This is a genomic window from Ochrobactrum sp. SSR (assembly GCF_030067775.1).
Classification (GTDB): domain Bacteria; phylum Pseudomonadota; class Alphaproteobacteria; order Rhizobiales; family Rhizobiaceae; genus Brucella; species Brucella teleogrylli.
On record NZ_CP125969.1, the window covers coordinates 2100001 to 2157671 of the forward strand.

Genomic DNA, 57671 nt, shown 5'->3' on the forward strand with positions numbered 1-57671 from the left:
AATGGCGTAACGACTTCCCCGCTGTCTCCAACGCAGACTCAGTGAAATTGAATTCCCCGTGAAGATGCGGGGTTCCTGCGGTTAGACGGAAAGACCCCGTGCACCTTTACTATAGCTTTACACTGGCATTCGTGTCGGCATGTGTAGGATAGGTGGTAGACTTTGAAGCAGTGGCGCCAGCCATTGTGGAGTCATCCTTGAAATACCACCCTTGCCTATATGGATGTCTAACTGCGGCCCGTTATCCGGGTCCAGGACCGTGTATGGTGGGTAGTTTGACTGGGGCGGTCGCCTCCTAAAGAGTAACGGAGGCGCGCGATGGTAGGCTCAGAACGGTCGGAAATCGTTCGTCGAGTGCAATGGCATAAGCCTGCCTGACTGCAAGACTGACAAGTCGAGCAGAGACGAAAGTCGGTCATAGTGATCCGGTGGTCCCGCGTGGAAGGGCCATCGCTCAACGGATAAAAGGTACGCCGGGGATAACAGGCTGATGACCCCCAAGAGTCCATATCGACGGGGTTGTTTGGCACCTCGATGTCGACTCATCGCATCCTGGGGCTGGAGCAGGTCCCAAGGGTATGGCTGTTCGCCATTTAAAGCGGTACGTGAGTTGGGTTCAGAACGTCGTGAGACAGTTCGGTCCCTATCTGCCGTGGGTGTAGGAATATTGATAGGATCTGTCCCTAGTACGAGAGGACCGGGATGGACGTATCTCTGGTGGACCTGTTGTCGTGCCAACGGCATAGCAGGGTAGCTATATACGGACGGGATAACCGCTGAAGGCATCTAAGCGGGAAACCCACCTAAAAACGAGTATTCCCTATCAGAGCCGTGGAAGACCACCACGTTGATAGGCCGGGTGTGGAAGTGCGGCAACGCATGCAGCTTACCGGTACTAATAGCTCGATCGACTTGATCACTCCCATTATCTGTATCCATCAAGCTTCGCTTGACGAATACCAGCTTTAACTTCTGTCCTCACGCTGTCGCGGCTAAAGCCGCTTCGCTCCGGACAGGGCGCCGGAAAACCGGCGGCACGCAGTCGCGTGCTTATTGTTTATCAGTGCAGAAAGAAAATAAGAGCAGATGAAACAGTGAGCTAACATACTCCCTTACTGCCCTATTCCCCTACTCCCCTAATCCAGCTTCTCAATTTGTGTTCTTCGCCGACCTGGTGGTTATGGCGGAGCGGCTGCACCCGATCCCATTCCGAACTCGGCCGTGAAACGCTCCAGCGCCAATGGTACTTCATCTTAAGATGCGGGAGAGTAGGTCGCTGCCAGGTCTGCCAAGCACACAAATCAAAACATCTTCTCAAATCATACAAAACACTCCAAACATGCGATAATCGCCAAAAATACCGACTACAACAAATAAGTGAGACAGGCTCGGAGCAGCCCGTTCGGCCTAAAATCGATACTCAATCGATTTTTTAACGGCCTCACCTCATCAGGCTACGCCTGACTGCGCTCCCGGGCCATTGAGGTCTGCACTTAATAACGCGGGGTGGAGCAGCCCGGTAGCTCGTCAGGCTCATAACCTGAAGGCCGCAGGTTCAAATCCTGCCCCCGCAACCAAACTTCCTAAATCACTTCCAAAACCAGATCGCACCGGCGGAAAAACTGCCCCGTCCTGAACACACTGTCACGTCTCCACCCTTGCATCATAACCTGAAGGCTGAGGAGGACAAGGAATTAATCCAGCGAATCAATTCCACGACGAACGGCGCTAGCCTGACTCCGCAACCAAATCATCACACCAAAAGCCCCGCATAAACAATGCGGGGCTTTCCGCGTTCTAAGGGCGAGAAAAAGGCGGAGGGCTCTTTTGGTGTCAAAAAGACCAAAGCCTGAGCCCCACCATGGTACTCAAAAGCGCCGGAGAACGCAGTGCGTGGCGTTTTATTAAGTGCATCTAAAGAGTTTGATGCCGAGATAGCTATACGATAACAAGGTCAGTCGCTAACGAGATTTCAGATTGTGCAATGCCGGACGCGGTGAGTGCCTCGCAGAGCTCTATAAGGCGCTCGTACTGACCTGAATCAGTACCTATCAACGTACATCAATGACTTGTTGACGAACCATAGTGTAATGACCTTTTTGATTTTTACTTAATAGGGGGCGCGCTCGGATGCGCGCGGTGCAATGCGATCGTTTCAGGGGATGTGCGCCTCTCTACGCTACGGCATGATCAGGGCCGGACTTGACGTAGCTGCTGTCCCCTTTGTTCGCTCGATCTTCCCAAATGCCGCCGGACGTGGCGTGATTTTTACCTTGCATCATGTTCGCCCTGCGGTCGCTGAACCATTTTCCCCTAATGCACATCTGTCGGTCACACCGGAATTTCTGGAAGAAGCGATCAGCGCGGCAATCGGTGAAGGGCTAACACCCGTTCATTTGCATGACCTGCCCGCTTTGCTTGCTGATAAGGGCGACAGGCGCAAATTTGTGGCGTTCACCCTTGATGATGGCTATCGCAACAACGCCACGTTCGCGGCGCCGATATTCGCAAAATTTTCTGTCCCCTACACAATCTTCATCAATCCCGGGTTTGTGGAACGGCAGCGCAGCGCATGGTGGGAAACTGCCGAAGCATTGACGCGTAAGGCGTCGTGCTTCGCGTTCGATTTTGGCAGAGGGATGGTCAATGTTCGCTGCGAGACACTCAGTGCAAAGCTAGCAGCTTTTGATCGGTTCACAGACTTTGTTCAGGCTATCGATGAAGATGAAGCTGTGCGCCGGATCGATGCGGCAGCGCAGCTCCATGGCGTGGCACCAATGGCGATTGTCGAAAATCTGGTGATGGATGAAGGCGAGTTACGCTTACTGGCGAAAGACCCGTTGGTTCATTTTGGCGCGCATACGATCAACCACGTCAATCTGCGTCGTGTGAAGGATGATAGGCTGCATCAGGAGATAGAGCAGTCTGCTGCTGCTATAGAACGCTATGTCGGGCAGCGCCCGCGCTCTTTCTCTTATCCCTATGGCTGGCCGACTGCCGTTGGTGAACGAGAGACGTCCGCAGTTGCAGATGCAGGGTTTGCCGTTGGGGTGACCACCCAGCCGGGCGTGTTGAGCTGTGACCGCGTTCAATCCCTTATGAGACTGCCGCGTGTGTCGCTGAACGGCTATTATCAGAAGAAGCGCTATGTGAAGGCGCTCATCTCCGGCGTTCCGTTTAAATTCCTGAAAAACAACTGAGACAGTGGTTGCGGTTCGAGGCGGACTCAGACCGCTTATAAGCAAAAAATCCCGGACGAAGCCGGGATTTTGAAAGCTAGACTGATCAGAAAACTGGAGCGGGCGAAGGGATTCGAACCCTCGACCCCAACCTTGGCAAGGTTGTGCTCTACCCCTGAGCTACACCCGCTCGCGCCAGCCGATTCTATCAAGAACCGATTCTGTCAGGCCCGCGCTATATGAACCAAGCAAAGAGAGATTGCAACAGGTCGGCACTGCTAATTTTGCATTGTTTTCAACGCATCCGACTGATCATGCAGTTAACAGATTGCAGGCGAATTTACCGCACGCTGGATGCACTTCCCTCCATCACAGCCGGTGCATTGGGCGCCAGCACATTGCAGGACGGAGCTGCTTCAGCTGTCTGCGATGTCGAAGCGACAACGTTTTCCTGTTCATATTTGTCGACCTTCATCGACTTGTTTTCGCGCCAGTTGCCGCGAAGATAAAGAACGCCCGCCATCAGCATGGTGGATAGCATGGCGACCGGAAAACTGAGCCAAAGTGCATCGACACCGAGCCAATCGCGCAAGCCAACCGCAACGCCGAGCCGAACCGGATACATTGATACGAACAGAATGATAAGTGGCCAGATCACCTGTCCATTGGCGCGGACCGTTCCGAACAGGACCATGGAGACACCAAAGGCGATGAACCCCCAGGTCGCCATTTTGCCGATATGCTGGCCGATCGGGATCGCAGAACTGTCAGCGCCGAGAAATATCTCCATCGCCTGCCGGTCGGCCATGAGCAGGACAACCACGAGAACACCGGTCATCAGGATCGCATAGAGCACACCGGTGCGGGTGATGTTGCTGACACGGTCCCAGTTGCCGGCGCCGATATTCTGGGCGGCCATGGCGCTGACCGCCGCGCCAAGCGCCATGGCTGGCATCTGCACATAGGTCCATAGCTGCTGGGTTGCGCCGAAGGCAGCTGTCGTATCGACGCCTTCCTGATTGACCAGCCGCATCATAGTCAGCATAGCGCTCGAAACCACGATCATCTGGATTCCCATCGGCAGCCCCTTGCTGAAGATCAGTTTCAGCACTTTGAGGTCTGGTATGAGAAACCGCAGTTCCTCACCTTTCAAACGCAAGGGGAGATCCTTGCGATAGATGTAGAACAGCATGGCTGCGAGGCTGATGTAATTTGCAACCGCAGTGGCGAGCGCCGAGCCGGATATGCCCAAGGCCGGGATCGGACCGATCCCGAGGATGAGCAGGGGATTGAGGACGAGATCCAGGATGACCGCCAGGCCCATGAAGATCAAAGGCGTGATGGAGTCGCCGCTGCCGCGCAGGGCCATCATCAGGATTGTCTGCATAAGGATGGCAGGCATGGCCACGAAGGTGACTTGCAGGAAGGCGCGGGCCAGAGGCGCGATTATGTCCGGCGTACCCAACAGCGTCAGGACATGCGGCGCCAGAAACCAGCCAGCAATGGAAACGAGTATGCTGATCGGCACGAAAGCGCCAAGCGTGGTGCCCGTGATGGCGCGCGCGGTTTCGAGGTCGCGGCGCCCGAAAGACTGCCCGATCAGAATGGTCGAGGCCATGCCGAAACCGAAGACAAAGGCCGTGAGCAGAAACATGACGAGATTGCCGTTGGTCGTGGCCGCCAGCGCATCCGTTCCGAGCAAATGGCCGATCCAGATCGTATCGATGGAACCGTTTGCCGATTGCAGGATCGACGATCCAAGCGTCGGTAAGGCGAAGAGCAACAGGGCTTGATTGATCGGCGCTGTCGTCAGATCCATCTGTGTCTTCATACGCCCTCAATAATATTATGAATTACGTTTTACGAAATGCAGCGTTTCCAAATTAAACCGAATTATCAAAACTGCTACAGCTTTATTGTTCCGCATTGTCGGGGCCACAAATCTGGCGGCTTTACGGCAAGATTTTATGTAAGTTTAGCTTTGACGAATACATCGTAACGGGTGCTTTTGCCCAAGATTTGATGTGAGGGCTTGCGCAAGCCCGCCATCGGTTCGGCACGCAACGGCCACTTCAGCACCACCCGATTGACCGCTGCTTCGAGCGCCACCTGCATCAGCTTTTCCGCATCGGGATCAGTGCCAACGATCTCGCGGATCTGTCGCATTTCCTTTTTGACGAGCGCCGTGTTGCCGCGTGGCGGGTGCATCGGATCGACCATCACCACCTGTGGCCGCAACGCTGGCAACAGCTCGCAGGAATCGCCGTGCAGCAAGGTCATCCGCGCCACGGTTTCAGCATATTGGCCGCCTTCTGCCGCGGCGCGCGCTAGACCCTCCGCCAGCAATGCATGCATTTTTTCCGAGCGCTCGATCAAGGTGACGCGAGCGCCAAGCGAAGCGAGCAAAAATGCGTCGCGTCCTAGACCCGCCGTCGCATCGACAATCTCGGGTGTGACGCTGCCGGTAAAGCCAACGGCTTTGGCAAGCGCCTGTCCGCGTCCTTCACCGGAGCGAAACCGGTGACCGACAGCACCGCCGACGAAATCGACAACCAGCTCCGATGTATCTATTTTCTGCGACATCTATGATCTCGACACAGGATCAGAACGGGCAAGGCGCGGTGAATGTCACGTCGCGCCCGTCGGGATGGCGGAAGGCTAGCTGTTCCGCATGCAGAAGCAAGCGGTCGGCTGCTGCCAGTGCCGCGCCGTCCGCATAAAACTCGTCGCCCAGAATGACATGACCGATTGCCAGCATATGGACGCGTAATTGATGCGTGCGGCCAGTCAGAGGAAAGAGACGCAAGCGCGTGCTGTTTTCACCGCGGCTCAAGACCTGCCAGCGTGTCTGGGCCGGTTTGCCATGCTCGTGGTCGACCCGATGGCGCGGCTTGTTGTCGGGATCGATAGCCAGCGGCAGATCGATGAAACCTTCGTCGCTGTCCATATGTCCCCAGACTTCGGCAATATAGGATTTTTCGGTGGTCCGGGCCTCGAACTGCGCGGCCACATAAGCATGGGCTTTTTTGTTCAGCGACATCAGGACCAGACCGGACGTGTCCTTGTCCAGACGGTTGATCATCAGCGCGCGGGGAAACTGCTTTTGCACCCGCGTGGCAAGGCTGTCGGAGAGGGTGGGATGCCGACCGGGGACAGACAAAAGCCCGCTTGGCTTGTCCAGCACCAGAAGATCCGCATCGCGATGAACTATGGAGATATAAGGCTCCAGCGGCGGATTATAAATGGGGGCAACGGATGACAACACACTCATGCTGCCTTCTAGCATGGTTCATTGGGCACAGAGAAGTATTGCTGCGATGCTAGGTTATGGATTTCGATGAAGAAAATGGCGGAGAGGGTGGGATTCGAACCCACGGTGGAGTTACCCCCACGCCGCATTTCGAGTGCGGTACTTTCGACCACTCAGCCACCTCTCCGCATTGTGCAATCCGGTAAAGCGATCTATATAATCGCACCGTCAAACAGCATCAAAAGCGAATGCTAAGTGTGTAGCGGCTCAATAGCGGGCTGATTGCAATTAGACAAGACCTAATTTGCATTCTCTCGTGAAAATTCTTGACTTTTCCCACGTTCCGAACCTATAAGCACCAGACCTTAGGCGTGGGGCAATCCGCGCCTATTGTTTTGATTGATGATTTCCGGGTTTTCCGGGGCGGCAATCAAGGGGCGCAAGCCCTTCACTTAACCGACTGATAAAAAGACGGCCCATCACTTCGGCGCTAATGTCGTGGAAATGAGAGCCGGACCGAACAACCGAAAGGACAACAAATGTTCGCAGTCATCAAGACCGGTGGCAAGCAGTACCGCGTTGCCGCAAACGATCTGATCAAGGTCGAAAAAGTTGCTGGCGAAGCCGGTGACATCGTAGAATTCGCAGAAGTTCTGATGGTCGGCTCGACCATTGGCGCACCAGTCGTCGCAGGCGCTCTCGTGACCGCCGAAGTCGTCGAACAGGGCCGTGCCCGCAAGGTCATCGCGTTCAAGAAGCGTCGCCGTCAGAATTCGAAGCGCACCCGCGGTCATCGTCAGGAACTGACGACGATCCGTATCTCGGAGATCCTCACCGACGGCGCAAAGCCTTCCAAGAAGGCCGCTGAGAAGAAGGCTCCGAAGGCAGAAGCCGCTGAAGGCGAAGCCGCAAAGCCGAAGAAGGCAGCGCCTAAGAAGGCTGCAGCCAAGGCCGAAACGGCTGAGTAAGTAGAGAGATTAAAGGAGAACACCAATGGCACACAAAAAAAGCTGGCGGTTCCTCGCGTAACGGTCGCGATTCAGAATCCAAACGCCTTGGCGTGAAGAAGTTTGGCGGCGAAGCTGTGCTCGCTGGCAACATCATCGTGCGTCAACGCGGCACGAAGTGGCATCCGGGCGCCAATGTTGGCCTCGGCAAGGACCACACTATTTTTGCAACCACGAACGGTTCCGTATCTTTCCGTACGAAAGCCAACGGCCGCACGTACGTATCGGTAAACCCGATCGCGGAAGCAGCAGAGTAAGCCGGGCCTCTTAAAACCACCGGCGTCCCATCGGACCCGGTGTATATGGCAGCCTAGCCAAAAGATCGAAGGGAAGATGGGACCACCATCTTCCCTTTTTGCATCTGGAGGACAGAAAAATGGTTGTCGACGTTTTAGAAGAAGATTGTTACGCAGAAAGCTGTATGAGCCGGGATGAGGGTTTTGCCGATCTCTCCCCCGGTCTGGCGGCTGATCTGGAGCCTGAGTTGGCTCCCGTTTTAGATTGCCCCGTCTTGGTCACCGAAAGGCTGGTTCTGCGCCCGCCGCATGTCGAAGACGTAGATGCCATTTCCTATCTTGCCAACAATCTCCGTGTTTCGGGCATGCTCACTCGCATGCCGCATCCATATACGCGTGAGAATGCCGTCGATTTTGTTGATCGCGTGCGAAAAGGCGAGATGGGCAATTGCATCTACGCCATTACACAAGCTGAGACCGGCATCTTTATGGGTTGTTGCGGCATCCATGCGAATAAACATGGCGACGGGCTGGAGATCGGCTACTGGCTGGGCGAACCCTATTGGGGGCACGGCTTTGCAACTGAGGCCGCTCATTCGCTGATCGATCTGGTGTTCCGGGCAACGGCGGTCAACCGGCTGCATATTTCCTGCCGGGCGACCAACAACGGATCGCGCCGTGTGATTCACAAGTGCGGCTTCCAGTTCAGCAGCATGGGCATGTCGGATACGCTTGCCGCCGGAAACGTTCCGGTCGAACGCTATGTTCTCGACCGGCGCACCTGGATCGGCCTGAGAAGCTGGCAGTCATAAGATAATGAGGCCCTGCGGCCTTGTCCGCAGGGTCCGCAATTATCGGAGAGCGAAATGAATGATAAACATGGAAGCGCGCCAGAAAAGATCGTGCTGCGCGCCCTGGATAAGGGCGATCTGCATCGCTATCGCGCCATCAGACTGAGCGCACTGAGCCGCGCGCCACTGGCCTTTGGTTCGAGTTTTGAGGAAGAAAATGCCTATTCCGACAGCGTGTTTGCGCGCCGTCTGGAACAGGTGAATGGCAATATCATCTTCGGTGCTTTCGACGGTGAAAATCTGCTGGGAACGGCAGGCGTGTTTCGTCATGAACGCAAGTCCGAACGTCATCGCGGAACGCTCTGGGGCGTCTATGTGGCGCCGGAAGCGCGTGGACTGGAACTGGGCAAGGCTCTGGTTCAAAAAGTTATCGAACATGCTGCGGCGCATGTCATCGTTCTCGACGCCAAGGTGGTGGCGACGAACGAACCGGCAAAGCGGATTTATGAGGCGCTCGGCTTCAAGACCTATGGGACTGAGCCGAAGTCGCTTTTTGTGCAGGGGCAGTATCTGGATCAGGAACTGCTCTATATCGACTTCAGCGATGCGGTCTGGAAAGACAAAATCGGATGAAATCCGGCTACTGCAACTGTTTGCAGGAAACGGGTTTTGCTGTAATTGCAATTTGGCTCGCGCAATAGGTTGCGCGGGCCCGGGTTTAAGGCGTGAATGCGCCGCAAGAGGTAAGGTTCAATGAAATTTCTCGATCAGGCCAAGATCTATATCCGCTCCGGCGACGGCGGGGCAGGGGCCGTATCGTTTCGCCGCGAGAAATTTCTTGAATTCGGCGGTCCCGATGGCGGCGACGGCGGCCGGGGCGGTAATGTCTGGGTTGAAGGCGTGGATGGTCTCAACACGCTGATCGATTATCGCTATCAGCAGCATTTTCGGGCCAAGACCGGCATGCATGGCATGGGCCGCAACATGACCGGCGGCAAGGGTGACGATGTCGTTCTCAAAGTCCCGGTCGGAACGCAGGTTTTTGAAGAAGATGATGAAACGCTGATCTGCGATATCACCGAAGTCGGCCAGCGCTATCGTCTGGCCAAGGGCGGTAATGGCGGTTTCGGCAATCTGCATTTCACGACCTCGACCAATCGCGCGCCGCGCCGCGCCAATCCCGGACAGGAAGGCATCGAGCGCACCATCTGGCTGCGTCTGAAGCTGATCGCCGATGCCGGTCTGGTCGGTCTGCCCAATGCAGGCAAATCCACCTTCCTGGCCAGTGTGACAGCAGCCAAGCCGAAGATTGCGGACTATCCATTTACCACGCTTCACCCAAATCTTGGTGTTGCGCGCGTGGATGCACGTGAATTCGTGATCGCGGATATTCCGGGTCTGATCGAAGGCGCCAGCGAAGGCGTGGGCCTTGGCGACCGTTTCCTCGGCCATGTCGAGCGCACGCGGGTTCTGTTGCATCTGGTGTCGGCGCAGGAAGAAGACGTGGCGAAGGCCTATAAGGTCATTCGCGGCGAGCTTGAAGCCTATGAACATGGTCTCGCTGACAAGACGGAAATCGTCGCGCTGTCGCAGATCGATACGCTCGATTCCGATGCGCGCAAGGCCAAGGCCAAGGCGCTGAAGAAAGCCTGCGGGCGCGATCCGCTGCTGCTTTCCGCTGTCAGCCATGAAGGCATGAACGATGCGCTCCGCCAGCTTGGGGCTGTTATCGATGCAAGTCGCGCACAGGAAGCCGGAACGGCGCAAGTCGAAGAATAAGACTGAATGCGGCGAGAGGAATGAGAGCATGCTGAAGCAATTGAAAGACTATCGCCGCATTGTTGTAAAAATTGGTTCCGCCCTTCTGGTGGATCGCGCCAAGGGGCTGAAGCGCGACTGGCTGGAAAGCCTGGGACAGGACATTGCCGCCCTCCATCACGCAGGCGTCGAGGTGCTGGTGGTGTCGTCGGGCGCGATCGCGCTGGGGCGCACCGTGCTTGGTCTGCCGAAGAAAGCGCTGAAGCTTGAGGAAAGTCAGGCCGCAGCCGCTGCCGGTCAGATCGCGCTCGCCAAGGCCTATGCCGACGTGCTCGGCGGCCATGGCATCAAGTCGGGCCAGATTCTGGTGACGCTTTCCGATACTGAAGAGCGTCGCCGCTATCTCAATGCGCGCGCGACCATCGAGACGCTTTTGAAGCTGAAGGCCGTGCCGGTCATCAATGAGAACGACACGGTGGCGACGACAGAAATTCGCTATGGCGACAATGACCGTCTGGCCGCCCGCGTGGCGACCATGATGGGCGCTGATCTTCTGATCCTGCTTTCTGACATTGACGGGCTTTATACGGCGCCGCCGCACAAGAACCCGGATGCCGCGTTTTTGCCGCTGGTGGAAACCATCACGCCGCAGATCGAGGCGATGGCTGGTGCAGCTGCTTCCGAACTGTCGCGCGGCGGCATGAAGACCAAGCTTGACGCGGGCAAGATCGCCAATGCCGCTGGAACGGCGATGATCATCACCTCGGGTATCCGCATGGGGCCGCTTTCGGCGATTGATCGCGGTGAGCGTGCGACTTTGTTTGAAGCTGCCCGCGCGCCGGTCAACGCCTGGAAGACCTGGATTTCCGGCAATCTGGAACCGGCAGGCCGTCTGTCCGTGGATGCAGGTGCCGTGAAGGCGCTGAAATCGGGCAAGTCGCTTTTGCCAGCGGGTGTGAAGGAAGTGAGCGGCCAGTTCGAACGTGGTGACACGGTTGCCGTGCTAAACGAGGACGGTCGCGAGATTGCGCGTGGGCTGATTGCTTACGATGCCGATGATGCGCGCAAGATTGCCGGACATAAAAGCGATGAGATCAGCACCATTCTTGGCTATGATGCCCGGGCGGCTATGATCCATCGCAATGATCTCGTGGTGCGCGGCGCAGCCGTGGCTGCCGAGACCGAAAATGCCTGAACACTGAAAGGCGGGGAGAGGATGCTGAATAAAGTGGAAGCTGGAAGCGACATAGCCGCGATCATGGCCGAAGTGGGCCGCAAGGCGAAAGCCGCCGCAGCACCACTGGCGATTGCGGGTGCGGAACAGAAGAACAAGGCGCTTCTGGCCGCAGCCGACGCCATTCTCCAAAGCCGCGACGCCATTCTCGACGCCAACAAGCTTGATCTGGCCAATGCCGCCGAGAGTGGGATGGCCGCTTCCTTCGTGGATCGCCTGACGCTGGACGACAAGCGCATTGAGGCGATTGCAGAGGGCATCCGCGCCATTGCAGCATTGCCTGACCCGGTTGGCGCGGTTATCGCCGAATGGGATCGTCCCAACGGTCTGCATATCGAGCGCGTGCGCACACCGCTCGGCGTTATCGGCGTCATTTATGAAAGCCGCCCCAATGTGACGGCGGATGCGGGCGCGCTATGCCTCAAGGCTGGCAATGCGGTGATCCTGCGCGGTGGTTCGGATTCGGCCCATTCGTCAGCGGCTATTCACAAAGCCCTGGTGGCGGGACTTGAAGCGGGCGGCCTGCCTGCCGATGCCATCCAGATCGTGCCGGTGACGGATCGCGCGGCGGTCGGTGAAATGCTGAAGGGCCTCGACGGCGCTATCGATGTGATCGTCCCACGCGGCGGCAAAAGCCTCGTCGCGCGCGTTCAGTCGGAAGCGCGGGTGCCGGTTTTTGCGCATCTGGAAGGCATCTGCCATCTTTATGTCGACAAAACCGCCCAACTCGACATGGCGCGCAAGATCGCGGTCAATGCCAAGATGCGGCGCACGGGCATTTGTGGATCAGCGGAAACGTTGCTGGTGGATCGCGCCGTCGCTTCGACGCATCTGGTGCCGATCCTTGAGGATCTGGCCGCCAAGGGCTGCGAAATTCGTGGCAGCGAAGAGGTGAGGGCGCTCTATTCGGCAGCGATAGTGGCGACGGAGGAAGACTGGGCCACCGAATATCTGGACGCGATCATTTCCGTGGCGCTTGTGGATGGTGTCGATGGCGCAATCCGGCATATCAACCGGTATTCCTCGCATCACACCGAAGCCATCGTCGCCGAGGATGCGGAAGCCGTTGCGCGTTTCTTCAACGAAATAGACTCCGCCATTTTGCTGCACAATGCCTCGACGCAATTTGCGGATGGCGGTGAGTTCGGCATGGGTGCGGAAATCGGCATCGCCACGGGCAAGATGCATGCGCGTGGCCCGGTGGGTGTCGAGCAGCTCACCTCGTTCAAATATCGCGTTCGCGGCAACGGGCAGATTCGAAGCTGATGCGCTTTGGCTTCGGTCTTTCCGCATTGAAGGAACAATATCCCGATGTGGGTGCGCATTATCTGCGCATGCCGCATGCCGAAAAAGGCATGGCGGTCGGCCTGTTTGGCGGTTCGTTCAATCCCCCGCATGGGGGTCACGCGCTGGTCGCGGAGATCGCCATCCGGCGGCTGAAGCTCGACCAGCTCTGGTGGATGGTAACGCCCGGTAATCCGTTGAAAGACCGTCGCGAATTGGCGCCATTGGCGGAAAGGTTGCGGTGGAGCGAGGAAATCGCCAGCGATCCGCGCATCAAGGTGACGGCGCTCGAAGCTGCCTTCAACGTGCGCTATACCGCCGATACGCTGGCCCTGATCCGCGACGCCAACCCGGGTGTGCATTTCGTCTGGGTGATGGGCGCCGATAATCTGGCTTCCTTCCATCGCTGGCAGCGCTGGCGCGAGATCGCCAATAATTTCCCGATTGCGGTGATCGACCGTCCCGGCTCGACGCTGGCTTACCTGTCGTCGCGCATGGCGCAGACTTTTTCGCATAGCCGTCTGGACGAGCAATATGCGCCGACGCTGGCGCGCCGCACACCACCGGCCTGGACCTTCATCCATGGGCCGCGTTCTTCGCTTTCATCAAGCGCCATTCGCAAGTCGGGTACACGATCTTGATGGTTTCGTGGCTGTCTCAACAAGATATGCGCAAAAAAGAACAAAATATTGAAAAAGTGAACGGCCCTGTAAGGTCCTGACTCTTGAAACAAAACAGGGACTCTGCCTATCTTAGCTATGTACGGTGCTTTTAACTGCCGTAGCAGCTTGTTCTTGTTAGAAAGGCAATACACTGAGAACAGCACTTGAGAAGAAGGCTCACCACGCGCCTTCACCGGTCAGGATGAACGAGACAGATCTCGTGTCCCAGACCTTCGACGCGGCCTTGGCCAGTCTCGAAAACTCCAAGGCAGAATCCATCATCCCCATCGACATTCGCGGAAGATCAACGATCGGCGATTATATGATCGTCGCGTCGGGCCGTTCGCACCGTCATGTGACGGCTGTGGCCGACCATCTTTTGCAGGCGCTGCATCAAGCGGGCTGCAAGAACCTGCGGGTCGAAGGGCTAGAAAGTGGCGATTGGGTCCTGATCGACACGGGCGATATCATCGTGCACATCTTCCGACCGGAAGTCCGTGACTTCTACAATATCGAGAAGATATGGCTCGATGACGATTTCGACGACGAACGCGCGTTGGGAACCGTCCATTGACCTGTCGTCTGCTGCGACCCGGCAGGCTTTAACTCCTGCCATATTGAGGGCGCGATGCGTGTGAGTGTTTATGCCGTGGGCCGGATGAAAGCCGGCCCCGAACGGGAGTTGGTCGAGCGCTATTTCGACCGTTTTTCCAAAGCTGGCCCGCCTTTGGGGCTGGAATTCGCCGGTGTGAGCGAAATCCCGGAAAGTCGTGGCCAGACCGTTGATTTGCGCAAGGCCGAGGAAGCGCAACGCATCCATGAAGCGCTGGATAATGGCGCGGCTCTTATTCTTCTCGACGAACGCGGCAAGGCGCTGGGTTCCGAAGCCTTTGCCGAGCGCATCGGGCGCATGCGTGATGATGGCAAGCGGCAGCTGATCGTCGCCATCGGCGGTCCAGATGGGCACGACCCGGCATTACGGTCGCGCGCCGATCTGGTTCTGGCGCTGGGCGAATTGACCTGGCCGCACCAGATTGCCCGCATTCTGATTGCCGAACAGCTTTATCGCGCTGCAACCATTCTGGCTGGCCATCCTTATCATCGGTCGTGAAAATCTTTGTTTCTTTGCTAAAGCGTTTCTTCTTGGGATTGCACTCTGCAAACAGAAGCGTTTAATGGTCTTACTCTATTGTTTTTATTAGAATATTCTGAAATGCACGAGGAAATGAGTAAGCCTACCGTCATCACGCTCTCGACCATTCCGCCCCGGTTTCACCTTTTAAAGCCAACGCTGCTGTCGCTTCTGTCACAAAGGCTGAAGGCGGCTGAAGTTCGGCTTTATATACCGCACACATACAGGCGCTTTCCCGATTGGGATGGGCGGTTGCCGGAAGTGCCTGCGGGCATAACGATCGTCCGCTGTGACGAAGATTTCGGCCCTGCGACCAAGGTTTTACCGGCTGCCCGTGATCTCAAGGGGCGGGACGTGGATATTCTGTTCTGCGACGACGACAAGATTTACGATGCCGACTGGCACCGGCGCTTCAAGACGGAAGCTGAGCGCAAGCCGGGTCATTGCATTGTTGAAGTCGGTGAAACATTTCCCGATATTGCCGATGCAGGCAGGCCTGCCGACCGGCTTCCGCGCAGTCGCTGGAGGGTCAAGGACGGCAAATACAGAATGAAGCGCATTGCTTCGCTGTTTTTGCACAAGCCGGACCTGAGCACGCCGGGCTATGTCGATCAGATTTCCGGCTTCGCTGGCGTTCTCGTTCATCCCGATTGGTTCGATGAATTGTTCTACGATATTCCCGACATCATGTGGACCGTGGATGATCCCTGGATTTCCGGCCATCTGGAAAGACGCGGCATTCCCATCTGGATGATCGGTGAAAACAGCCGCCGCGCCGAGGGTAAGGGAAGCGGCGTGAGCGCGCTGCTGAACCATGTCGAAGACGGACAGGATCGCGTGGATGCGGACCTGCTGGTGATCGATTATTTCCGGCAGCAATACGGCATCTGGCAAAAAACCGAAATGGTTGACGAAAAGGCGAGCCATCGCACGGCTTCCATGCGCGAAATGATGCGGCGCAGAAAAGTCGAGCTGGGATTGATGGCTGCTTGATGTCGTTCTGGAAACGAACTCTTTTTTGGTAATCAGGGTTTGCGATCATCGGGCTTATGGTTGATGTTTCGTTAACGGTATCGGGATAGGTTGGTCCCGATACCGTTTTCGGCTCTGAATTTGGCCTTGTTTCGTCCCGATAGAACACGCATGAGTCCTGTACTTCTTCCCAGCAAGCTCCGGCTGCTCGCTCTAACGCGGGTGGGCTTGTTTACGACCTTCACTGTTATTGGCATGATTGGGTATCCTCTGTCCGGCATTGCGCAGGATGCCTTGCAGCAGCAGCGCGATCAGGCGGCAGGCGAATATGAGCAGCTGACCAGTGAACTGACTGTGACCGGAGACAAGCTCAAGCAGCTGGAAAGCGAGGTTGCGAGCCTCAAGAAGGATCAGGACACGATCACCGCCGCCCTGATCCAGTCGGCCAAGACCGACAAGAAATTACAGCAGGACATTGCCGATATTGCCGAAAAGCTGGTCTCCCTGCACGAGCAGGAGGCCGGTATTCGCACATCGTTGCGGGCGCGGCGCGGGGTGCTGGCCGAAGTGCTGGCAGCCTTGCAGCGTATGGGGCTCAATCCGCCGCCTGCCATTCTCGTCCGGCCCGACGATGCGCTTGCATCGGTGCGCAGCGCCGTGCTGCTTGGCGCGGTCGTGCCGGAAATGCGCGGGCAGGTGGAAGAGCTGACCGGCGATTTGAAGGATATGCAGACGGTCACCGCTTCCATCACGCAGGAGCGCGAAAAGCTGCAACAGACCCGCACCACGCAGGCCGAGGAGCAGAAGCGCCAGTCGCTTTTGCTTGAAGAAAAGAAAAAGCTGCAGGCGCAGTCGGAACAGGAAATGGAAGCGCAGCGCAAGCGCTCGGCAGAACTGGCGGCGAAGGCGGGCAGCCTCAAGGAACTGATCGATACGCTTGACAAGCAGATGGCGGGCGTGCGTGACGCCGCCGATGCGGCGCGCAAGGCGGAAGCCGAGCGTCTGGCGTCGGCGCGGGAGCGCGCAGGCGAGGCAACGCCCGATGACAATCATCTGCGTGCGCAGACGAATTTCGCTTCCCTACAGGGAAAACTGGTACTCCCGGCGGCGGGCAAAACTGCACGCCGCTTCGGCGACAAGGACGGTGCTGGCGGCGCGATGATGGGGCAGGTGCTGGAAACCTTGCCTTCTGCCACGATTACGTCACCTTCCGATGGCGTTGTACTTTATGCGGGACCGTTCAGATCTTACGGGCAACTCTTGATCCTCGATGCTGGCAATGGATATCATATCGTGATGGCAGGCATGGGGCGAATCGATGTGGCGCAAGGCCAGTTTGTACTGGCGGGCGAGCCGGTCGCGGCGATGGGCGATAAACTTCTCGCGAGTGTTGCGCCGATAGAGGTGGGCAATGGTGCGCCGTTGCTTTACATTGAGTTTCGAAAAGATGGAAAACCCGTCGATCCGGCCCCATGGTGGACCGAGCGGCTTTCTGGAAGGACGTAAAAATGATACGTAAACTGTCGCTGCTGTTCGCCGGAGCCCTGATGGGAGCTTCCGCCATGGTGATGGTGCAGGGCGCTCCAGCTTCGACGGCTTTCGCAGCCGCCAAGGATGCTGACGTCTACAAAGACCTGGCGCTCTTCGGCGATATTTTCGAACGTGTGCGCGCGCAATATGTGACGCCGCCAGATGACAAGAAGCTGACGGAAAGCGCCATCAACGGCATGCTGACCTCGCTCGATCCGCATTCGTCCTATCTCAATCCGGAAGCCGCGCAGGATATGCGCGTGCAGACCAAGGGTGAATTCGGCGGCCTCGGCATTGAAGTCACCATGGACAATGATCTGGTGAAGGTGATTGCGCCGATCGACGATACGCCCGCCTCGAAGGCCGGTGTTCTCGCGGGCGATCTCATCACCAAGATCGATGGTCAGGAAGTGCGGGGCCTCAGCCTCAGCGATGCGGTCGACAAGATGCGCGGTGAAATCGGGTCCTCGATTGAGCTGACGCTCATGCGTCAGGGCGTCGACAAGCCGATCACGCTCAAGATTGCGCGCGCCGTCATCAAGGTGAAGGCCGTTCGTTACCGTGTCGAAAACGATGTCGGTTATGTGCGCGTGATTTCGTTCACCGAACAGACCGCTGAAGATCTCGGCAAGGCGATCAAGGATATCCAGAGCAAGATCCCGGGCGACAAGCTGAAGGGCTTCGTGCTTGATCTGCGCCTCAATCCGGGTGGTCTGCTCGATCAGGCCGTGGCTGTTTCCGACGCTTTCCTCGACAAGGGCGAAGTGGTTTCGACTCGTGGCCGCGATCCGCAGGACGTGACGCGCTTTGACGCCCGCAAGGGTGATCTGACCGACGGCAAGCCAGTGATCGTGCTGATCAATGGCGGTTCGGCCAGCGCTTCGGAAATCGTTGCGGGCGCTCTTCAGGACCACCGCCGCGCGACGGTGCTTGGCACACAGTCCTTCGGCAAAGGCTCGGTGCAGACCATCATCCCGCTTGGCGAAAACGGATCGCTGCGTCTGACCACGGCGCTTTATTACACGCCATCGGGCAAGTCGATCCAGGGCAAGGGCATCACGCCGGACATCAAGGTGGAACAGCCATTGCCGCCGGAACTAAAGGGTGAGGACGTCGTTCGCGGCGAATCCGAACTCAAGGGCCACATCAAGGGTAATGCCGAAGATGACAATGGCTCCGGTTCGTCGGCCTATGTTCCTGCCGATCCGAAGGATGACATCCAGCTCAACGAAGCTCTGAAGCTTCTGCGTGGTGAAGTGGCGAATGCCGCATTCCCGCCGGATCCGAAGAAGGGCGTGCTGAACTGATCGTTCCATGCTGGATCTGAACAGCCCGCTCGGACTGGACAAGAAACCGCGAAAGCGCGGGGGCGAACGCTCCCGCGCTTTTCGTTGGTCTTTGCTTGGCTTGGGCGCGGCAGTCGTACTGGGTATCGCGGGCGGTATGATGTTCACCGTCTGGCAGACCAACCGCGATGCTTTTCGCAAACCTGAAAAGGCGGCAATTGCCGAGGCGCAAACGCCGCCCGACGCCGCGGTCAAAACTGGGCAGCAGGCATCGACTGCGACCGGTAACACACCCGCGCCGGGCACCGCGCTGCGCGGAACCGGGGGGCAGCAAACCGGCCCGGCAATCATCAAGGTCACGCCTGATATGCCCAATGTCACTGCCGGGACGGCAGATGGCAATGTCGTCGTTGTTCAGAACCAGCACAAGGCAGGGCAGGACCAGCGGGTCGCGCATCTGCCGGAAAAGGCGCTGGTCGAGAAAAGCCCGACCGGACCATTGCCGGTGCGCGGGGCAGATGGTTTGCGCCCGATGGATGCCTATGCGGTGGGCTGGTCGGGTGCGCGGGGCGCAAGGATTGCGCTGGTTATTGGCGGGCTTGGCCTGTCACAGACCGGTAGCATGGAAGCTGTAGACAAGCTGCCATCGGAAGTGACGCTGGCCTTTGCGCCGCAGGGCAACAGTCTGCAGCGGTGGATGCAGGCGGCGCGCCAGAACGGCCACGAGCTGTTGCTGCAATTGCCGATGGAGCCATTCGATTACCCGCGCATCAACCCGGGGCGCAATACGCTGACGGTGGATGACGGGGTCGCCAAAAACCAGACGTCGCTTTTGTGGGCCTTGTCGCGCATGACCAATTATGCCGGGGTGATGAACTATATGGGCGCGCGCTTTACCGGCGAGGCGGAAGCATTCGCGCCGGTGCTGGGCGAGATCGGCAGGCGCGGGCTTTATTATCTGGATGACGGCACGTCAGCGCGTAGTCAGGCCGACCGGATCGCACAAAAGGACGCCGTACCATTTGCTGCTGCCGATGTGCTGATCGACGCGTCACAGGACCGCTCGGCGGTGCTTGACCGTCTCGAAGAGCTGGAACGCATTGCACGCGCCAATGGCAGCGCGATTGGCACCGGCTCCGCTTTTGGCGTGACCGTCGATGCGGTGCGGGATTGGGCCAACGAGGTCAAGAAACGCGGCATCGAAATCGTTCCGGTTTCGGCGCTGGTCCGTGACCCGGAACGTCAGTAAAACTTACATATCACGGAGAATGTCATGTCGAAGCATAAAGGTCCGGTCGATCCTGAAAGCTTGCCATATCGCCCCTGTGTCGGGCTGATGGTGTTGAACAAGGCCGGTCTGGTCTGGGCAGGTCATCGCATCGTCATTCCGGGCGATGAGATGGATGGCGCGACGCAGCTCTGGCAGATGCCGCAGGGCGGGATCGACAAGGGCGAGGACCCGGTCGAAGCCGCATTGCGCGAGCTTTATGAAGAAACCGGCATGAAGTCGGTCTCGCTGCTTGCCGAAGCGCCGGACTGGATCAATTATGATCTGCCACGGCATCTGGTCGGTCAGGCGCTTAAGGGCAAATATCGCGGCCAGACGCAGAAATGGTTCGCCTATCGTTTCGAGGGTGACGAGAGCGAGATCGCCATCAACCCGCCGCCCGGCGGTCATACGGCTGAGTTCGACCGCTGGGACTGGAAGCCGATGCAGCAACTGCCGGAGCTGATCGTGCCGTTCAAGCGGAAGGTCTACGAGGAAGTTGTCGCCGCTTTCCGGCATCTGGCGCCGTGATTTTTGGGCGCATTCTGTCGTAATTTCAGAGTGTGCTCAAATTTGCGCACCCCTCTTGTGCGTTGGACCAACATATTGTCAACTCACTCCAGTTGCGCCGGGTGACGGCGCTCCAACTGATTGTTTTGACGCACATCTCGCCCGAAAACCGTTTCACACTTTTCGGGATGTGCTCTGGAGGGAGAAAAGCGCATGGATGTTGGAAGTCTAATCGTATTTCTTTTTGTCGGCCTCGTCGCGGGCTGGCTGGCCGGTAAGGTTGTGCAGGGCGGCGGTTTCGGCATGATCGGCAATATCATTGTCGGCGTGATTGGCGCGTTCTTCGCGGGCTGGCTTTTGCCGCGCCTCGGCTTTTCGGTCGGCGGCGGTATCATTGCCTCGATCATCAATGCATTCATCGGCGCGGCGATACTTCTGATCATTCTGCGCATCGTCAAACGCGTCTAGAGTGTCAGCATGTTCTGCAAGGCCCGGCTTGTTGAAGCCGGGTCGTTCCATTCCCGAAGTCACGTGACATGACACCGAATTCCAAACTGTCGCTCGGTCTGGTTCTCACCGCATCGGCTGGTTTCGTTGATGCAATAGCCTTCCTGCAACTGGGCGGGTTCTTCGCTTCCTTCATGAGCGGCAACACCACGCAGCTCGGTGTCGCGCTTGCCGGTCAACCCGGCGTGCAGGGGACGGTGTTGGTCTGGTTTCCCGCCGTGCTGATCGTCCTGTTCTTCAGCGGCGCGTTTCTGGGCACGCTTGCCGTGCGAGCCTATGGTCGCTGGGGCAGCCTTTATGTCATGGCAAGCGTGGTAGTGATGCTCGTGCTGGTCAGTATCCTGCGGCGCGATGGGGCCATGCTCGTCCAGCCGGTGCTGCTGCTTGCCGCCGCCATGGGCGCGCAGAATGCCGCCGTGCAGCCGATCGGCGCGGCGCGTCTTGGCGTTACTTATGTCACGGGAACGCTATTCAATGCTGCCGCAGACCTCGCCGGTGCATTTCGCGGCGAAGTGCCGAAATGGCGCTGGGCGCAGCACGCCGCCGTGTGGCTGGCGCTGATGCTGGGCGCGGTGGGAGGCGGGTTGGGCCATTACTATATCGGCCTCGACGCCTTGTTCGTGCCGGTCGTGATGATTGTCGGTGTGATGGTTGCTTATGTCAAACTCAAGTGAATAGCGATTTTTCGCTTTCGACCAGTTCCGAGATCAAGGCCGATACCGCCGTCACACGGCGCAGCGTTCGGGCGGATTCATGATAGGCCAGCCAATAGGCGCGGCGGATGACCCGGTCCGGCAGAACCGGCACCAGATCGGGATCGGCGCGCGCGATGAAGGCATGCAATATGCCGATGCCCGCACCTGCGCGCACCGCTTCCACCTGGCCCAGCGCGCTCGACACTTCAAAAGCCGGTTTCCAGTCGCGACTGATTTCCGGCGCATAGGCGAGCGACGGGTTGATGACCAGATCTTCCACATAGCTGATCATGCGATGGTGGCTAAGGTCCTCGGCAGTTTCCGGCGTGCCATTGGCTTCCAGATAGCTGCGATGGGCATAGAGGCCGAGCGTATAATCGACCAGCCTGCGCGCGATAAGCCGCCCCTGATCCGGGCGTTCTACGGTGATGGCGATATCGGCCTCGCGCCGGGACAGCGAGAAGGACCGCGGCACCGGCACCAGCTGGATGGTGAGGTCTGGATATTGCTGTGTCAGGCGGGCAAGGCGTGGCGCCAGAAAGGTCACGCCGAAACCATCCGGCGCGCCGATGCGCACCGTGCCCGAAACCGCGACATCGGCATTGCCGACCTGCGCGCGGGCGGAGAGCATTTCCGCTTCCATGCGCTCGGCGGCGAGCAAAAACTCCTCGCCTGCTTGTGTTAGCGTCGAGCCATTGGTGCGCCGCGTCAAAAGTGTGGTGGAGAGCGCGGTTTCGAGCGCCGTCAGCCGTCGCGCCACGGTGGTGTGGTTCAGACCAAGCCGCTTGGCTGCGCCCAAAATCTGGCCCGAACGCGCCACCGCGAGGAATATTCGAATGTCATCCCAGTTCATGATGTAGGAGTACTATAAAAAATGCACAACGGATACGCTTTTCAGCGTCTTGCAATCACGAATTTGCAGAGTCAGGATAGGGATAACGATGGGGACGATGCGAGTCCTCATAAACGGTAATCAGGGAGGTTTCTCGATGCGCAATATCGGACATTTTATCGGCGGCAAGCATGTTGCCGGTAATAGCGGTCGCACCGCCGACGTTTTCCAGCCGCTCGACGGCACGGTTCAGGCCAAGGTGGCGCTTGCGACCAAGGATGAAGTGCGCGCTGCCGTTGAAAACGCCAAGGCTGCCCAGCCTGCATGGGCCGCGACGAACCCGCAGCGCCGCGTCCGCATCCTGCGCAAGTTCCTCGAACTCGTCGAAGCTGAATATGACAGCCTGGCCGAACTTCTGGCGCGCGAGCATGGCAAGACGATTGCCGATGCCAAGGGCGACATTCAGCGCGGTCTTGAAGTTGTGGAAGTCTGCCTCGGCTCTGCGCATATGCTGAAGGGCGAGTTCACCGACAATGCCGGTACGGGCATCGACACCTATTCCATGCGTCAGCCGCTCGGCGTTGTTGCCGGTATCACCCCGTTCAACTTCCCGGCCATGATCCCGCTCTGGAAGGCTGGTCCAGCGATTGCCTGCGGCAATGCCTTTGTTCTGAAGCCATCCGAACGCGATCCGGGCGTCCCGATGCGTCTGGCTGAACTGTTCATGGAAGCGGGTCTGCCTGCCGGCATCTTTAACGTCGTCAATGGCGACAAGGATGCCGTCGATGCGCTGCTCGACGATCCGGATGTGCAGGCCATCGGCTTCGTCGGCTCCACGCCGATTGCCCAGTACATCTACGGTCGCGGCTGCTCGAACGGCAAGCGCGTTCAGTGCTTCGGCGGCGCCAAGAACCACATGCTCATCATGCCCGATGCCGATATGGACCAGACCGTCGATGCGCTTATCGGCGCTGGTTACGGCTCGGCAGGCGAACGCTGCATGGCAATTTCGGTTGCTGTGCCAGTCGGTGAAGATACCGCCAACCGCCTGATGGAAAAGCTCATCCCGCGGGTTGAATCGCTTAAGATCGGCCCGTCCACCGACAATTCTGCCGATTACGGCCCGGTCGTCACGCAGGCTGCCCTTGACCGCATTCGCGGCTATGTCGATCTCGGTGTCGAAGAAGGCGCGAAGCTGGTTGTCGATGGCCGTAACTTCAAGATGCAGGGCTATGAAAATGGCTTCTACATGGGCGGCTGCCTGTTCGACAATGTGACGCGCGACATGCGCATCTACAAGGAAGAGATTTTCGGCCCGGTTCTCTCCGTTGTCCGCGCCAAGAATTACGAGGAAGCGCTCGCATTGCCGAACGATCATGAATATGGCAACGGCGTCGCCATCTTCACCCGCGACGGCGATGCGGCCCGCGATTTCGCAAGCCGCGTGCAGGTCGGAATGGTCGGTATCAATGTGCCGATCCCGGTTCCGATCGCTTACTACACCTTTGGTGGCTGGAAGGCTTCCGGTTTCGGCGATCTCAACCAGCACGGTCCGGATGCATTCCGCTTCTACACCAAGACCAAGACCGTCACCTCGCGCTGGCCGTCTGGCGTGAAGGACGGGGCAGAATTCGTCATCCCGACGATGAAGTAATTAGGCGCTACTCCTGCCTCATCCTGAGCTTGTCGAAGGATTTGGCAGGTGGCTGTGGGCACCTTGTCCCCCGTAAAACCCCACCCAAGCGGTGGGGTTTTTGTTTTCCAGTGTTTTGCGGTAGGATTCCTCGTCCGACTGTGCTACGGCGACGCTGTCCCCTTTCCTGAATGCAAAACGCTTCAGCAACGAAGAGACCGTTTCCTATGGCTGTCAGCTCCAAGCATATTCCCGCTCCCGATCTTCATCGGGTGCGCCGCGCCCTCCTTTCCGTTTCCGACAAAACCGGCCTGATTGAATTCGCCAAGGCGCTCCATGCGCATGGCGTCGAAATCCTCTCGACCGGCGGCACTGCCAAGTCCATTGCGGCGGAAGGCATTCCGGTGCGCGACGTTTCCGAAATCACCGGCTTTCCTGAAATCATGGACGGGCGCGTGAAGACGCTGCATCCGGCAGTCCATGGCGGCCTGCTCGCCGTGCGCAACGACCCGGAACACGTTGCCGCAATGGAAGAGCACAAGATCGGTGGTATCGATCTTGCCGTGATCAATCTCTATCCGTTCGAGGAAGTGCGCTTCCAGGGCGGCGATTACGACACGACCGTCGAAAACATCGACATCGGCGGCCCGGCCATGATCCGCGCTTCGGCCAAGAACCACGCCTATGTCGCCACCGTTGTCGATCCGGCCGATTATGCCGAAGTGGTCACCGAGCTTGAAAAGCATGCCGGTTCGCTGCCGCTCGCTTTCCGCAAGAAGCTGGCCGCCAAGGCTTTCTCGCGCACCGCAGCTTATGACGCGGCGATTTCCAACTGGTTCGCCGAAGCCATCGAAGAAGAAACGCCAATCTGGCGCTCGGTTGCGGGCAAGCTGCATTCGGTCATGCGCTATGGTGAAAACCCGCACCAGACTGCAGGCTTCTATCTCTCCGGCGAAAAGCGCCCGGGCGTTGCGACCGCAACCCAGCTTCAGGGCAAGCAGCTTTCCTACAACAACATCAACGACACCGATGCGGCTTTCGAGCTCGTCGCCGAGTTCGATCCGGCGCGCACGGCTGCCGTCGCCATCATCAAGCACGCCAATCCGTGCGGTGTGGCGGAAGGCGCATCGATCAAGCAAGCCTATCTGAAGGCGCTGGCGTGCGATCCGGTTTCGGCGTTCGGCGGCATTGTTGCGCTCAACAAGACGCTGGATGAAGAAGCCGCCGAGGAAATCGTCAAGATTTTCACGGAAGTCATCATCGCTCCCGATGCAACGCCGGGCGCGCAGGCCATCGTCGCCGCCAAGAAGAACCTGCGTCTTCTGGTGACGGGCGGTCTTCCTGACCCGCGCGCCAAAGGTATCGCTGCGAAAACGGTTGCCGGTGGCTTGCTGGTTCAGTCGCGCGACAATGGCGTCGTCGATGATCTCGACCTCAAAGTCGTGACCAAGCGTAGCCCGAGCGAAGCCGAGCTGAACGATATGAAGTTCGCCTTCCGCATTGCCAAGCACGTCAAGTCGAACGCCATCGTCTATGTGAAGGACGGCGCAACGGTTGGTATCGGAGCTGGCCAGATGAGCCGCGTCGACTCGGCGCGTATCGCTGCCCGCAAGGCGGAAGATGCAGCCGAAGCCGCCGGTCTGGCAGAGCCGCTGACCAAGGGTTGCGTGGTTGCCTCTGACGCATTCTTCCCGTTTGCGGACGGCCTGCTTTCTGCCGTTCAGGCAGGCGCTACGGCGGTTATTCAGCCGGGCGGCTCCATGCGTGACGAAGAAGTGATCGCTGCTGCCGACGAGCATGGCATTGCCATGGTCATGACCGGAATGCGCCATTTCCGTCATTAATTCATCGACTTAGAAATCTGAAAACGAGCCCCGAAACGAAAATTTTCGGGGCTTTTTGTTTTCATTGAGTTTCGAATTATTTCGTTTTAAATTCGTTTATGAGCGCTCACGTAAATACGGGAGCTGCTTTGCATCAGGGGGAGGACGCGGAGGCATAGCAAGCTTTTTCATACCTGATGTAAACTAAAAGCATTTTACACAAACATATTCGAACGGGAGGATACTGTGAGTACCAAGCAATTTATCGGCTCCATCGATCAGGGAACCACCAGCACGCGCTGCATCATTTTCGATCAACTGGGCGATGTCATCGCGATGGATCAGCGCGAGCATGAGCAGATTTACCCCAAGGCCGGCTGGGTGGAGCATAGCCCGCTTGAAATCTGGCGCAACACGCAGCACGTCGTCGCGGAAGCGTTGAAGAAGGCCAAACTGACGGCAGCGGATATCGCCGCGATCGGCATTACCAACCAGCGCGAGACGACGCTGCTCTGGGACAAGGCGACCGGCCAGCCGCTTTATAATGCGCTTGTCTGGATGGATACGCGCACCGCCGATCTGGTGGCGCAATATACGAAGAATGGCGGTGCGGATCGTCTTCGCGCCCGGACGGGGCTGCCGATCACCACCTATTTCGCCGGACTGAAGCTGCGCTGGATTCTCGACAATGTTCCGGGCGCGCGCCAAAAGGCCGAAGCAGGTGAGGCGCTATTTGGCACCATCGATACATGGCTGGCCTGGAACCTTACCGGCGGACCGGATGGCGGCATTCACATTACCGATGTCACCAATGCCTCGCGCACGCAGTTGATGGATATTGCAAGCCTGCAATGGGATGCGGAAATTCTGGACCTCTTCCATATTCCGCGCGCTTGTCTGCCGGAAATCCGCTCATCGAGCGAGGTTTATGGCGAGATTTCGGTTCGGTCCCTGCGCGGCGTCCAGCTTGCGGGAATTCTGGGTGACCAGCAGGCAGCTTTGTTCGGTCAGGCCTGTCTTGAGCCGGGCGCGGCCAAGAACACTTATGGCACGGGCTGCTTCATGCTGATGAATACGGGTGACAAGCTCGTTTCGTCCGATTACGGCCTGCTGACCACCGTTGCCTATAAGATCGGCGATGCCCCGCCGTCTTATGCGCTGGAAGGCTCCATCGCCATTACCGGCGCGCTGGTGCAATGGCTGCGCGACAATCTCTGTATCATCCGCAACAGCAGCGATATCGAAACGCTCGCCCGTACTGTCGATGATAATGGCGATGTCTATTTCGTCCCGGCATTTTCCGGTCTTTATGCGCCGCATTGGGAATCGTCTGCGCGCGGCGTCATTGCCGGGCTGACGCGCTTTGCCAATAAGGGTCATATTGCCCGCGCTGCACTGGAGGCAAGCTGCTATCAGGTGCGCGAGGTGCTGGAAGCCATGGTAAAGGATTCCGGCGTGGAGATCGGTGAACTGCGCGCCGATGGCGGCATGACTGTCAACGAATTCGTCATGCAGTTTCAGGCCGACATTCTGGATGTCCCGGTGGTCCGCCCCAAGATCGTGGAAACCACGGCGCTGGGGGCGGCTTACTCGGCTGGGCTTGCCGTCGGCTACTGGAAATCCATGGAAGATGTTGTCGAAAACTGGCAGGTCGGCCATCGCTGGCACCCGAAGATGCCGAAGAAGGAGCGTGAACGCCTGTTCGCCTCATGGGAAAAGGCGGTTCAGCGCTCCCTGAACTGGGTGGATTAAGGCCAATTCGGCGCTCTATAAGGCCGCCTTGTCGGCAGGATAGGGCGTCGCTTTCGTCAGACAGAGACCAGCGGCGAAAAAGATCACCAGCACCGCCATTCCAATGGCTGCCGACCCGCTGATGGCGGTGACGGTGGCGACAAGAAATGGCGCGAGGAAACTGGTGGCGCGGCCCGCCAGCGCGTAGATGCCGAAATAGCGTCCCGACTCTTCCGGCTCGATGCTGCGGGCAAACCATGAGCGCGACGAGGCCTGCACAGGGCCGAAGGCCGCGCCGATCATCAGGCCATAGATGAGATAGGCATGTTCGGCAGGCGTCGAAAAAAGCCCCTGCGCGGTGCTTTCCGCAAAGGGTAGCAGCCCGAAGAACGTATAATCGCGCCCTGTCGATACAATGCCGAGCGTGGCGAGCAGCAACAGGATCAGCGATGCGATGACCACGGCTTTTGAGCCGAAACGTGAATCGACGCGGCTGGCGACAAGGCAGCTGAAGATCGCCATCACATTAAGGATCATGCCGAACAGGCCGATCTCGGTAATCGACCAGTGAAACATGGCGGCAGCATAGCCGCCGCCCAGCGCCAGCAAAGCGTTGACGCCGTCCTGATAGACCATGCGGGCAATGAGAAAGCGCAATATGCCGGAGCGCTGGCGCACCTCGCGCAGCGTGGCTTTCAGCTCAGAAAGGCCATGGCGTAGCGCCTTGCGCAGAGGTTCGCCGCGCGCCGAATCCGGGGTGAACAGGAACATCGGCAGCACAAAGATCAGATACCAGAGCGCTGCAAGCGGGCCGGTGATGCGGGCGTCTTCACCGGTGGTCGGATCAAGGCCAAAAAGAGGATCAACGCCGATGATCGTTTTGCCGGTTTGCGGTGACCCGGCCAGAAACAGCACCACGAAGACCAGCACGATCATGCCGCCTAGATAACCAAGCCCCCATGCGATATTGGAAATGCGTCCGATATCTGCACGTGGCACAAGACGCGGCATCATGGAATCATTGAAGACGATGGAAAATTCAGCTGCCACCGAGGCGATCGCAAAGGCCAGCAGCACCCAGAACAGGCTTGCTCCCGGCGCCGCGAACCAGAGGAGCGACAGGCTGACGATCTTCAGAACGGCGAAGAAGCCGATCCACGGTTTGCGCGCGCCGGTGCGGTCGGAAACAGCGCCGAGCACAGGCGACAGAATGGCGATGATAAAGCCCGCCGCCGCGATGCCATAGCCCCATGCAACTTGCCCGGCTTCCGGGCTTGCCGCCATGCGGGAGATAAAATAGGGGCCGAAAACAAAGGTCGTGACGACGGTAAAAAACGGTTGCGCCGCCCAGTCGAACAACATCCAGCCCCATATGCCGCGCCGTGACGCATAGCTGCGTTCGCTGACTGTCAGATCGCTCAAATGCCACTCCCTTGCGAATGTGGCCGGAGCTTATACGGCGAGCGACAACCTCACAAATGAAAAGGGCGGCCTTAAGCCGCCCTTTCATTTTTATTGCCGGGCGCGGATTACTGCGCCAGATCGGACATCAGGCCAGCGGCGACAGCCAGCCGCGAGACGGTGAGGTCGCCGCCTTCGGTGAGCGCGACCATGCGATTTCTGACCTGCTCGATCCGGACGCCGTCCGCATCGAGCCACGCCGCTGCCGGGTCTTTCTCCTTGGCGAAGCGCTTCAACGCCGCGATGGTGATCCCGCGTGCCGCCTGCGTGATGGTCTCGCTCGCACGCGACAGGGCCAGTCCGTCATAATAGTCGGTGACGGGGATGGACCGTGCCGCATCTTCGATGCGTCCGATGCGGAAGGCTTCCGACACGCCAAAATAGGCCTTGGCGGTTGCCACCAGATCGGCGTTCGCCAGATGCGCGATCAGCGCGATATCCGGCATGATGCCCGCAAGCTGGAGATTGGCGAGACGCTGGGCCAGCTTTTCCGGTGCGCCCTTTTCCACGAAGGCAGCCTTGTCGGCACGCACCGTGTTGCGCAGGAATTCAGGCATCAGGCCTTCGAAACGCGGTTCCAGTTCGGCACGCGCCTTGACGATGGTGCCGACCAGTTCGGTGAGGTTTGCGCGGGTCGTATCATTGCGCAGCACCCATGCCGTCGTCGCCTGCAACATTTCGCCGACGAGATGGTAGAACTGGTTCTGCACATCGCCCGGCACGCGATTGTCGAGCGCATCGATGGCGTCATAGACTGCGTCGATCTCGAAACCGTCACGCACCGCGATATAGGCGCGAACAATATCCGAAGGCGACTTGCCGGTCGTGTCGGCCAGACGGCTGATGAAGGTGATACCGCCGCGATTGATGACATCATTTGCCAGCAAGGTTGCAACGATTTCCCGCTTCAGGCGGTGGCCCGAGATTTCCTCTGCGTAAGTCTTGGCCATACGTTTCGGGAAATAGCCGAACAGCAGTGACTGGAAGTAAGGCTCGTCTGGAAGCGCACTTGCCACCAGATCGTCACTGAGCGACAGCTTGGCATAGGCCAGTAGGACCGCCAGTTCCGGGCGGGTCAGTGGATGGCCTGCCTTCTGGCGATCAGCCAGTACGGTGTCGGACGGCAGATACTCGACCTTGCGATCCAGCAGTTTGCGGTGTTCCAGTTCCGCCATGAAGCGGGCCTGGTAGGGGAGTTCGGCAAGTCCCTGACGTTCGCTCAGCGAAAGCGCCAGCGGCTGCAGATAGTTGTTGCGCAGCACGAGCTCCGAAACATCGTCGGTCATGCTGACCAGAAGCTTGTTGCGGGCAGGGCGCTTGAGCTTGCCCGAACGCATAGCAGCGGCCAATGCGATCTTGATATTGACCTCGACGTCCGAGCAGTTGACGCCAGCCGAATTGTCGATGGCGTCGGTGTTGCTGCGACCGCCTGCAAGCGCATATTCGATGCGCCCGCGCTGGGTCATGCCGAGATTGGCGCCTTCGCCGATCACACGGGCGCGAACATCCGAACCGGTGATGCGAATGGCGTCATTGGCGCGGTCGCCCACCTGCGCATCCGTTTCGCTGGACGCGCGGATATAGGTGCCGATGCCGCCGAACCATAAGAGATCAACCTGCGCTTTCAGGATGGTCGTCATGATTTCCTGCGGCGTCGCCGTGGTCTTGGCAAGGCCGATGGCAGCCGCTGCCTCGGCAGACAGGGTGATGGTCTTTTGGCTGCGGCTATAGACACCGCCGCCCGACGAAAGCTTCGAGCGATCATAGTCCTGCCAGCTTGAGCGCGGCAGTTCGAACAGGCGCTTGCGCTCGGCAAAGCCGTCCGCCGGAACCGGGTTCGGATCGATGAAGATATCGCGATGGTCGAAGGCGGCAATGAGCCTGATCTGCTCGGAAAGCAGCATGCCATTGCCGAACACATCGCCCGACATGTCGCCCACGCCGACAACCGTGAACGGCTCGGTCTGTATATCCATGTCGAATTCACGGAAATGCCGCTTCACGGCTTCCCAGCCGCCACGGGCGGTGATGCCCATGCCTTTGTGGTCGTAACCGGCAGAGCCGCCCGACGCGAAAGCATCGTCCAGCCAGAAATCATGCGCCTGACTGATGGCATTGGCCGTATCGGAGAAGGTGGCCGTGCCCTTGTCGGCGGCGACGACGAAATAAGGATCGTCATTGTCGTGGCGCACGACATTTTGCGGCGGCACCACAGCGCTGTCATGGATATTGTCGGTGACCGACAGAAGCGTCGAGATGAACACCTTATAGGCGTCGCGTCCCGCTTCGAAGACGGCATTGCGGTCGCCGCCCACCGGCAGGCGCTTCGGATAGAAGCCGCCCTTGGCGCCGACCGGCACGATCACCGCATTCTTGACCTGCTGCGCCTTGACGAGCCCCAGCACTTCGGTGCGGTAATCCTGCGCGCGGTCCGACCAGCGCAGACCGCCACGGGCGACCGCTCCGAAACGCAAATGCACGCCTTCGACTTCCGGGCCGTAGACGAAAATTTCGCGATACGGGCGCGGATCGGGCAGTCCATCGACCAGCCGCGGATTGAGCTTGAAGGCGAAGGTGACACGCGGCTTGCCTTCGGCATCCAGCGTATAGGCGTTGGTGCGCAGCGTCGCTTCGATCAGGTTGCGGAACCGGCGCAGGATCTGGTCGTCGTCGATGCTCGGCACACCGAGAAGGGCGGTTTCGATGGCGTCGATCAGCTTCTTTTCCGCTGCGTCACGGCGCTTGGCCGTTGGGTTGAAGCGCAAATCGAACAGCGAATAGAGATCGCTGGCGATTTCCGGATACCGGTTGAGGGCGGCGGCGATGAAGCCCTGCGAATAGGCGATACCCGCCTGCTGCAGATAACGGCCATAGGAGCGCAGAATCATGATCTGGCGTGCGGTGAGGCGGGCCGTCTGCACCAGCGCGTTATAGCCGTCATTATCGGCAAAGCCGTCCCAGACAGTGCGGAACACGTCTTCCAGCATTTCGCCGTCATCGGAAAGATCAACCGGTGCGCCATAGGCGTTCACAAGCTGCATGTCGTGCACATAGACCGGCGCACCATCTTGACCGGCATGGGGCAGATCAATGGTCTGTTCGCTGACGACGCGGAAGCCCATATTTTCCAGAAGCGGAACGCGCTGCGACAGCACCACCGGCGCGCCGTGATGATAAAGTTTTAGCGAAACCGCATCCGGTCCATCGGTGCGATAACGGTAGAAATCCACGAAAAGCGGTGCTTCCGGGCTGAGACCCGCAATGCGCTCCGCATCGACCAGCGCTTCCGGTGCGGTGAAGATTTCGCGATAGGATGGCGGGAAGCTCGCGGCCAGCGCCACGACACCAGCATCGGCGTTTTCCACGCTTTCACGCACCGCATCTTCCCAGGTGCGGACGATGGAACGCACTTCCGCCTCCAGCGCTTCGCGATCCACATGCGGCGTGGAGCGTTCGTGACGGCGAATGACGAACTGAACGCGCGTCAGGCCGTTTTGAAGGAAGACCGGATGGAATTCAAAGCTGTCGCCGCCATAGACGTCGACGAGATAGCGACCGATCTTTTCACGTACGACCGAGTCGTAACGGTCGCGCGGTATATAGACCAGCACGGTCGCGAAACGGCCAAAACGGTCGAGGCGCGGAATGGCGCGCACACGCGGACGCTCGCCCAGCGCGAGGATGAGTTCGGCATTGGCCGTCAGGCTTTCCGTGTCGATCTGGAAAAGCTCGTCGCGCGGATATTCTTCCAGCACGTTGATCAGCGCCTTGCCAGAATGGTCTTCCCGGTTGAAGCCCAGGTGCTTGATCACCGCATCGGCCTTCGAGCGAATGAACGGGATGCTGGACACCGAGCTTATATAGGCGACCGAGGTGAACAGGCCGACGAGGCGCAGTTCGCCAATGGCTTCGCCCTTCGGTCCGAAAATCTTCACGCCGATATAGTCGAGATAGGAGCGGCGATGCACCAGTGACAGCGTATTCGCTTTGGTGACGATCAGCGGCTCGTTGCTGTCGAGGAATTCGGTAACCTCGCGCGGCGTGACGGTATCGTCGTCATCCTTGCGCAGCACGCGCACTTCATTGTCGCCAAGGACGCCCAGCGGCTCCTTGACGGCGACGAGGCTGCGCTTCTTGCCCGAACCTTCAAAAGCAAGCTCACGCATGCCGAGGAAGATGAAATGATCGTCGCGCAGCCATTCGAGGAAGGCGATGGCTTCCGGCATGGCGGCATTGCCGTTCAGCTCGTAAGCGCGCTGGTAATCTGCGATGGCGTCATCGAGACGCTTCAGCATCGGCTTCCAGTCGCCGACGGCAAAACGCACCTGTCCGAGAACGCGCTTGAGCCCGTCCGTCAGGTCGGCCTTGGCCTGCTTGCCGAGCGCTGGCAGATGAATCTGTACAAGGCTGACGCGCTCAACGCCCTTGGCAGGTGCGAGCTGCGATGCTTCGCCGAGAATAACCAGCCCATCCTTTTCCCGGGTAACATCGAGAACCGGGTGCACGACCATGAAAATCTGGCCGACGTGATTGTTCAGCTCGCCCAGAATGGAATCGAGCAGGAACGGCATATTGTCGTTGACGATGGTGATTACGCTCACCGGGCGACCATGGCGTTCGATACCGTTATCGACGCTGATGATGCTTTTGCCCTTGCGGTAGGATTCAAGAGCCGCATAGCCATGACGGGCTGAACTGTCGAGCGCTTCGGCGTCGTAAGCTGCCAGATCTTCTGGCGGTGCCCACTCGAAGAGAAGCTGCGAGAAGGCTGCCAGCGCCTTGGGCTTCCCCCCTTTTTGTCCTCTTTGCTTGCCTTGGAATTCTTAACTTTGCTCGACCGATCCTGCTTTGCAGTCACGTCGGATACTCCTGTCATGATGGCAATGCGCGCCAAACTAGCAGATCAGACATTTCTTTCGATGACAAATTGCTGCGACTATCGAAAAAAATCCTGAAAAGTCAGAAAAATGGCATCTAATCCATTTAATTTGGAATAAAATATCGAAAACTTTGGGCGATTTTTCTAAAAATACCGGGGAAATTCCCGGCGCGCTAAAAAATTGGCGTCAGCCGACGGCGGAATTGCCACAATTCAGACCAAAGTCGTAGATGATTCTGAGATGCTGGCGCTGTCAGAGCTCGATCAGATGATCGTCCAATTCGTTCATATTATCGGCGCCTGCGGGGAAGTGCTTTTCCAGCAACGTGCCAGCCTGATCAATCGCCGTGACGAAGCCCTCCGCCATTTGTGACCGCGATGCGTGATGGATCAGCGTCGCGACAATGGCGTTCCATTCGTCTTGCTCAACACGGGCATGGATGCCTGCATCGGCAATCACTTCGGCATAATGCTCGGCCATGGAAACAAACAGCAGAATGCCGGTGCGGTTTTCGGTGATGTGGACATTGCGCGCCAGAAACTGTTGCAGCGCATTGAGATGGGCGCGCTTGTAGCGGATGCGGCGAGGCACCAGCAACATGCGGATCGATGGTAGCAGCCAGAGAACCAGCATGGCCGAAATGAAAGCGGCGAGAATGGACAGGCCGAACATCGGCAGGCTGATATCAAACCAATACCAATGGGCGAGGCAGGCTGCGATCACCGAAGCAAGCAGGATGCCGCAGGTTGCGACAAAGCCAGCTGCAAAGAAATAGTCGTCGCTGCTGCGCGCCAGCACCGCATAGATTTCGCCACTGGTGCCTGCTTCCGCGTCCCGGATGGCGTCAGCGATGCGAGCATGGTCTTCGGCGCCGATCAGCGTATGGTGCTTCATCGCTACCTCTCCCTACCAGCTTCCAGAGGCGCCGCCGCCCCCGATGAGCCGCCGCCCCCGCCAAAGCCGCCACCGCCGCCGCCGGATGACCAACCACCGCCACCACCCCAGCCGCCGCCGCGACCGCCGGAGCTGCCGCTTGAATTGGTGTTCAGCGTCATACCCAGCCATTCATAGCGTCCGGGGCCGAGCTTGCGTCCGAAGATCGGGGCAAGCACTGCGAAGCCGAACCCGCCGAAGAAAATCAGACACCAAAAGGTGATGAAGATGACCGCAACCCAGTCCACATCGTCACTACTGGTTTGCGCATTACGCTTGGCGCGCGCTTCCAGTTCGGCGGCGTCGCCGGAGAGAACGGAGAGAATGCCGTCCACGCCCTGCACGATGCCGCCACTATAGTCGCCGGTGCGGAAGGCTGGAATGATGGCGCCGTTGATGATGACGCTCGACAGCGCGTCGGTCATGGTGCCTTCAAGCCCGTAGCCGACCTCGATGCGGACTTTGCGGTCGTTCGGGGCGACAACGAGCAGTATGCCGTTATTTTCCTGCCTCTGGCCGAGAGCCCAGCTGCGGAAAAGGCGGTTTGAATAGGATTCGATGTCCTCGCCATTGAGGCTCGGCACCGTCACCACCACCACCTGATCGGAGGATTTAGCCTCGAAATCCGCCAGTTTCTGGGTCAGTTGCTGCCGTTCAGCCGGATCGATGATGCCTGCATTGTCCACCACACGGCCGGTCAGCGCCGGTGTGGCCTTCTGTGCCGTATCCTGCGCCCATGCAGCCGAGGTTGGTTGCAGGGTCAGGACAGCGGAAAACAGCAGAAGCAGGCATGCAAACAGGTATCGCGGCCAGTGAAGGCCGCGATGCCGATGCCGGAATGCTGCGCCCGTCGCCACGGAAGCGACCGTCAGTTAAACTTGACTTGCGGTGCTGCCTGGCTGCCGGCGTCGGCGCTGAAGGTCTGCATCGGTTGCGCGTCGCGATACCAGATCCACGTCCAGATCATGGTCGGCATGGTCCGCAGCGTGGTGTTGTAGACGCGAACCGCCTCTATATAGTCGCGGCGCGCCACGGCGATGCGGTTTTCCGTGCCTTCAAGCTGCGATTGCAGCGCAAGGAAATTCTGGTTGGCCTTGAGGTCCGGATAGCGCTCGACCACCACCATCAGGCGCGACAGGGCGCTGGTGAGGTTGGCCTGATTGTCCTGAAACTGCTTGAAAAGTTCAGGATTGTTGAGCGTTTCCGGCGTGATCTGCACCTGCGTCGCCTTGGCGCGCGCATCGATCACCGCTTGCAGCGTTTCCTTTTCGTGGGCGGCATAGCCCTTCACGGTCTCGACCAGATTGGGCACGAGATCGGCGCGGCGCTGGTACTGGTTCTGCACCTCGCTCCAGGCGGCCTTGGCCTTTTCCTCATTGGTCGGAATCGTGTTGAAACCGCATGCCGAAAGCAGCGGAACCAGAAGGGTGAGACCAAGGGCGATGAGAATACGGCGGAAAGAGAAAGAAGAGGCAACCGTCGCAGCCGACATGGGTTTCTCCTGAAAAAAGACGCTTTGCCAAGCGCCCGAGTACGGATGTCGTGGCCCGAATATTCGCATTCACGAAAATGCGAGCCGTCAAATCAACAAGATAGCGTAATTTTGCGCAGCGTCCAGCCCGTTTGCAACACTGTTCCACCCCTGTCCGGGCGCAGAGGGCGGGTGGGCCAGAACCGGCTTCGCGCTTGCAATGGCGCAATTCTATGTTGACTCTATCAACATCTTCAATATTGATAGAGTCAACATAGGGGAGGCGCCGAACCACGGCGTATGCAGCAATGACGGAACCGACCAATCAGGCTGACATCGGCGCATTGCGCGCCTTCAATCGAGCCTATACGCGTCGTCTCGGCCTGTTGAACGCGCATCTCGACAAAAGCCCGTTCACCCTGACCGAAGCGCGCATTCTCTACGAGATAGCAAACCGCACCGCGCCGACGGCGGCGGACATCATGCGGGCGCTGGGGCTTGATCGCGGCCAGCTCAGCAGAACATTGAAGCGCTTCACCGAGCGCGGACTGATCGAGACGGAACAGCACCCGGATGGCGGGCGCAGCCGCCCCATTCTGCTGACCGAAGCTGGCCGCAAGACGTTCAACGCTCTGGAACGCAATACCTGTGATACAGTGGGCGAACTTCTGGATGGCTTACAGCCCGACCGCCGCCGCGATCTGCTGACGGCTGCCGGGGCAATCATGCGCGTTTTCGACGAGGGGCAAAACGGGCAGGTGCAATTGCGTGATCTCAAAGCCGGTGATCTCGGCTGGATCATCCATCGTCAGGCCATCCTCTATACCGGCGAATATGGCTGGAACAATGAGTATGAGGCGCTTGTCGCCCGCATTCTTGCTGATTTCACGGAAAATTTCGACCCTGCCCACGATGCCGGCTGGGTGGCGGAAATCGACGGTCGCGTGGTCGGTTCAGTCTTTTTGGTCAAGGGCGGTCAGCCCGGACTTGGCAAGCTGCGCCTGCTCTATGTCGAGCCGGATGCGCGGGGCGCAGGTGTGGGGGCGAAACTCGTCAACGCCTGCATCGAGCGCGCGCGGGCTGTCGGTGATGAGCATCTCACGCTCTGGACGAACAGTGTGCTGACCGCCGCTCGGCGTCTTTACGAGCGCGCCGGATTTAAGCTTGTCGAAGAAGCGCCACACCATTCCTTCGGTGTCGATCTGATCGGTCAGATATGGGAACTGGACCTTACGGCAAGTCTTCAAGGACAAATGAAGGCCAGCGCATAAAAGAAAAGCGGCGGATTGCTCCGCCGCTTTCTCAAAATGCAAACTGCGCGAAAGATTATTCGCTTGCAGCAGCTTCTTCAGCCGGAGCGGCTGCGGCTTCAGCGGCAGCAGCAGCAGCTTCTGCAGCCTTCGCAGCAGCTTCTTCTTCAGCCTGCTTGGCCAGAGCGATACGCTCCTGAGCCTTCTTGCCCGGCTCACCCTTGGTCGGGTTGCTGCGGGCCGGACGCTTGGCAATGCCAGCCTGGTCGAGGAAGCGCAGAACGCGGTCGGTCGGCTGTGCGCCCTGGGCGATCCAATGCTGGATGCGGTCGGCGTCGAGCTTTACGCGTTCAGCGTCCTTGGCCAGCATCGGGTTCCATGCGCCAACGGTTTCGATGAAACGGCCGTCACGCGGGCTGCGGACGTCGGCAACAACGACGTGGTAGTAAGGACGCTTCTTGGAGCCAGCGCGGGCGAGACGAATCTTGAGGGACATTTTTTCTTTCCTTTAGACAAATTGTTCGGCCCTGACGGGCTATCGGTTGTTCTGCCCATCTGGGCAATGGATCGAGCCGTTATCGGCTATTTATTTTCCGCTGTGGTTGGCAGCGGCATGCTCATGATGCCGAATGACTTCCTTCACGATGAAGTTCAGGAATTTTTCGGCGAAATCGGGGTCGAGATGGGCATCGACAGCCAAAGCGCGAAGACGCTCGACCTGACGCTTTTCGCGAGCCGGGTCAGCCGGGGCGAGGCCCCGTTCGGCCTTCAGCACGCCCACTGCCTTTGTGCAGCGGAAGCGTTCAGCCAGCATATGGATCAGCGCCGCATCGATATTGTCGATGGAGGCGCGCAGTGACAGAAGTTCGGCGGGTGCAGTGTTCTGTTCGTCGCTCATAATGCTCACTTTTTCTTCGGCAGACCCGGAAGGCCGCCACCGAGACCCGGAAGCTTGGGTCCGCCCAAACCGGGAAGACCGCCGCCCGAAAGTCCAGGCAAACCGCCGCCTTTCGTCAGACCGGCTGCTTCCGCCTGCTTGGCAAGCGCCTCAAGCTGCTTCGGGTCCATCTTCGACAGATCCGGCATGCCGCCGAGGCCGCCCATGCCGCCACCCAGACCGCCAAGGCCCATCTTGCTGGCAAGACCGCCCATCATCTGCTTCATCATTCCGCCTTTGCCCTTGCCCATGACTTTCATCATGTCGGCCATCTGGCGGTGCATCTTGAGAAGCTTGTTAATGTCGGCGGCGTTGGTGCCGGAACCCTTGGCGATGCGCTGCTTGCGGCTGTGCTTCAAGAGGTCCGGATTGGCGCGCTCAGCCTTGGTCATGGAACCGATAATGGCAAGCTGGCGGTCGAACACCTTGTCGTCGAGGCCGGCTGCAGCAACCTGATCCTTCATCTTGCCCATGCCGGGCATCATGCCCATGATGCCGCCCATGCCGCCGAGCTTCTTCATCTGGCCCAACTGGTCGGCGAGATCGTTGAGATCGAACTTGCCGGACTGCATTTTCTTGGCCATCGCAGCGGCTTTTTCCGCGTCGATGTTTTCAGCAGCTTTTTCGACGAGCGAAACAATGTCGCCCATACCCAGAATGCGGTCGGCGATGCGCTTCGGATAGAATTCCTCAAGCGCATCCATTTTTTCGCCGGTGGCGATCAGCTTGATCGGCTTGCCGGTGATGGCGCGCATCGAAAGCGCTGCGCCGCCACGGCCATCGCCGTCCATGCGGGTCAGAACGATACCGGTAATGCCGACGCGTTCATCGAAATTGCGCGCCAGATTCACGGCGTCCTGACCGGTCAGGCTGTCGGCGACAAGCAGAATTTCATGCGGATTGGCGGCCTTGCGGATATCCGCCATTTCCACCATCAGCGGCTCGTCGATATGCGTGCGGCCTGCGGTGTCGAGAATGACGACGTCATGGGCGCCGAGCTTTGCAGCCTGAACGGCGCGCCTGGCGATTTCAACCGGCGACTGACCGGCGATGATCGGCAGCGTGTCGACGCTGGTCTGGATGCCCAGCTGGCGAAGCTGCTCCTGCGCGGCGGGACGGCGCGTATCAAGCGACGCCATCAGCACCTTCTTGCGCTGGCGTTCGGTGAGGCGCTTGGCGATCTTGCCGGTGGTGGTCGTCTTACCCGAACCCTGCAAGCCGACCATCATGATGACGACCGGTGCCGGTGCGTTGAGATCGATGGAAACGCCTTCGGTGCCGAGCATCTCGATAAGCTCGTCATGGACGATCTTGACGACCATCTGACCGGGCTTGATGCTCTTCAGGATTTCAGCGCCGACGGCCTTCTCACGAACGCGGTCGGTGAAGGAGCGAACCACTTCCAGCGAAACGTCGGCTTCGATGAGCGCACGACGCACTTCGCGCAGCGCCGCCGTCACGTCGCTTTCGGAGAGAGCGCCGCGTCCGGTGAGGCCGTTCAGAATGGAGCCAAGACGCTCCTGAAGTGATTCAAACATCGCGTTTCCTTATATCCGGGAATAGGCGGGAGGCTTCATCCGGGATAGATCGTCCCGCGTGTCTGCCAGTTCAAGAAGCACCCAAAGCGATACAGCACCCGAGGGCGCATCGCGCTGTCGGATGTGGACCTCCGGGATCGTTTTATACCATAATGGGTCCCGGTCGGTGGCTCGCGTTCTGAAGATCGCGGATAGATTGAGGGGTGGATTAGGCGTCGAAGAGCCGAATGTCAAGCAAAACTCGGTCAAATTGCCGTTCTTTCACCCAATTTAGCGCATATCCGCCGATGACAATACAGTGTGGTAATGGCAAATTCCCGCATAAGGCGAATCAATTTCGCTAAACAGTTCACAGCTGATCACTTCACAAGGAGAGAAGAATGGCGTTGACTGCCAAGGGCCGGATTTGGGCGGCGACAGTTCTTGCAGCAGGCATGTTTGCGGGTGCAGGCGCGGCTGAAGCCGCACAATGCGGCAACAATGCTGCCGGCTACAATGCGTGGCTGCAGCAGACCCTGAAGGAAGCGCCGTCGCGCGGCGTTGGCAAGGCGGGCCTCAGCGCGCTGGCCAACACCAAATATGCGCAGGCCACCATCAATGCCGACCGCAACCAGAAGAGCTTCAAGCTCTCCTTTGAAGACTTCATGAAGAAGCGCGGCGCGGATACGATCATCAAGCGCGGCAAGGCCATGAAAGCGCAGAACGCGGCTCTCTTCGCCAATATCGAAAAGCGTTATGGCGTTCCTGCCGGTCCGTTGATCGCGATCTGGGGCATGGAAACCGGCTTCGGCAACTATCTTGGCAAGCAGCACACGATTTCAGCCGTTGCAACGCTGGCCTATGATTGCCGCCGCACCGAATATTTCACCGGTCAGCTTTATGCGGCTCTCAAGCTGGTCGATCAGGGCGATCTCAGCCCGCAGGCAGTTGGCGCCATGCATGGTGAAATCGGCCAGACGCAGTTCATGCCGGCAAACGTCCTGAAATACGGCGTCAGCGGTTCGGGCAGCGCCCATTTCGACCTGAAGAACAAGGCGGATGCTCTCCACTCGACTGCCAACTTCCTGGTCGGTCACGGTTGGAGCCGTGGTGCAGGCTATCAGCCGGGTGAGCCGAATTACGGCGCGATCCAGGGCTGGAACGCCGCGCAGGTTTACCAGCGCGCCATTGCCGTCATGGGCAAGGCCATCGACGGGAATTAACAGAAACCACGGAGCGCTGCCAAAGCGCTCCGCTCTGCCTGGAAACAAAAAAGCCCCGGTCGAACCGGGGCTTTTTATTGCCGTCTGGCAGGAATTACAGAATAGGCTCACCGGCTTCGGGGCGTTTGAAGTCGCCGCTCTGCTGATCCATGACCCAGAGCTCGCCGGTCGAAATATCGAACCATGCGCCGTGCAAGGTGAGCTTGCCCTTCTTCTCCAGAATATCGACGCAGGGGAAGGTGCGCAGATTATTGATAGAGTAGCGGATGGAAATGCGCTCCAGCGCTGTCTGACGCTCGGTCGGCGTCATCAGGCTGTTGCCGCTGACGGCTTCAGCCGCAGGTGCAATCAGGCTCATCCACTTGCCGATGAAATCACCGGGCGACAGGGGCGCGCTTTCCGTATCGAGCGCAGCCTTGATGCCGCCGCAGCGCCCATGGCCCATGACGACGATGTGCTTGACCTTGAGGCTTTGCACCGCAAATTCCAGCGCAGCCGATGCCGCATGAAACTCGCCGTCAGGCTCGTAAGGGGGAATGAGATTGGCAACATTGCGCAGGACAAACATTTCGCCCGGCGCAGAGTTGAAGATTGTTTCGGGAGCAGCGCGGGAATCGCAGCAGGCAATAACCAGAGTTTCCGGTGATTGTCCTTTTTCCGCCAGTTCGCGATAGCGCGCGGTTTCCCGTGCGAAATGCTCCGTCATGAAGGTTCTGTAACCTGAGAGGAGTGTGTCCGGAAGATCAGCCATAACGTTCCAATATCCCTAACGAAAACCGAGATCAATCAAAATGATCATGCCGCAGAAAGGTCGCTGAGGCGTCAGGCGCGCAATCCCTTGGTCGGGTGCACAAGACGGCGCGTCTGCACCATGGCCATCGGCGAGGCGAGGCTGGAGGCATCGGCTTCCAGCATCAGTTCGTCGGCGCCGCGTTTTGCCGACCGCGCCATGATTTCGAACACGGCAGCGGTGGTGCTTTGCAGAGTCTTTTCTTCCGACAATCCTGAAAGGCGGCGCGCAAGAAACACCGCCGATGTCAGGTCGCCGAGTCCGTTGGTGGGGCCGTCTACCTTGCGATGTTCTGCCATCAGCGCCATGGTCGGCGTCAGCAATATATTGCCGATGCTGCCCGCCATCAGCGGGAAGGCGGAGGTGACCAGCATGGTTGCCGGGCCAGCGTCCAGGGCAGCTTCCATCAGTGATTTGTTGTCTTCGAGCGGCACGCCGGTCAGCCAGGACAGTTCAAACCGGTTGGGGGTGGCGATATCCGCAAGCGGCATAAGTTTGTCGCGAATGCCGATGGCGGTTGCCTCGGGCACATAGAGGCCCTTTTCATCGCCGATGACCGGATCGCAGAGATAGACGGCGTTCGGGTTGCGCGCCTTGACGCCTTTGACCAGCTCAGCGACAGCTGCCGCCTGTTCCGGGTGACCCAGATAGCCGGTCAGGATTGCGCCGACTTCGCCCAGCCACGGGGCGCGCTGGAGATCCTGCATCAGGCGGGAAAACTCTTCGGGCGGTGGCACGATGCGTCCGGCAGGACCATGGCCGGGATGCCAGGGCAGGACAACCGTTGGCACAGCCCAGACCGGAAAGCCCAGCGTTTCCAATGCGAAGACGGCTGCCCGGTTACCCACCGAACCGCGCACGACATGGCTTGAAATGACAATAACGGTTGTCGCGTCCGAAGGCGCAGAAAGCGTCATGTTAGACCTAGCTTTGCATGAGATAAAAGACGAGCCAGACGATGATCGTCAGCGTGATGAGAAGGCCCAGCGTCCGCCCGATGCGGGTGGCCCAGAGTTCGATGCGGTCGTTTTCAGGTGTGTCCCCGGCGGCAAGGTGTGTGGCGGTGCGGGCAAAACCACGACGGACGATACCTTCCGCGCCGGTTTGCTCGCGTTCCAGCCGCTCCAGAATACGGCGCGCTTCTTCCTGGCGCTCGCGTCCCGGACCGCCGGCGCCCTCGCCTATGCCAGCCTGCTGGCGCTCACCCATGATCTGCCTGCCTTGCCGAAGTGACTCACATCCGAAACCCGGCATAGCATCGTGCCCGAAATGATGTTCTGCAAGCGGAATAGTTGCATTCTATGTGAGCTTGACGACAAGCTTGCCAAAATTGCCGCCGTCGAGCATCGAAATGAAGGCTTTCGGTGCGTTTTCGAGCCCCTCCACAATGTCTTCTCGATAGCGGATTTGTCCGTCAGCGATCCATTTCGCCATATCGTGATAAAATGCGGGGCGTTGATCGCCAAAGTCGCGCTGGATGAAACCGCGAATGGTCAGGCTCTTGGACAGGATATCACGCATCACAAGCGGCAGGCGGTCGGGACCGTCGAATGGGCCGCTCTGGTTATACTGCGCGATAAGCCCGCAAACCGGCACACGGGCAAACTGGTTGAGAAGTGGGAAAACTGCTGCAAAGACCTTGCCACCGACATTTTCGAAATAGACGTCGATGCCGTCCGGGCAGGCCAGCGCCAATTCCTGTGCGAAATTCGGGCTGCGATGGTCAACCGCAACATCAAAACCGAATTCGTCAATCAGCGCCTTGCATTTATCTGCGCCGCCGGCAATGCCGATGGCCCGCGCGCCTTTCAGTTTGGCGATCTGACCGACCGCAGAACCGACAGGACCTGTCGCTGCCGCAACGACCACCGTTTCGCCTTCCTTGGGCTGGCCGATGGTCAAGAGGCCGGAATAGGCGGTGAAGCCCGGCATGCCGAGAACGCCAAGGGCGGTGGTGAGCGGTGCCTGTTCAGGGTCAAGTTTGCGCAAGGTGGAGGCATTGGCCACCGCATAGCTTTGCCAGCCGGAATGAGACAAGACGAAGTCACCGGGCGCGAAGCCCGCGCTGCGGCTTTCCACCACTTCGCCCACCGTGCCGCCTTCCATGACGGAACCGATTTCCACCGGGGCGGCATAGGATTTGGCAGCGCTCATGCGACCGCGCATATAGGGGTCGAGCGAAAGATAGCGCAGCTTCAGAAGCACTTCGCCTTCGCCAGCGCTCGGAACTGCCGCTTCTTCCAGCCGGAAGTTTTCCGCCGTGGGGCGTCCGTCTGGACGCGATGCAAGCACGATGCGCTGATTGATCTTTTCGCCCATGGGATAAACTCCTGTTGTTGAGGACCGCCTTAAACCGGAACGGCATGCGATGCATCCGGTTCCGCGACGGTTACTCACTTTTGAAGACGGCTTGGTGAAGAACTGCTATGGAATGATGTAACAGTGATTTGTAAATCCATTCGCTTTGAGGCCAAAGCAAAATGACCCAAGATACGTTGTTTCTTCTGACCCCGGGTTTCAAAGATCCGGCCTATCCCGGACAGGAATTCTATTGCTGGCACTGCGCGCTGATTGAGGGTGTTCTGGTGTCGTTTCCGTCGCTCGGTGGAGATCTGAAGATCGAGCGCGTCGCATTTTCCCGGCCACGTGAGAAGGTGATCCAGCTTGCGGGTGAGGAAAACCAGTCACTGCCATTGCTGATCTTGAAGGACGGCGACCGCTCGCCGCTGGAAACGGGCACCTATCTGGGGCGTTCGCTGATTGCCGATCCACACAAAATTCTGGCCGCGCTGACAGAGCGGCACGGTTTCCCAACGCCGCATCCGTGAACGTGTAAAAGCGTTAGACGTAGCTTCCGAGCGCCACGCGGCTGAACTGCCAGTTGACCTCCGGCAATTCGGAGGCCGGGAAGGACAGCACGATCTGCTTGGATGTGACAGGTCCGCGGAACCCAGCGAAGAAGATCGTGTCTTCCAGTTGCGGCGCGACTTCGAAACAGGAGAAAACCCAGGTGTCGTCCCGATCGGCAGACAGGACGATCAGGCCGTTCTCGTCATAGGAAATGTCGACCGACGGGTGCAGGTGGAACCGCACCGCAATATTGTCGCGTCCATTGGCTTTCAGCGGTCGTCCGTCGCCACGGTAAAAGCGATCTGCCCCCTGAATGACGCTGCCATTGTGCGACAGCACGAGACGGCGCTCGTGATAAATGCCGAACAGGCGCGCATAGCCGTCATGGCTCGCCACAAAACCTTGTCGCCCCATTTCTTCGATGCGGTCACGCTGTACGCGCGTCGGTCCGGCAATGATCGGCGTACCGATCATGTTGGAGAGGCCAGCATTGAGGCTGAACCGGCACGACGATGTGTCGTTGATAGTCGCTGTCGAATGGGCAGCCGTGGAGCGTCCCAATGGACGAAATTCCGGCGGGCCGAAACGGTCGATGCCGGAATTGACGATATAGCGCTGGCGTCCGGAGGACATTTCAAAGGCAAGGCAGCCCGCATGGGCATCCCGCGAGGCAGTGACCGGCGGCGGCAGGCCGGTATCGGCGATGATGGTCGTCGATCCCATGGAAAGACGTTCATAGCCGGAATAGGGCGCATGGGTCAGCGGTGAGCCGGCGGTTTCGTCATGACGCAGCACGGAAATGATCCGTTCCGGCATGGTCGGGCCCACGCCGTTGAACAGTGCAAGGCTGCCATCCTGATGGCGGAAGAAGCGCAATGCGGGCAGCATACGCTCAACCGCCTCGATCAGGGCCTTGGGTGGCGATTCCGTGCCATTGGCATAGGTCTGGCGCAGCGGCAGAAGATCGGCCAGCAGCTCCAGAACGGTTACCGGATTGCGCGAAATATGCCCGCCATCGGGCAAAATCTGGCGCTTCAGTTCATATTCGAGATTGCGTCGGGCGGCGCGGGCAGTCGGCGGTGAGACCGGCAATGCAAGGGCGGCGAAAGCGAGCGCGATACGCGCGCGCAGACGCTCTTCGCCGTCGTCCATCGCGCCCGCAACGGTGCGCAAGTAGCGGACCTGCATGGCGAGAGACCGCATGAATTTGCGATAGGCCGGCATTTCTGCGCCGGAGAGGATCAGGTTGGAATGCTGCAACCAGGCGATGATGCGCTGTGCTGTCACTTCTGGCGCCCATGCGAGACCGCCGATGCGCTTGCCGAACATGCGCATCCAGTCATCGACCAGCGCCCGCGCATTGGCGGTCGCCAGTTCGCTGTTGGCGCTTTTTAAATGGCGCAGCCAGCCGAAGCTCTGAAGCGCTGCTTCCCATTCGGGGGTCGGCGGCTCAACGGCAAATGGCGAAAGCCCGCCGGTTTCGACAAGGCGACCTGCCAGCGCGAAGCGCCCGTGATAGAATTCCTGCGCCAGCTGCGGGTCGGCGACGCGCAGATCGGGCGGTGCAATCAGGATACGGTCGGGCGTAAAGCCGGTGAAGCGCCAGCTGTAAAGCGGCCCCATACGCAGGCGGCGGCTGAACTTGCGCCACGCCTGTGCAACGGCCAGTCCCCAAAGGTGAGGGGTTTCGCTCAGCGCGACTGCCACCCGGTCTTTCTCCGTATCTTTTGTCATTGTGCCTACGCATTATCCAACGCAAAACCGCTTCGCACTTTTGCTGGAAATGCTCAAATCCTTTAGGCCGGATCAGAATTCCAGCCTTCTTTACAATTCTATAGAATGATGAATCGAGCGTTAACCATAACGGGTATCGCACCCCGTTATGACAATTTTTACGATTTAGTTTGGCTTACGCGCGCCGCTTGAAGCGTGCTGCGAAGAAACCGTCCATGCCCGCCCTATGCGGATCGCCGTTGAAACGCTCGGGCGGAAGATCGGCTGGCGTGGAACGAAGATAGCCTTCGCTGGTGATCAGACCTTCCAGACCGGCGCAATCGTCCACGGTGATCGGGAAAGGCTCCAGCAGCGGATTTTCTGCCGCCTTGCGGGCCATTTCCTCGCCCTCAAGCGGATGCAGCGAGCAGTTGGAAAAGACGATGACGCCGCCGGGCTTTACCAAGGTTGCAGCATGGGCCAGCAGCTTGCCCTGAAGATCGGCAAGCTTGGTGATATCCTGTGGCGTCTTGGTCCACGGAACGTCGGGATGACGGCGCACCGTACCGGTGGAAGAGCAGGGCGCATCGAGCAGAACCGCGTCGAAAAGCTCTTCCGGCGCAAAATCCATCAGATTGGTCGCAACGGTCTTCGCCTCGAAACCGAGACGCTCCAGATTGCCGCGCAGGCGCTTCAACCGGTTTTCCGACAGGTCGAGCGCGGTGACATCGGCACCCTGTTGCACGAGCTGGGCCGTCTTGCCGCCGGGCGCGGCGCAGAGATCGGCGACGCGTTTGCCCTTGATATCGCCCATCAGGCGTGCAGGCAGGCTTGCCGCCACGTCTTGCACCCACCAGTCCCCCTCGGCGAAGCCCGGAAGGTCGGTCAGCGAACCCTCCACCGTCTGCACACGGACAGAACCGTTCGGCAGCGCAATGCCGCCCAGTTTTTCGGCCCATAGCTCCGGGTCGCTCTTCACGGTGAAATCGATTGGCGGCTCATAGGCATGCATGGCGAAGATGGCCGCAGCCTTTTCCGCGCCGTAAGCATCGACGATGCTCTTGGCGAACCATTCGGGCACGTTGCCTTCCGGTAGCAACGTGTGTGCCAGCGCGCGTTCCTTGTTGCGCGACAGGCGACGCAGCAATGCGTTGACCAGACCGGCATATTTGCGATTGCGCGGATCGGCATTGGCGGCTTCCACCGCCAGATCCACCGCCGAATGGTCGGGAAGGTTGAGATAGAAAATCTGCGCCACGGCGACATGCAGCAAATGCTTCAGCGCAACGGCATTTTCCGGCAGCGGGCGGTCGAGACGTTTGGAAATGGCCCGTTCAATGGCGCCGCGATTGCGCAGGCTTGCACCCAGAATCGCACGTACCAGCGCGCGATCACGCGGCTCCAGCGCCAGATATTGCGGATGGCCATGGCTGTTGTCGGTGAGACCGTCCAGCGAGGTGTTCTTTTCGATCACCGCACCCAGCAGGCGCGCCGCACATTGACGCGCGCTCAAGCCGGGGCGTTCCACCGCGTTGTTCTGCACCGATGGCTTGTTGTTTCCGCGCTTTGGCGCGGGCTTCTTATCGTTCACGCTATTCTGCTTTTATGAGATGATTTTCAGGACCATGGCCCCCGATAACCGGAACCGCCACTGTTGTTATCGCCTGCATTACCACTTCTTTGGCCCCAGGGACCACTGTTTTGTGACGGGGCAGCAGCGCGGGGAGCCATTCCGGTTGAGCGAATGCCCATTTCTCCGGCCAATTGTTCAAGCGCCGCGATGCGATTGTCGGTGTCCGGATGGGTTGAGAAAAGATTGTCGGCACCCCGTCCGCTCAGCGGATTGATGATGAACATATGCGCCGTTGCCGGGTTGTGTTCGGCATTTTCATTGACGGTCGCCTTGGCGCTGCGGGCGATCTTGTTAAGCGCCGAAGACAGCCATAGCGGGTTGCCGCAGATTTCTGCGCCACGTTTGTCGGCGGCATATTCGCGGGTACGGCTCACGGCCATCTGAACGATCATCGCGGCAAAGGGCGCGACGATCATCGCCAGAATGGTGCCGATAACACCAATGACACCATTGCCGTTTTCGCGGTTGCCGCCGAGGAAAAAGGCGAAATTGCCGAGCATCGAAATGGCACCGGCCAGCGTCGCCACGATGGTCATGGTGAGCGTATCGCGGTTTTGCACATGCGCCAGCTCATGCGCCATCACGCCCGCGACTTCTTCCGGCGTTAAGCGCTGGAGAAGACCCGTGGTGGCGGCGACAGCCGCATTTTCGGGATTGCGCCCGGTGGCAAAGGCGTTGGGCTGGTCCTCGTGGATGATGAACACCTTTGGCATCGGCAAGCCGGCATTGGCGGCAAGTCCGCGCACCATGCGGTAATAATCCGGCGCCGTGCGCTCATCGACCTGCTGCGCATTGTACATCCGCAGCACCATCTTGTCGGAGTTCCAGTAACCGAACAGGTTCATGCCGACAGCAAACACCAGCGCGATCATCATGCCGCCGCCGCCGCCCAGCAAATAGCCGATGCTCATGAACATGACTGTCATGAGAGCAATCAGCATGGCAGTTTTCGTCATATTCATGCGTCGTGATCTCCAATTCAGCGAGAGTTTATCTCAAACAGGGTTTTGCGTCCCACCTATTCCTGCCTATATGATGGGTATCAAAAGCCTGCGCTTCAATAATAGGACTTCAGCGGATGACCGATAAACGCGACGAAACCGACATCGACGAGAACGCTGCGCCGCGCAAGTTTGACGATCTGCCTCCGGCTGCCCAGCGCGCCCTCAAGGAAGCGGAAGAACGCCGCGCTACCGAAACCAGTGCCAAGGCCCCGCGTGAAATCGGCGGGCGCGGTGGCAAGGACCCGGCGCGTTTCGGCGATTGGGAGATTAAGGGTAGGACAATCGACTTCTAAGCTTCGGATATTTCAGCTACCGCGGCCTGCGCGCGCCCCTCATCCTGAGCCGGTGCGTAGCACCGTGTCGAAGGACGAGGCTGTGCTTCCCTCCTGATCCTTCGAGACAGCGGCCTTCGACAAGCTCAGGACGCTTCCTCAGGATAAGGAGGGCGCATCCAAAAATGAAAAGGCCGGGAAAATCCCGGCCCTTCTGTTTTACTTCTTGTTTTGACGGTTTTCGATCAGGTCGTCCACCACGCCCGGATCGGCGAGGGTTGACGTGTCGCCCAGTGAACCGAAATCGTCTTCGGCGATCTTGCGCAGGATACGGCGCATGATCTTGCCCGAACGGGTTTTCGGCAGGCCGGGCGCGAACTGGATCTTGTCCGGTGTGGCGATGGGGCCGATTTCCTTGCGCACGTGCTGGGTCAGCTCCTTGCGCAGTTCGTCGGCGTCCTGTGTTTCTGCGCCGGTCATCAAGGTGACGTAGCAATAAATGCCCTGTCCCTTGATCCCGTGCGGATAACCAACAACGGCAGCTTCGGAAACCGAATGATGTGAGACAAGCGCCGATTCGATTTCCGCCGTGCCGAGGCGATGGCCGGAAATATTCAGCACGTCATCGACGCGACCGGTGATCCAGTAATAACCGTCTTCATCGCGGCGGCAGCCGTCACCGGTGAAATACTTGCCCTTGTAGGTGGAGAAGTAAGCCTCGATGAAGCGCTTGTGATCGCCGTAAAGCGTGCGCATCTGGCCGGGCCAGCTGTCGGTGATGCAGAGATTGCCATCGGTCGCACCATCGACCACATTGCCTTCATTATCCACGAGCTCCGGCTTGACGCCGAAGAACGGGCGCGTGGCGGAGCCGGGCTTGAGGTCGGTCGCGCCGGGCAGCGGCGTGATCAGAATGCCGCCGGTTTCCGTCTGCCACCAGGTATCGACGATGGGCGACTTTTCCTCGCCGACCACATGATAATACCATTCCCAGGCTTCCGGATTGATCGGCTCGCCGACCGAGCCAAGCAGGCGCAGCGATGAGCGGGAAGAACGCGTCACAAATTCATCGCCAGCGCCCATCAGCGCGCGGATCGCCGTTGGCGCGGTATAGAAGATGTTGACATGGTGCTTGTCGATGACTTCCCAGAACCGGCCCTGATCGGGGAAATTCGGCACGCCTTCAAACATGAGCGTCGTGGCGCCATTGGCCAGCGGTCCATAGACGATATAGGAATGGCCCGTGACCCAACCCACATCCGCCGTGCACCAGTAGGTGTCGCCGTCGTGATAGTCGAAGACATATTGGTGCGTCATCGAAGCATAGACGAGATAGCCGCCGGTGGTGTGCAGCACACCCTTCGGCTTGCCGGTGGAGCCGGACGTGTAGAGGATGAAGAGCGGATCTTCCGCATTCATCGGTTCCGGTTCGCAATGCGGCTCGACGCTGGCGACTTCCTGATGATACCACAGATCGCGGCCACGGCCCCAGCTGACCTTGCCGCCGGTGCGGCGCACGACCAGCACCTTGTTGACCATGACATATTGCTTGGCGGCAATATCGATGGCGGTGTCGGTGTTTTCCTTCAGCGGAACCGGCTTGCCGCCACGCACGCCTTCATCGGCGGTGATGACAAATGTGGATTCACAATCGACGATACGACCGGCCAGCGCTTCGGGTGAGAAGCCTGCGAAAACCACGGAATGCACCGCGCCGATGCGCGCGCAGGCGAGCATGGCATAGGCGGCTTCCGGAATCATCGGCAGATAGATCGTGACGCGGTCGCCCTTCTTGACGCCATGCTTCTTGAGCACATTCGCCATGCGGCAAACGTTCTCATAGAGCTCGCGATAGGTAATCTTCTTGTCGATATAGGGGTTGTCGCCTTCCCAGATGATGGCGACCTTGTCGCCACGGCTCTTCAGGTGGCGATCAATACAATTATAGGAAACGTTGGTGACGCCGTCTTCATACCACTTGATGGAGACGTCGCCGTTGAAATCGGTGTTCTTGACCTTGGTGAAAGGCTTGAACCAGTCGATGCGGCGACCGTGCTTGGCCCAGAAGCCATCCGGATCGCTCACGCTTTCCTTGTACCATTCGAGGTAGGTCTCATTGTCAATGAGCGTGTTCTTCTTTGCCTCCGGCAGCACGGGGTAAAGCTTTTCCGACATCATTTCCTCCAAGTTTCACCAACGTCCTCTCGTCGGTGCGTGGTTCGTAACCACTGTTGGGTCTTATCTAGCTTCCTAAGCGGTGAAGGTAAATTAGACGATAGGACCGTCTGCCGTCCACAATGACGCAGGTTAAATCTCTGCATTGGCAGCACTCATGCCTCTATGGTGCTAACATATTGTTTTTACACTTTAAAAACTATTTGGAGCGATTATCTCAAATACGGGAGCCAAATATATGGCTCTTCAAAAAAAAGGGGAAATCGCCATGACGACGTCCGCTTTTCACGCGAGATCGGCCTTCGAACTGCAACTCGCCGGTTACGGTCTGACGACGGCAAAACTTTTCTATCACATGCCGGATCACCCGCATCTGCTGCAGCTGTTTGTCTGGCAGGAATATGATGTCGCGCCGGAATTTCCGGTGCTGCATCATTTCATCGAGTTCTGGAAACGGGAGATCGACGGGCCGCTGCATTCGGTGACATATACCCATTGCCGCTTGCTCGGCCCATCGGACTGGAAAAATGTGCAGGGGGGAGATCGTTCTGCACTAACTTCCTGCACGACTGAAAAAAATCAGGCCGGAGACGTATAGGACCGACCGCCGAAAATCGCTGAGCCGACCCGAACCGAGGTCGCGCCGAAGCCGATAGCGGTCTCATAATCGCCTGACATGCCCATGGAGAGCTTCTCGACGCCAGCTTCGCGGGCGAGCTTTTCCAGCAGGGCAAAATGTGGTCCCGGGTTTTCATCGGCAGGCGGGATGCACATCAGCCCTTCGATGGCGAGGCCATGTTCATCACGACAGCGGGCGACAAAGGCGACGGCGTCCTTCGGTGCGATGCCGGCCTTTTGTTCTTCCAGACCCGTATTGACCTGCACATAAAGTTTCGGGCTCTTGCCCTGCTTGGCGATCTCGTCGGCAAGCGCGGCTGCGATCTTCTCGCGGTCCACCGTTTCGATGACGTCGAACAGGGCGACGGCATCGGCTGCCTTGTTGGATTGCAACGGGCCGATCAGATGCAGTTCGATGCCGGAATAATGGTCGCGCAGTTCAGGCCATTTGGCTTGTGCTTCCTGCACACGGTTTTCCCCGAAGACGCGCTGTCCGGCGTCGAGCGTCGGGCGGATCGCATCCGCATCGAAGGTTTTCGACACGGCGACGAGCGTGACCGAACCTTCGTTGCGATGCGCTTCCTTTTCGGCATTGGCGATTGCGGCCTTGACCGTGTTCAGGTTCGTGACGATATCTGACATGAAACTCTCGCTTTCAGGCTTTTCATCCGCAAAAGGTTGACGCTTTCGCCAATACGTGGTGAAGGTCGCCATTAAATATCGACTCTCCTTATTGCATCACCTTCGTACGAGTAAATACGGACATGGCAGCCGAACGTTATAATCCGCGCGTGGCGGAAGCTCACTGGCAGAAAGTCTGGGAAGAAAACCGGACTTTCGAAACGGACAACAGCGATCCGCGCGAGAAGTATTATGTGCTTGAGATGTTCCCCTATCCATCGGGGCGCATCCATATGGGCCATGTGCGCAACTATGCGATGGGCGATGTCGTTGCCCGCTACAAGCGTGCCAAGGGTTTCAATGTGCTCCACCCGATGGGTTGGGACGCGTTCGGCATGCCTGCGGAAAATGCCGCGATGCAGAACAAGGTGCATCCGAAGGAATGGACCTACCAGAACATCGAAACGATGAAGCGCCAGCTCAAGTCCATGGGCCTGTCGCTTGATTGGTCGCGTGAATTCGCGACCTGCGATGTGGAATATTACCATCGTCAGCAGATGCTGTTCATCGACCTGTTCGAAAAAGGTCTGGTGACGCGCAAAACCTCCAAGGTCAACTGGGACCCGGTGGACAACACCGTGCTCGCCAATGAGCAGGTGGTGGACGGTCGCGGCTGGCGCTCAGGCGCGCTGGTCGAACAGCGCGAACTGACGCAGTGGTTCTTCAAGATCACTGATTTCAGCGAGGAATTGCTGGCCGGTCTCGACACGCTCGACCAGTGGCCGGAAAAAGTTCGCCTGATGCAGCGCAACTGGATCGGCAAGTCGGAAGGCTTGCAGGTTCGTTTCGCGCTCGACGGCAAGACGGCACCGGAAGGCTTCTCGGAAATCGAGGTTTACACGACGCGTCCCGACACACTGTTCGGCGCGGCTTTTGTCGCGATTTCCGCCGATCATCCGCTGGCCAAAAAGCTTGCCGAAGGTAATGCTGCGCTGACCGGCTTCATCGAAGAATGCCACCAGCACGGCACCTCGCTTGCAGCGCTTGAAACCGCTGAAAAGAAGGGCTTTGATACCGGCGTCAAGGTCAAGCACCCGTTCGACGAGAACTGGGAGCTGCCGGTCTATGTCGCCAATTTCGTGCTGATGGAATATGGCACGGGCGCTGTTTTCGGCTGTCCGGCGCATGACCAGCGCGATCTGGATTTCGCCAATAAATATGCGCTGAAGGTAACGCCGGTCGTGCTGCCGAAGGGCGAGGACGCTGCCACTTTTGCCATCACCGACTCGGCCTATACCGATGACGGCGTGATGATCAATTCGCGTTTCCTCGATGGTCTGGCGCCGGAAGCAGCCTTCAACGAGGTTGCAAACCGTCTGGAACAGACCACGCTTGGCAATCGTCCGCAAGCGGCCCGCAAGGTGCAGTTCCGTCTGCGCGACTGGGGCATTTCGCGCCAGCGCTATTGGGGCTGCCCGATCCCGATGATCCATTGCGAGAGCTGTGGCGTCAATCCGGTGCCGCGCGCCGACCTGCCGGTCAAGCTGCCGGACGATGTGGATTTCGACCGTCCGGGCAATCCGCTGGATCGTCATGCCACGTGGCGTCATGTGAAGTGCCCGAAATGCGGTGGCGAAGCCCGGCGCGAGACCGACACGATGGATACGTTTGTCGATTCGTCCTGGTACTATGCGCGCTTCACGGCGCCGTGGGAAAACGAGCCGACCGATCGTGCGATTGCAGACCGCTGGCTGCCGGTCGACCAGTATATCGGTGGTGTCGAACACGCGATCCTGCATCTGCTCTATTCGCGCTTTTTCACCCGCGCCATGAAGGTTACGGGCCATGTCGGTCTGGATGAGCCCTTCAAGGGCCTGTTCACGCAGGGCATGGTTGTGCACGAAACCTACAAGGCCGATGGTCAGTGGGTTGCTCCTGCCGATATCCGCATTGAGGACATTGACGGCAAGCGCACCGCAACCATGCTGGACAGCGGTGCGCCGGTTGAAATCGGTTCCATCGAGAAGATGTCGAAGTCGAAGAAGAATGTCGTTGATCCTGACGATATCATCTCTTCTTATGGTGCAGATACTGCGCGCTGGTTCATGCTGTCCGATTCGCCGCCGGAACGTGACGTTATCTGGACGGAAGCAGGCGCCGAAGGCGCACATCGTTTCGTGCAGCGCGTCTGGCGTCTGGTGTCGGAAGCAGCCGAACATCTGAAGGATGTCGCGCCGAAGACCGGTTCGCAGGGCGAAGCGCTTGCCGTTTCCAAGGCCGTGCATAAGACGGTCAACGCTGTTGGCGACGATATCGAAAAGCTCGCTTTCAATCGCGGCGTTGCGCGACTTTATGAGCTGGTGAATGCGCTTGCAGCACCGTTGCAGCTTGTCGCTTCGGACAAGGCCGATGATGAGCTGAAGGGCGCTGTTCGTGACGCCACGGAAAAGCTTATCCAGATGCTCGCACCGATGATGCCGCATCTTGCTGAACAGTGCCTGACGGAACTGGGCGGCAAGATCGCCGGACAGGAAACGTTGGTCGCCCGCGCGCCATGGCCGCTCTTCGACGCCGCATTGGTGGTGGAAAACGAGATCGTGATGCCGGTGCAGATCAACGGCAAGAAGCGTGGGGATTTGACAATCGCCCGCGACGCTGATCAAGCTAGCATCCAGCAGGCGGTGCTCGAACTTGACTTCGTCAAGGCTGCGCTCAACGGGGGCTCGCCGAAGAAGATTATCGTGGTGCCGCAAAGGATCGTCAATGTCGTTGCCTGATCGTTTCCTCTCCGCAATCAAGACTTTCCGCGTCGCTTTTGTGGCTGTGGGAGCTGCGGTTCTCCTTGCTGGCTGCACGGTGCAGCCGCTTTATTCGTCGGGCGGCGGCGCCGGTGGTTCGATCGGCGGCAGTGTGACGCCGGATATGCGCACCAAGCTTGCTTCCGTGTCCATCGATCCGGCTGGCGATGTCTATGGCCAGCAGGTGCGCAATCGCCTGATCTTCCTGCTCGGCGGTGGCGCTGGCGAACCAGCCAACCCGATGTATCGTCTGAGCCTCGGCCTCAGCACGAGCACGATTTCCGCCGTGAGCGTGGATATCGGCGATCAGACCGACCGCACGGGCCGTCCATCGGCTGGTATCGTCAAGGCGACGTCGAATTTCGTGCTGCGTGACAAGGACGGCAAGCCGCTTGCCACGGGCACACGAACGACGGGCGCTTCCTTTGATCGTCCGCGTCAGGAATTCGCAAACCTTCGTGCAGAACGCGATGCGCGCAAGCGCGCCGCGGAAGAACTGGCCGAACAGGTTTTCCTCGCATTGGCGCAGAAGCTGTCGAAGCTCTGATCGTTCCTCTGATCTGAAATCACAAAAGCGGCGCTTCCGGGCGCCGTTTTTTTTTGTTTCGCTAACCACAAAAAGGCTCAAGGAATTCAGCAAGGTAACATTGCTGTTCCCTGCAAACATTTTTATAACTCCTTGTTTTAAATGAACTAATTTACAATTTGCATATTGCCCGAGGCGTGACGCGAAAAATGGGAAGCGACTTCCCCATGCGTCATGCGTGAAAGCCGCGCGGTGTGTCCGTCGGTTCAATCATTATTTCAGGAGTATTCAGATGATGCGATTTTCAGACCTCATGAAAGGCATGGCCTTTGCGGCACTAGGCGTGGCGGGACTGGCCGTTGCGGGTCCGGCAGCGGCACAGGAAAAGGCAGCGCCGTTGCAGTGGCAGTTTTTCCAGGCCGATGAGAATGGCTTCAACCGGACGCCGGTTCTGTTGACGGGGGAAAAGGAAGCCATTCTGCTCGATGGCGGTTTTACCTTCTCCGATGGCAAGGCAGTTGCCGAAAAGATCAGGGAAACCGGCAAGAAGCTCACCACGGTCTATGTCAGCCAGAGCGACCCCGACTATTATTTCAACCTGCGCGAGATCAAGTCGGCTTTCCCGGATGTCAAAATCATCGCTGCTCCTGAAACCGTTGCCGCCATCAATGGCAATGTCGAGACGAAGCTTAAGGTCTGGGGACCGCAGCTGAAGGATAATGGCCCGCAGAACCTCTCCGATCTGGTCCTGCCGCAGGCCTCGGATGTGAAGACGCTCACGCTGGAAGGCAACGAGATTGAGATCGTCCCGGCTGAAGGCATGAAGAACCGCCGCTATCTTTGGGTGCCATCGCTGAAGGCGGTGTTCGGCGGCGTGTTGATTGGCGCAGGCGAGCATATCTGGCTGGCCGATACGGCTGACAAGGCGCAGCGCGAGGCATGGATCAAGAACCTCGATGCGATTGCGGCGCGCAATCCTGAAGTGGTTGTCCCGGCCCATATGATGGCCGGTTCTGCGACGGATGTTTCGGCGGTCAAATTCACCCGCGATTATATCGCTGCATTCGATGAGGAGGCCGACAAGGCCAAGGATAGTGCCACGCTTATCGCTGCGATGAAGAAGCGCTATCCGGATCTGGGCGGCGAAAGCAGCCTGGAACTGGGCGCCAAGGTCATCAAGGGCGAGATGAAATGGGAATAATGCGCGGCCAAGAGACAATCGCCGGTTCGAGCCTGTGACGGCCTTGGCCGGTTGATTGGAATTTGTGGTTCGCATCGAGACGGATATAAAGGGCGGCGCGGCATGTGCCGCCCTTGTTGTGTCAGCCTGTTGTGGAGATCATGCGCCTCGCTTCCTTTTCGGCCAAAGGCTATCGTTCGCTGCGTTCTGTCCGGTTCGATCTTGGACAGGTGACGGTGTTCGTCGGTGAAAACGGGGCGGGCAAATCCAATCTCTATCGGGCTTTGCAACTGATCAAGGCGGCTGCGGAAGGCAATTTCTCCACGGAGATCGTGCGGGAAGGCGGCATGCAGTCGGCCATGTGGAGCGGCGGTCGTCGCAAGCACGAATCGGCGCGGATCATTCTGGAAGCGGATTTCGAGGACGAAAGGCTGGCGTCGCGCCTTTCCTATCGGGTGGAGGCGGGTTTGCCGCCACCTGTTTCCGGGGCATTTCCTTTC

Annotated in this window: 48 protein-coding genes, 3 tRNA genes, 2 rRNA genes and 3 pseudogenes (2 of these 56 only partly in view); 33 read left to right on the plus strand and 23 right to left on the minus strand. The window is 58.7% G+C overall.

Annotation, left to right across the window (positions count from 1 at the left end; genetic code table 11):
• The 4 genes from QLQ11_RS09890 to QLQ11_RS09905 all read left to right on the plus strand — a co-directional run.
• A 23S ribosomal RNA gene (locus QLQ11_RS09890) occupies positions 1-920 on the plus strand; it begins 1892 nt to the left of the window's first position.
• A gap of 250 nt (positions 921-1170) precedes the next feature.
• Positions 1171-1285 (plus strand): 5S ribosomal RNA (gene rrf / locus QLQ11_RS09895).
• A 215-nt stretch (positions 1286-1500) separates the two neighbouring features.
• Positions 1501-1577: transfer RNA gene (locus QLQ11_RS09900), tRNA-Met, on the plus strand.
• 567 nt (positions 1578-2144) lie between these two features.
• Complete coding sequence (locus QLQ11_RS09905; protein WP_109369864.1) at positions 2145-3200, plus strand: polysaccharide deacetylase family protein; 1056 nt, start codon at positions 2145-2147, stop codon at positions 3198-3200.
• Between the two features lie 94 nt (positions 3201-3294).
• Here QLQ11_RS09905 and QLQ11_RS09910 read toward each other — a convergent pair.
• The 5 genes from QLQ11_RS09910 to QLQ11_RS09930 form a co-directional block, all read right to left on the minus strand.
• Positions 3295-3369, minus strand: a tRNA-Gly gene (locus tag QLQ11_RS09910).
• A 150-nt stretch (positions 3370-3519) separates the two neighbouring features.
• Positions 3520-5010, minus strand: coding sequence for an MATE family efflux transporter (locus tag QLQ11_RS09915; RefSeq protein ID WP_283735961.1), 1491 nt, complete (start codon positions 5008-5010; stop codon positions 3520-3522).
• Positions 5011-5144: 134 nt separating this feature from the next.
• Complete coding sequence (locus QLQ11_RS09920) at positions 5145-5762, minus strand: class I SAM-dependent methyltransferase (protein ID WP_109369862.1); 618 nt, start codon at positions 5760-5762, stop codon at positions 5145-5147.
• A gap of 19 nt (positions 5763-5781) precedes the next feature.
• Entirely contained in the window at positions 5782-6450 is a 669-nt protein-coding gene (locus tag QLQ11_RS09925) for a pseudouridine synthase (protein ID WP_109370325.1), read from the minus strand.
• Positions 6451-6526: 76 nt separating this feature from the next.
• Positions 6527-6616: transfer RNA gene (locus QLQ11_RS09930), tRNA-Ser, on the minus strand.
• 352 nt (positions 6617-6968) lie between these two features.
• Between QLQ11_RS09930 and rplU the strand changes: the two genes are divergently transcribed.
• The 17 genes from rplU to QLQ11_RS10015 all read left to right on the plus strand — a co-directional run bounded on the left by rplU (position 6969) and on the right by QLQ11_RS10015 (position 21279).
• Complete coding sequence (rplU, locus tag QLQ11_RS09935) at positions 6969-7397, plus strand: 50S ribosomal protein L21 (RefSeq protein ID WP_109369861.1); 429 nt, start codon at positions 6969-6971, stop codon at positions 7395-7397.
• A gap of 8 nt (positions 7398-7405) precedes the next feature.
• The gene (gene rpmA, locus QLQ11_RS09940) at positions 7406-7693 is read left to right on the plus strand and encodes a 50S ribosomal protein L27 (protein ID WP_283736109.1); all 288 of its coding nucleotides are present in this window, start codon (positions 7406-7408) and stop codon (positions 7691-7693) included.
• A 119-nt stretch (positions 7694-7812) separates the two neighbouring features.
• Positions 7813-8484: a GNAT family N-acetyltransferase gene (locus QLQ11_RS09945; RefSeq protein ID WP_109369859.1), complete on the plus strand. Its 672-nt coding sequence runs from the start codon at positions 7813-7815 to the stop codon at positions 8482-8484.
• Positions 8485-8538: 54 nt separating this feature from the next.
• Positions 8539-9096: a GNAT family N-acetyltransferase gene (locus tag QLQ11_RS09950; protein WP_109369858.1), complete on the plus strand. Its 558-nt coding sequence runs from the start codon at positions 8539-8541 to the stop codon at positions 9094-9096.
• Between the two features lie 120 nt (positions 9097-9216).
• Positions 9217-10242, plus strand: coding sequence for a GTPase ObgE (obgE, locus tag QLQ11_RS09955; RefSeq protein ID WP_109369857.1), 1026 nt, complete (start codon positions 9217-9219; stop codon positions 10240-10242).
• Between the two features lie 28 nt (positions 10243-10270).
• A complete protein-coding gene (proB, locus tag QLQ11_RS09960) occupies positions 10271-11416 on the plus strand; it encodes a glutamate 5-kinase (RefSeq protein ID WP_109369856.1) in 1146 nt (381 codons plus the stop codon).
• 21 nt (positions 11417-11437) lie between these two features.
• Positions 11438-12721 (plus strand): glutamate-5-semialdehyde dehydrogenase, encoded by a 1284-nt coding sequence (locus QLQ11_RS09965; protein WP_109369855.1) that lies wholly within the window; start codon positions 11438-11440, stop codon positions 12719-12721.
• Positions 12721-13380 (plus strand): nicotinate-nucleotide adenylyltransferase, encoded by a 660-nt coding sequence (locus tag QLQ11_RS09970; RefSeq protein ID WP_109369854.1) that lies wholly within the window; start codon positions 12721-12723, stop codon positions 13378-13380. The genes QLQ11_RS09965 and QLQ11_RS09970 overlap by 1 nt, the downstream gene beginning before the upstream one ends.
• Positions 13381-13603: 223 nt before the next feature.
• On the plus strand, positions 13604-13975 hold the full coding sequence (gene rsfS, locus QLQ11_RS09975; protein ID WP_109369853.1) for a ribosome silencing factor: 372 nt from the start codon (positions 13604-13606) through the stop codon (positions 13973-13975).
• Between the two features lie 54 nt (positions 13976-14029).
• On the plus strand, positions 14030-14512 hold the full coding sequence (rlmH, locus tag QLQ11_RS09980) for a 23S rRNA (pseudouridine(1915)-N(3))-methyltransferase RlmH (protein WP_109369852.1): 483 nt from the start codon (positions 14030-14032) through the stop codon (positions 14510-14512).
• Positions 14513-14626: 114 nt separating this feature from the next.
• Entirely contained in the window at positions 14627-15526 is a 900-nt protein-coding gene (locus QLQ11_RS09985; protein WP_124915903.1) for a glycosyltransferase family 2 protein, read from the plus strand.
• Between the two features lie 234 nt (positions 15527-15760).
• Positions 15761-17011 (plus strand): murein hydrolase activator EnvC, encoded by a 1251-nt coding sequence (locus QLQ11_RS09990; RefSeq protein WP_244597180.1) that lies wholly within the window; start codon positions 15761-15763, stop codon positions 17009-17011.
• A gap of 2 nt (positions 17012-17013) precedes the next feature.
• Entirely contained in the window at positions 17014-18342 is a 1329-nt protein-coding gene (locus QLQ11_RS09995) for a S41 family peptidase (RefSeq protein WP_121538681.1), read from the plus strand.
• A gap of 7 nt (positions 18343-18349) precedes the next feature.
• Positions 18350-19570, plus strand: coding sequence for a divergent polysaccharide deacetylase family protein (locus QLQ11_RS10000; protein ID WP_109369848.1), 1221 nt, complete (start codon positions 18350-18352; stop codon positions 19568-19570).
• A gap of 24 nt (positions 19571-19594) precedes the next feature.
• Positions 19595-20119, plus strand: coding sequence for an RNA pyrophosphohydrolase (locus QLQ11_RS10005; RefSeq protein WP_109369847.1), 525 nt, complete (start codon positions 19595-19597; stop codon positions 20117-20119).
• Between the two features lie 192 nt (positions 20120-20311).
• The gene (locus QLQ11_RS10010) at positions 20312-20566 is read left to right on the plus strand and encodes a GlsB/YeaQ/YmgE family stress response membrane protein (RefSeq protein WP_078340905.1); all 255 of its coding nucleotides are present in this window, start codon (positions 20312-20314) and stop codon (positions 20564-20566) included.
• Positions 20567-20634: 68 nt separating this feature from the next.
• A complete protein-coding gene (locus QLQ11_RS10015) occupies positions 20635-21279 on the plus strand; it encodes a YoaK family protein (RefSeq protein WP_109369846.1) in 645 nt (214 codons plus the stop codon).
• On the opposite strand, the gene QLQ11_RS10020 is transcribed toward QLQ11_RS10015, so the two are convergent.
• Positions 21272-22153: a LysR family transcriptional regulator gene (locus QLQ11_RS10020; RefSeq protein ID WP_109369845.1), complete on the minus strand. Its 882-nt coding sequence runs from the start codon at positions 22151-22153 to the stop codon at positions 21272-21274. The genes QLQ11_RS10015 and QLQ11_RS10020 overlap by 8 nt on opposite strands.
• Before the next feature lie 136 nt (positions 22154-22289).
• Here QLQ11_RS10020 and QLQ11_RS10025 point away from each other — a divergent pair, with 136 nt between their 5' ends.
• The 3 genes from QLQ11_RS10025 to glpK all read left to right on the plus strand — a co-directional run bounded on the left by QLQ11_RS10025 (position 22290) and on the right by glpK (position 27340).
• On the plus strand, positions 22290-23786 hold the full coding sequence (locus QLQ11_RS10025; protein WP_109369844.1) for a CoA-acylating methylmalonate-semialdehyde dehydrogenase: 1497 nt from the start codon (positions 22290-22292) through the stop codon (positions 23784-23786).
• Positions 23787-23992: 206 nt separating this feature from the next.
• Positions 23993-25609, plus strand: coding sequence for a bifunctional phosphoribosylaminoimidazolecarboxamide formyltransferase/IMP cyclohydrolase (gene purH, locus QLQ11_RS10030; RefSeq protein WP_121538673.1), 1617 nt, complete (start codon positions 23993-23995; stop codon positions 25607-25609).
• Positions 25610-25834: 225 nt separating this feature from the next.
• Complete coding sequence (gene glpK / locus QLQ11_RS10035) at positions 25835-27340, plus strand: glycerol kinase GlpK (RefSeq protein ID WP_283735959.1); 1506 nt, start codon at positions 25835-25837, stop codon at positions 27338-27340.
• Between the two features lie 15 nt (positions 27341-27355).
• Here the strand turns inward: glpK and QLQ11_RS10040 are convergent, their stop codons facing one another.
• The 5 genes and pseudogenes from QLQ11_RS10040 to QLQ11_RS10060 form a co-directional block, all read right to left on the minus strand.
• Positions 27356-28681, minus strand: coding sequence for an MFS transporter (locus QLQ11_RS10040; protein ID WP_371831121.1), 1326 nt, complete (start codon positions 28679-28681; stop codon positions 27356-27358).
• Positions 28682-28848: 167 nt separating this feature from the next.
• Positions 28849-33638, minus strand: a pseudogene (locus QLQ11_RS10045) (NAD-glutamate dehydrogenase).
• 274 nt (positions 33639-33912) lie between these two features.
• Positions 33913-34554: a TPM domain-containing protein gene (locus QLQ11_RS10050; protein WP_109369840.1), complete on the minus strand. Its 642-nt coding sequence runs from the start codon at positions 34552-34554 to the stop codon at positions 33913-33915.
• Positions 34555-34566: 12 nt separating this feature from the next.
• Positions 34567-35381: pseudogene (locus tag QLQ11_RS10055) on the minus strand (YgcG family protein).
• Positions 35382-35461: 80 nt separating this feature from the next.
• A complete protein-coding gene (locus QLQ11_RS10060; RefSeq protein WP_109369839.1) occupies positions 35462-36085 on the minus strand; it encodes a LemA family protein in 624 nt (207 codons plus the stop codon).
• Between the two features lie 287 nt (positions 36086-36372).
• Here QLQ11_RS10060 and QLQ11_RS10065 point away from each other — a divergent pair, with 287 nt between their 5' ends.
• Entirely contained in the window at positions 36373-37335 is a 963-nt protein-coding gene (locus QLQ11_RS10065; protein WP_109369838.1) for a helix-turn-helix domain-containing GNAT family N-acetyltransferase, read from the plus strand.
• Between the two features lie 55 nt (positions 37336-37390).
• Here the strand turns inward: QLQ11_RS10065 and rpsP are convergent, their stop codons facing one another.
• The 3 genes from rpsP to ffh form a co-directional block, all read right to left on the minus strand.
• Positions 37391-37810 carry a 30S ribosomal protein S16 gene (rpsP, locus tag QLQ11_RS10070; RefSeq protein WP_109369837.1) on the minus strand — a complete coding sequence of 140 codons (420 nt, stop codon included), beginning with the start codon at positions 37808-37810 and terminating at the stop codon, positions 37391-37393.
• A gap of 90 nt (positions 37811-37900) precedes the next feature.
• The gene (locus tag QLQ11_RS10075; protein WP_078339573.1) at positions 37901-38212 is read right to left on the minus strand and encodes a chorismate mutase; all 312 of its coding nucleotides are present in this window, start codon (positions 38210-38212) and stop codon (positions 37901-37903) included.
• A gap of 5 nt (positions 38213-38217) precedes the next feature.
• Positions 38218-39789 (minus strand): signal recognition particle protein, encoded by a 1572-nt coding sequence (gene ffh, locus QLQ11_RS10080; RefSeq protein WP_078339572.1) that lies wholly within the window; start codon positions 39787-39789, stop codon positions 38218-38220.
• Between the two features lie 380 nt (positions 39790-40169).
• On the opposite strand from ffh, the gene QLQ11_RS10085 reads away from it, so the two are divergent.
• Positions 40170-40991 carry a lytic murein transglycosylase gene (locus QLQ11_RS10085; RefSeq protein ID WP_109369836.1) on the plus strand — a complete coding sequence of 274 codons (822 nt, stop codon included), beginning with the start codon at positions 40170-40172 and terminating at the stop codon, positions 40989-40991.
• A 94-nt stretch (positions 40992-41085) separates the two neighbouring features.
• On the opposite strand, the gene QLQ11_RS10090 is transcribed toward QLQ11_RS10085, so the two are convergent.
• The 4 genes from QLQ11_RS10090 to QLQ11_RS10105 all read right to left on the minus strand — a co-directional run bounded on the left by QLQ11_RS10090 (position 41086) and on the right by QLQ11_RS10105 (position 44100).
• Positions 41086-41742: a carbonic anhydrase gene (locus QLQ11_RS10090; protein WP_109369835.1), complete on the minus strand. Its 657-nt coding sequence runs from the start codon at positions 41740-41742 to the stop codon at positions 41086-41088.
• 71 nt (positions 41743-41813) lie between these two features.
• Positions 41814-42698 carry a pyridoxal kinase PdxY gene (pdxY, locus tag QLQ11_RS10095; protein ID WP_109369834.1) on the minus strand — a complete coding sequence of 295 codons (885 nt, stop codon included), beginning with the start codon at positions 42696-42698 and terminating at the stop codon, positions 41814-41816.
• A 7-nt stretch (positions 42699-42705) separates the two neighbouring features.
• Positions 42706-42990, minus strand: coding sequence for a hypothetical protein (locus QLQ11_RS10100; RefSeq protein WP_283735956.1), 285 nt, complete (start codon positions 42988-42990; stop codon positions 42706-42708).
• Positions 42991-43080: 90 nt separating this feature from the next.
• Positions 43081-44100, minus strand: a complete 1020-nt coding sequence (locus QLQ11_RS10105; RefSeq protein WP_109369832.1) for an NADP-dependent oxidoreductase — start codon at positions 44098-44100, stop codon at positions 43081-43083.
• A gap of 161 nt (positions 44101-44261) precedes the next feature.
• On the opposite strand from QLQ11_RS10105, the gene QLQ11_RS10110 reads away from it, so the two are divergent.
• Positions 44262-44609, plus strand: coding sequence for a DUF3088 domain-containing protein (locus tag QLQ11_RS10110; RefSeq protein ID WP_109369831.1), 348 nt, complete (start codon positions 44262-44264; stop codon positions 44607-44609).
• Between the two features lie 13 nt (positions 44610-44622).
• Here the strand turns inward: QLQ11_RS10110 and QLQ11_RS10115 are convergent, their stop codons facing one another.
• From QLQ11_RS10115 to htpX, 3 genes are all read right to left on the minus strand, one after another.
• Positions 44623-46365, minus strand: a complete 1743-nt coding sequence (locus QLQ11_RS10115; protein ID WP_140026197.1) for a heparinase II/III family protein — start codon at positions 46363-46365, stop codon at positions 44623-44625.
• Between the two features lie 175 nt (positions 46366-46540).
• Complete coding sequence (locus QLQ11_RS10120) at positions 46541-47935, minus strand: RsmB/NOP family class I SAM-dependent RNA methyltransferase (RefSeq protein ID WP_283735955.1); 1395 nt, start codon at positions 47933-47935, stop codon at positions 46541-46543.
• A 26-nt stretch (positions 47936-47961) separates the two neighbouring features.
• Complete coding sequence (gene htpX, locus QLQ11_RS10125) at positions 47962-48939, minus strand: zinc metalloprotease HtpX (protein WP_109369828.1); 978 nt, start codon at positions 48937-48939, stop codon at positions 47962-47964.
• A 116-nt stretch (positions 48940-49055) separates the two neighbouring features.
• Here htpX and QLQ11_RS10130 point away from each other — a divergent pair, with 116 nt between their 5' ends.
• The gene (locus QLQ11_RS10130; RefSeq protein WP_109369827.1) at positions 49056-49274 is read left to right on the plus strand and encodes a DUF1674 domain-containing protein; all 219 of its coding nucleotides are present in this window, start codon (positions 49056-49058) and stop codon (positions 49272-49274) included.
• 198 nt (positions 49275-49472) lie between these two features.
• Here the strand turns inward: QLQ11_RS10130 and acs are convergent, their stop codons facing one another.
• The gene (gene acs, locus QLQ11_RS10135) at positions 49473-51428 is read right to left on the minus strand and encodes an acetate--CoA ligase (protein WP_109369826.1); all 1956 of its coding nucleotides are present in this window, start codon (positions 51426-51428) and stop codon (positions 49473-49475) included.
• Positions 51429-51696: 268 nt separating this feature from the next.
• Here acs and QLQ11_RS10140 point away from each other — a divergent pair.
• Positions 51697-51985 (plus strand): annotated as a pseudogene (locus QLQ11_RS10140) (usg protein).
• 22 nt (positions 51986-52007) lie between these two features.
• Here QLQ11_RS10140 and QLQ11_RS10145 read toward each other — a convergent pair.
• Positions 52008-52688, minus strand: a complete 681-nt coding sequence (locus QLQ11_RS10145) for a YggS family pyridoxal phosphate-dependent enzyme (protein WP_109370321.1) — start codon at positions 52686-52688, stop codon at positions 52008-52010.
• Positions 52689-52810: 122 nt separating this feature from the next.
• Between QLQ11_RS10145 and leuS the strand changes: the two genes are divergently transcribed.
• From leuS to QLQ11_RS10165, 4 genes are all read left to right on the plus strand, one after another.
• A complete protein-coding gene (leuS, locus tag QLQ11_RS10150; RefSeq protein WP_124915897.1) occupies positions 52811-55444 on the plus strand; it encodes a leucine--tRNA ligase in 2634 nt (877 codons plus the stop codon).
• Positions 55431-56012 carry an LPS assembly lipoprotein LptE gene (gene lptE, locus QLQ11_RS10155; protein WP_109369823.1) on the plus strand — a complete coding sequence of 194 codons (582 nt, stop codon included), beginning with the start codon at positions 55431-55433 and terminating at the stop codon, positions 56010-56012. Before leuS ends, lptE begins: the two co-directional genes overlap by 14 nt.
• 271 nt (positions 56013-56283) lie before the next feature.
• On the plus strand, positions 56284-57192 hold the full coding sequence (locus tag QLQ11_RS10160; protein ID WP_244597179.1) for an MBL fold metallo-hydrolase: 909 nt from the start codon (positions 56284-56286) through the stop codon (positions 57190-57192).
• 140 nt (positions 57193-57332) lie between these two features.
• On the plus strand, positions 57333-57671 hold the 5' portion of the coding sequence (locus QLQ11_RS10165; protein ID WP_109369822.1) for an AAA family ATPase. Its footprint extends 756 nt past the window's final position; 339 of the gene's 1095 nt are visible here — the first part of the coding sequence; it begins with the start codon at positions 57333-57335; its stop codon lies beyond the right edge, outside the window.

What these genes read in the sequence shown, in the direction of transcription:
- QLQ11_RS09905 (WP_109369864.1), top strand. Translation starts at nt 2,145, where the DNA reads ATGCGATCGTTTCAGGGGATGTGCGCCTCTCTACGCTACGGCATGATC.
- QLQ11_RS09915 (WP_283735961.1), bottom strand. Translation starts at nt 5,010, where the DNA reads ATGAAGACACAGATGGATCTGACGACAGCGCCGATCAATCAAGCCCTG.
- QLQ11_RS09920 (WP_109369862.1), bottom strand. Translation starts at nt 5,762, where the DNA reads ATGTCGCAGAAAATAGATACATCGGAGCTGGTTGTCGATTTCGTCGGC.
- QLQ11_RS09925 (WP_109370325.1), bottom strand. Translation starts at nt 6,450, where the DNA reads ATGAGTGTGTTGTCATCCGTTGCCCCCATTTATAATCCGCCGCTGGAG.
- rplU (WP_109369861.1), top strand. Translation starts at nt 6,969, where the DNA reads ATGTTCGCAGTCATCAAGACCGGTGGCAAGCAGTACCGCGTTGCCGCA.
- QLQ11_RS09945 (WP_109369859.1), top strand. Translation starts at nt 7,813, where the DNA reads ATGGTTGTCGACGTTTTAGAAGAAGATTGTTACGCAGAAAGCTGTATG.
- QLQ11_RS09950 (WP_109369858.1), top strand. Translation starts at nt 8,539, where the DNA reads ATGAATGATAAACATGGAAGCGCGCCAGAAAAGATCGTGCTGCGCGCC.
- obgE (WP_109369857.1), top strand. Translation starts at nt 9,217, where the DNA reads ATGAAATTTCTCGATCAGGCCAAGATCTATATCCGCTCCGGCGACGGC.
- proB (WP_109369856.1), top strand. Translation starts at nt 10,271, where the DNA reads ATGCTGAAGCAATTGAAAGACTATCGCCGCATTGTTGTAAAAATTGGT.
- QLQ11_RS09965 (WP_109369855.1), top strand. Translation starts at nt 11,438, where the DNA reads ATGCTGAATAAAGTGGAAGCTGGAAGCGACATAGCCGCGATCATGGCC.
- QLQ11_RS09970 (WP_109369854.1), top strand. Translation starts at nt 12,721, where the DNA reads ATGCGCTTTGGCTTCGGTCTTTCCGCATTGAAGGAACAATATCCCGAT.
- rsfS (WP_109369853.1), top strand. Translation starts at nt 13,604, where the DNA reads ATGAACGAGACAGATCTCGTGTCCCAGACCTTCGACGCGGCCTTGGCC.
- rlmH (WP_109369852.1), top strand. Translation starts at nt 14,030, where the DNA reads ATGCGTGTGAGTGTTTATGCCGTGGGCCGGATGAAAGCCGGCCCCGAA.
- QLQ11_RS09985 (WP_124915903.1), top strand. Translation starts at nt 14,627, where the DNA reads ATGAGTAAGCCTACCGTCATCACGCTCTCGACCATTCCGCCCCGGTTT.
- QLQ11_RS09990 (WP_244597180.1), top strand. Translation starts at nt 15,761, where the DNA reads ATGATTGGGTATCCTCTGTCCGGCATTGCGCAGGATGCCTTGCAGCAG.
- QLQ11_RS09995 (WP_121538681.1), top strand. Translation starts at nt 17,014, where the DNA reads ATGATACGTAAACTGTCGCTGCTGTTCGCCGGAGCCCTGATGGGAGCT.
- QLQ11_RS10000 (WP_109369848.1), top strand. Translation starts at nt 18,350, where the DNA reads ATGCTGGATCTGAACAGCCCGCTCGGACTGGACAAGAAACCGCGAAAG.
- QLQ11_RS10005 (WP_109369847.1), top strand. Translation starts at nt 19,595, where the DNA reads ATGTCGAAGCATAAAGGTCCGGTCGATCCTGAAAGCTTGCCATATCGC.
- QLQ11_RS10010 (WP_078340905.1), top strand. Translation starts at nt 20,312, where the DNA reads ATGGATGTTGGAAGTCTAATCGTATTTCTTTTTGTCGGCCTCGTCGCG.
- QLQ11_RS10015 (WP_109369846.1), top strand. Translation starts at nt 20,635, where the DNA reads ATGACACCGAATTCCAAACTGTCGCTCGGTCTGGTTCTCACCGCATCG.
- QLQ11_RS10020 (WP_109369845.1), bottom strand. Translation starts at nt 22,153, where the DNA reads ATGAACTGGGATGACATTCGAATATTCCTCGCGGTGGCGCGTTCGGGC.
- QLQ11_RS10025 (WP_109369844.1), top strand. Translation starts at nt 22,290, where the DNA reads ATGCGCAATATCGGACATTTTATCGGCGGCAAGCATGTTGCCGGTAAT.
- purH (WP_121538673.1), top strand. Translation starts at nt 23,993, where the DNA reads ATGGCTGTCAGCTCCAAGCATATTCCCGCTCCCGATCTTCATCGGGTG.
- QLQ11_RS10040 (WP_371831121.1), bottom strand. Translation starts at nt 28,681, where the DNA reads ATGTTGTTCGACTGGGCGGCGCAACCGTTTTTTACCGTCGTCACGACC.
- QLQ11_RS10050 (WP_109369840.1), bottom strand. Translation starts at nt 34,554, where the DNA reads ATGAAGCACCATACGCTGATCGGCGCCGAAGACCATGCTCGCATCGCT.
- QLQ11_RS10060 (WP_109369839.1), bottom strand. Translation starts at nt 36,085, where the DNA reads ATGTCGGCTGCGACGGTTGCCTCTTCTTTCTCTTTCCGCCGTATTCTC.
- QLQ11_RS10065 (WP_109369838.1), top strand. Translation starts at nt 36,373, where the DNA reads ATGACGGAACCGACCAATCAGGCTGACATCGGCGCATTGCGCGCCTTC.
- rpsP (WP_109369837.1), bottom strand. Translation starts at nt 37,810, where the DNA reads ATGTCCCTCAAGATTCGTCTCGCCCGCGCTGGCTCCAAGAAGCGTCCT.
- QLQ11_RS10075 (WP_078339573.1), bottom strand. Translation starts at nt 38,212, where the DNA reads ATGAGCGACGAACAGAACACTGCACCCGCCGAACTTCTGTCACTGCGC.
- ffh (WP_078339572.1), bottom strand. Translation starts at nt 39,789, where the DNA reads ATGTTTGAATCACTTCAGGAGCGTCTTGGCTCCATTCTGAACGGCCTC.
- QLQ11_RS10085 (WP_109369836.1), top strand. Translation starts at nt 40,170, where the DNA reads ATGGCGTTGACTGCCAAGGGCCGGATTTGGGCGGCGACAGTTCTTGCA.
- QLQ11_RS10090 (WP_109369835.1), bottom strand. Translation starts at nt 41,742, where the DNA reads ATGGCTGATCTTCCGGACACACTCCTCTCAGGTTACAGAACCTTCATG.
- pdxY (WP_109369834.1), bottom strand. Translation starts at nt 42,698, where the DNA reads ATGACGCTTTCTGCGCCTTCGGACGCGACAACCGTTATTGTCATTTCA.
- QLQ11_RS10100 (WP_283735956.1), bottom strand. Translation starts at nt 42,990, where the DNA reads ATGGGTGAGCGCCAGCAGGCTGGCATAGGCGAGGGCGCCGGCGGTCCG.
- QLQ11_RS10105 (WP_109369832.1), bottom strand. Translation starts at nt 44,100, where the DNA reads ATGGGCGAAAAGATCAATCAGCGCATCGTGCTTGCATCGCGTCCAGAC.
- QLQ11_RS10110 (WP_109369831.1), top strand. Translation starts at nt 44,262, where the DNA reads ATGACCCAAGATACGTTGTTTCTTCTGACCCCGGGTTTCAAAGATCCG.
- QLQ11_RS10115 (WP_140026197.1), bottom strand. Translation starts at nt 46,365, where the DNA reads ATGACAAAAGATACGGAGAAAGACCGGGTGGCAGTCGCGCTGAGCGAA.
- htpX (WP_109369828.1), bottom strand. Translation starts at nt 48,939, where the DNA reads ATGAATATGACGAAAACTGCCATGCTGATTGCTCTCATGACAGTCATG.
- QLQ11_RS10130 (WP_109369827.1), top strand. Translation starts at nt 49,056, where the DNA reads ATGACCGATAAACGCGACGAAACCGACATCGACGAGAACGCTGCGCCG.
- acs (WP_109369826.1), bottom strand. Translation starts at nt 51,428, where the DNA reads ATGTCGGAAAAGCTTTACCCCGTGCTGCCGGAGGCAAAGAAGAACACG.
- QLQ11_RS10145 (WP_109370321.1), bottom strand. Translation starts at nt 52,688, where the DNA reads ATGTCAGATATCGTCACGAACCTGAACACGGTCAAGGCCGCAATCGCC.
- leuS (WP_124915897.1), top strand. Translation starts at nt 52,811, where the DNA reads ATGGCAGCCGAACGTTATAATCCGCGCGTGGCGGAAGCTCACTGGCAG.
- lptE (WP_109369823.1), top strand. Translation starts at nt 55,431, where the DNA reads ATGTCGTTGCCTGATCGTTTCCTCTCCGCAATCAAGACTTTCCGCGTC.
- QLQ11_RS10160 (WP_244597179.1), top strand. Translation starts at nt 56,284, where the DNA reads ATGATGCGATTTTCAGACCTCATGAAAGGCATGGCCTTTGCGGCACTA.